This is a genomic window from Paenibacillus sp. JDR-2 (genome assembly GCF_000023585.1).
Classification (GTDB): Bacteria; Bacillota; Bacilli; order Paenibacillales; family Paenibacillaceae; genus Pristimantibacillus.
Genome location: NC_012914.1, coordinates 2,990,407 through 3,048,077, shown reverse-complemented (window position 1 = coordinate 3,048,077; position 57,671 = coordinate 2,990,407). Strand labels below are relative to the sequence as shown.

The window sequence follows — 57,671 nt, the reverse complement described above, 5'->3', positions numbered from 1 at the left end:
ACCTTCATGTCCCTGTCCAGTTGAACATCAACGCCAAACGCCATTTGATTGCCCCGCCAGAACCGAACGTCTTTCCAAGACACCTCGTAGCCGTCCTGTTTTTCCTCTACCTGCAGATGCACTTGGTCGGCAAAACCAAGGAATGCTTTTACCCCATCAGCCTCCAGTGCGGCCTTTACAGCTGGTACATGTTCGCTTGGTTCATACTTGACCACCGTGGATTCCAGACGGATCTTGCTGCCGGTTACAGTGCCTGTGCGATAGCAATCCCCGCAGTCGGCCGTAAACTGCCAGCTCATGCCCGACATGCTGGGTATAAGCGTTATAGCTGTGACCCTGCCAAGATGGAGCTTAAGTCTTCTTTTTATCCTCCAGCGCAGCCGCAGGCGTATGGCGATATAGAGAATAGTTGCGGCATATATGCAAGCAAACATTGCACCCGGCGGGAAAACGCCAAATATCCAGCAGAGCAATCCGATTGCATGGGCTCCGAATAAATAAGGATCAAACAGACAAAGGGCATCCAAATGCCACCATTTCCTGGAGAACGGCCGAAGGCATTGAACGCCATACGTATTGAACAGATCCAGAACAATATGAAAGCATACCGCGGCAAGCGTCCATAACATTACCAAAAGCACATGATCCAGCACGCCAAAGAGCCAAGCGAAAGCTCCTCCGATACCGGCTGCCCATATAAGCGGAGACGGTACGGAATGCGTAATCCCCCGGTGGTTCCGAATGTAAGCGGCTTGGCCCTTTAACCTTGCAAAGACATCAAAATCCGGCGCATGACTGCCTAGCACCGTTCCGGCCAGAACCGCATACCCGATCTCCGGATGAACCGAAATTACCGGGTCAAGCATGGCAAGACCGCCAAGTGTTGCACCAAACAGCAAATGACTTCCCGTATCCACCTGACCTCATCTCCTTAGCCGCTGATTTAAGGCCAGCATAATACGGGACCGTTAAGGGATTATTTTCGAGGCGTGTTGATTTTGTAAGGAAGTTGGACTTCTACTCTTTGAACCGCGGAATTTCCGTATGATACAGGTCATGAGCGGCATAAGATTCCGGAAAAATCGTCCTTGCTTCCTCTTCAAGGCCCGCAAGATCCTCATCTACAAACCTTGTACTGAAATGCGTCATGATCAGCCTTTTGGCATTAGCATCCCGCGCGGTAGTTGCCGCTTCAACAGTCGTAGAATGACCGTACAGATGGGCTTTCTCTTCCTGACCGGCCGCAAAAGTGGCTTCGTGCACGAGTAAATCCGCATTTTGAGCAAGTCTTAAGGCATTGTCGCAAGGCTTGGTATCTCCTGCAATGGTTATAATTCGGCCGCATTGCGGTTTTCCCGCAACGTCTGCCGCAAGGATGAGCGTTCCGTCAGGAAGCGTAACATCCTCCCCTTTTTTAATCCGCCCAAACAACGGACCTGCCGGGACACCTAACTGCTGAAGCCGCTCGACATTCAACTTACCCGGGCTCTCGCATTCGGTAATGCGGTAGCCAAAGCAAGGGACGCGGTGCTCCAGCGGCAGAGCTTCAACCGTGTAGCGTTCGGTCTTATAGACGACACCTTCGGACACTTCATGGTAAGTAATTTCATAATCGAGACGGGAACTGCTTAACGTAAGCGCTGTCTCGATCATCTCGCGGATACCCGGAGGACCAAACAGCTGGAGCGGAGTATTGCCGCCCACGTAGGACCGGGTGCTGAGAAGCCCCGGAATCCCGTATGTATGATCGCCATGCAGATGGGTTACAAAAAGCGCCTCAAGCTTATTCAGCTTCAGCGGAGTACGCATTAATTGATGCTGGGTTCCTTCACCCGCGTCAAACATCCATAGCGAACAGTCCGGATCCGGCAGCCTAAGTGCGATGGATGTTACATTCCGATGCTTCATCGGGCGGCCTGCGCCTGTTCCTAGAAACCATATTTCCATTGTGCTGCCACCTCCAGGTCACCATATGATAGGATGAAAGCCCCCGCTTGCTGCGGCTGGTTGGTCAACCAGCCATCGCTTACGGAGGCTTAGCTTGCATCTATCGTTCTACTTTTTCAACGTTGAAATATTGCGCTTCCGGATGGGCGAATACCATCGCGGATACGGATGCTTCCGGCTCCATCATGAAGCCCTCCGTCAATTCTACGCCGATATCTTCCGGCTTCATAAGCTCGAAGAGAGGCCCCTGGTCTTCCAGATTTGGACATGCCGGATATCCGAAGGATACTCGAATACCTTGATAACGCGCGCCAAATCGCTGCTTCATCGTCATCGTCGCCGGATCCGGGTAGCCCCAAATATCCCGCATCATATGGTGGACGCGTTCCGCCATTGCTTCGGCTACCTCTAAGGCCACCGACTGCAAAGCATGCGAGCGAAGATAATCGCCGTTTTCCTTCCACTCGTTTGCCAGATCGCGTATGCCTTGACCGGCTGTAACGACAAGGAAACCGACATAATCCATGATACCGCTATCCACCGGCTTCAGATAATCCGCCAGACAAAGGAATGGCTCTACCTGCTGGCGCGGGAACGTGAACCGTTTGATCTCCTTCGCATGATCCTGAGGATCATAAATGATGATATCATTGCCGGAAGATTGTGCCGGGAAGAACCGGTACATGCCATGTGCCTTAATAATACCGTTTGTTGTACCTTCCTGCAAAATCCCGTCAACGGTTTCTTTCAGTTGTACGGCCTTCTCGTTGCCCTCCTGAAGAAGGTTATCCACGTTACCTTTCAGACCCAGATGATGGCCAAGCAGCATTTGCATGTTCACGTAAGGAATGATATGCGGAATCGGAACGTCGCGCAGGATATGTCTGTCCGTATCCGGCGGGATGTAGACCGGCGCATCCACGGAGATTTTAGATCGTTCAACCCGGGTTAGCTGCGGCTGAGGTTTCTTCTCCTCTTCCGCATCACCGCCGGATTCTTTGTAGATCCGCAATTCTTCTTCCATTCTGCCGCGATGCTCTTTATCCATCAGCTTGTTCGCAAGATCCAGACCGTCCATCGCATCCTTCGCATACAACGTCAAGCCGTCATATTCGGGGCCGATTCTTGTCTTCGTGAATTTACGCGTAAGAGCCGCGCCGCCAACCATGATTGGTGCGGAAATACCCGCGTTGCGCATATCCTGTGCGGTAACGACCATCTGCTGAGCGGATTTTACGAGCAGACCGGATAATCCGATAATGTCGGCATTTTCCTTGCGCTGCGCTTCGATCAGCTGTTCAGGCGGTACTTTGATGCCCAGGTTAATAATTTTGTAACCGTTGTTTGACAAAATAATTTCGACAAGGTTTTTACCGATGTCATGAACATCGCCTTTAACCGTAGCCAGAATGATTTTGCCCTTCACGGAGGATTCATTCTTCTCCATGAACTGTTCCAGGTGGGCTACCGATGCCTTCATTACCTCGGCGCTTTGCAGCACCTCCGCTACGATCAGCTCATTATTGTTAAATAGACGTCCTACCTCTTCCATCCCGCGCATCAACGGGCCGTTGATCACTTCCAGCGCCGTATATTTCTTGAGCGCTATATCGAGGTCAGGAATAAGTCCTTCCTTCGTACCTTCCACGACGTAAGAAGCTAGACGCTCCTCCAGAGAAAGATTCGAGACCTTCTCCTTCTTCACGACTTTCTTCTCGCGGAATGCCGCAACGAATGCAGCAAGCGTATCGTCGTTGGTATTGTAGATGAGATCTTCCGCCAGCTTGCGTTCTTCCTCCGGAATCGAAGCATACCGCTCCAGTTTTTCCGTATTTACGATCGCATAGTCAAGTCCGGCTTTCGTACAGTGGTACAGGTAGACCGAGTTCAGCACCTCGCGGCCCGCATCAGGCAGACCAAACGAGATATTGCTTAGACCCAGAATCGTCTTTGCTTTCGGGAACTTCTCCTTAATCATCCGGATGCCTTCGATCGTCTCAACGGCAGATCCGATATACTGCGGGTCGCCGGAGCCAACCGGGAACATGTTCGGGTCGAATATGATATCTTCCGGATTCATGCCGTATTTATTGACCAGGAGGTTATAAGAACGCTCCGCCACTTCCATCTTCGCTTCACGGGAAACCGCCTGTCCGCGCTCATCGATCAGGATCATGACAACCGCGGCACCGTATTGGTGAATCAGCGGCAGGATCTTCTCGAACTTCGATTCGCCGTCTTCCAGGTTAATCGAGTTAATAATGGCTTTACCTTGCGAATACTTCAGACCAAGCTCGATGATATGGTCGTACGTCGAATCGAGCATTAACGGCACTTTAATTTTCTTCACAACCTGCGGCAGGAACTCATGAACCGCATAAGCTTCATCAATGTCCGTATCCTGCAAGTTGATATCGATAATATGGGCTCCGCCTTTAACCTGGGAACGCGCGATTTCCGAAGCTTCGTCGAACTTGCCTTCTTTAATCAGGCGTTTAAACTTCCGGGATCCGGATATATTGGTCCGTTCGCCGATCATAATCGGACGGTTCTCGTCTTCGATGTATACCGTATCAATACCGGACACAGCTGCCGGATGAGTACCGTACTGTGTACGCGGCGCATAATTCGCCATCGTATCGTACAAGGCTTTAATGTGCGCAGGAGTTGTGCCGCAGCAGCCGCCAGCGATGTTAAGCCAGCCCTGCTCGGCAAATGCCGACATTTTTCGCGCAAGAGATTCAGGAGATTCGTGATAGTGACCATTCTCGTCCGGCAGGCCCGCGTTTGGATAACAGCTGACAGCAGAATCGGCAATCTCGCTCAGCGAACGGATATGGTCTCGCATGAATTCAGGGCCGGTCGCGCAGTTCAGTCCGATCGAAATCGGTTTCAGGTGTTCCAAGGAAATGTAGAAGGATTCAATGGATTGACCGGCGAGCGTGGTGCCCATCGGCTCAATCGTACCCGAAATCATAATTGGAAGCTCGCGGTTCATAGCCGCAAAGGCCTTGCGGATCCCAATGCTTCCCGCTTTAACATTCAAGGTATCCTGCGATGTCTCCAAAAGAATAGCGTCTACGTCGCCTTCGATTAAGGCAACGGTTTGTTCGTAATAACTGTCTACAAGTTCGTCAAAGGTAACGCCGCCGGTTACGGAGAGCGTTTTCGTAGTTGGCCCCAAAGCTCCGGCTACATACCGAGGGCGGTCAGGTGTCGAGAATTTATCCGCCGCGTCTCTTGCCAGCTTGGCAGCAGCAAGGTTAATTTCGCGAGCTTTTTCCGGAATGTCATATTCCGCCAATACGACGCTAGTCGCGCCAAACGTATTGGTTTCCAAAATATCGGCGCCGGCTTCCAGGTACTTCTCATGGATCGTCGAAATAACATCCGGACGCGTTAATACGAGCATTTCATTACAGCCGTCAAGCTCTTCTCCGCCAAAATCATCAGCAGTCAAATCCGCCTGCTGAATCATTGTTCCCATCGCTCCGTCCAGGATGAGTATCCGCTGCTGCATCATTTCTTGTATGGTCGGTTTCAACAAATTTCGTACACCCTTCCTCCGAAAATCATTAACAAATAGTGTAACAGAATAGCCGCACTCTGAAAAGGCAGTCCATCGACATTTGACTACATTTGCTATATAATTGGACTTATCAGTTAATTTCTATAGGGAAAGAGGGATTGAGAATGGCTGAAATCCGCATTCGCAATACTAATGAACGTATTTCTGGAGAACAGAACGTTCGTGAATTTTTAGAAAATCAAGAAGTTCTTTATGAACATTGGGATGCTACTAAACTTCCTGCACATCTTCAAGAGAAATTTGTTCTCTCCGATGAAGAGAAAGCAGAGGTTCTGTCCACCTTCAATGCCGATATTACGGATCTTGCCGCTCGCCGCGGTTACAAAACTTGGGACATCATTACATTATCCGATGCAACTCCAAACCTTGATGAACTGCTGAAGAAATTCGAATCCGTTCATACACATACAGAAGATGAAGTTCGCGCGATTACAGCCGGCAAAGGCATCTTCGTTATCAAAGGTACCGAAGAAGTTGGTTACTTCGATGTTGAACTCGAAGCTGGCGACGTTATCTCCGTTCCGGAGAGAATCCCTCACTTCTTCACTTTGATGGATAACCGCCAAATCGTAGCCGTGCGTCTGTTCATCGAAACAGAAGGCTGGATTGCTCATCCGTTCGAAGACCCTGCTTTCGTTAAATAAAACTTTAAAAAAAGCCCCTCGATCCATCTTCCGATGGCGAGGGGCTTTGTCTTGTCCATTATTGCTCGAGAAGCAACAGCAGTTCTTCCAGATGAGCAATCTCATGCGATGGAATGATTTCGTCATTACGTACCGCACCATGACGGTTCACCCATACGGATGTCATGCCAACCGTATTCGCACCTAGAATATCGGTAGTCAGCTTGTCGCCAACCATAATGCCGTGGTCCGGCTCGATTCCGAGACGCTCCATGGCATGACGGAAGATGGAAGCGGCAGGCTTGCCCTCACCATACTCGCCCGAGATTATGATGTGATCAAAGTAAGGAGTCAGCTCAGGAACGCCGGCAAGCTTCTCGCGCTGCAGATCCGGGGATCCGTTAGTCAGCAGAAGCAGCTTGTACTTTCCTTTAAGCGCATCCAACACGCGGAACGTTTCATCATAGACAAGCGGACGTTTGCGACGTTCCGCAGGGAATTGCTCCGCCAACTTAGCGCCTAGCTCTTCGTTATCCACGCCAAGTGCACGCAGGCCGCGAGTCCAAGCTTCCTTGCGGTAGCCCGGAGCAAGCTGCTCCAGCTTGCGGAACTCTTCCTGCTCGCCTTCGCGGAAATTCGCCCAGAGTCCTTCAAACGGATTAATACCGATCATCTTTGTGAACGGAAACGTCTCATAGGATTCATAAAGAGCACGCGCTTCTTTACGTACGGCTTCTTCAAGCTGCTCCGGATCAACACCGGCAGCTTCCGCACCGGCTTGGCATGTTGCTTCAAATGCTTCTTTTACGCTGCGGTCATCCCACAACAGCGTATCGTCAAGATCAAATAGAACGGCTTGCTTCCCCATAATTCGCATAACTCTCCTACTCTGTTTCTATTTTTGTTCAAAAGGCAAATTGTGTGTTTTGGCGAAATCCTGCAGTCTGCTGCTGATCTCATCCGTAGGATAACGGTTGAGAAGCCGCGAGAATACCCAGTTTGCGCCTTTTTGCTGCATGATAACTACAGCACCGCTCTGAACGCTGATGCCTTTAATGTTGGATACATGCAGCTGCTTGTCCCCCGTCATTTTACGGGTTTGGATATAATCCTTGCCGATTGAAATGTAAGGACGGCGCAAGAAGAAAATAAGCGCCAGGAAAATGTAGCAGCCGATCGTTACCCAGAACATAGACGAAGGTTCAAAGGATGGATCCGTCGTAACGAAAACCGTATACATACTGATCAACAAAATGAGCACAATCGGGAATATGTAGTTGCGACCGGTAAAACGGTCTACCTTGGGTGCTGATGAAGTGCCAATCTGCGATGCTCCGTGCTTTTTACGCGCTTTGTTAATTTGGTTCGTATTTTTGCGCACTTTGCGCTCCCACGTGCGTGACAAGCTTATTCCTCCTATTGTATATTGCAGGCGCCGTTCATGGAACGACGCCAACGCTAGTTATATAGTTGTAAAACCTAATTAATGAGCAACATCGTTTGGATCGCCGTCTACAATCTCAATTGAATCCAACTGCTGGCGGAAATTCCTTTTGAAATTCTCCAAATATTTCTGACGCAATACGGCACGTTCCGCAATTTCCTCTTCAGTCAAACCTACCGTTTTATTTTTACGGGATAATTCATTAATTCGCGCGATGACTTCTTCCACTGCCTTCACCTCATTTGCTTATTACTCATCCTTCTTACCTATTTTGACTTTTAACGCGAGCAATTGTCAAGGCAATGATGGAAGAATGATAAAAGGACAGGTAATTTCGAACATCCTGTGTCCGAATTACCTGTCCTTTCGATTATTTAGACTATTGAGGAATAATTAATACCTGTCCTGGCCGAAGCTCTACCGAGCTTAATTGGTTACGTTCCTTAATCTTGTATATGTACTGTCTAATGTCCTTGGAACCCTCAGTAAAACGATCTGCAATTCCCCACAACGTATCCCCCGCCGTAACAATTACCGTCTGCTCATTAGCTGCAGCCTCTTGAATATGATTGGACGATGCATTTGTACGCATCATGAGGAAGCTGGTAAAAAGAAGAATGAACACTGCAGCACAAACAATAAGTTTAAAAGCATGACGCTGAATTTGTTGACCCCGCAGTATGAACGATTTAGCGGCTTCTTCCTTATGGATACTTTTATAAAAAGACGGATTCATGATCATTATTATCGCTCCCCGAACGTTTGTTCTGTTTTCTTATGCCCCAAGAATAACACGAACAAATGTTTGCAGTCAATAAAAAATGCGAACTTTTGTTTTTAAGAACTTATGTTTGTACGAACTCCGGTTCTATGCTATAATTTTCTTCAAATATTATATTGGAGTGATTCACGTGTCTAAGATTTCGAACCGCCAACAGTCGATTCTTGAATTTATTAAGAATGAGGTTCGGGACAAAGGATATCCGCCATCTGTTCGCGAAATCGGCGAAGCGGTTGGCCTGGCGTCAAGCTCCACCGTTCACGGCCATCTGGATCGGCTAGAGAAGAAAGGCCTGATCAGACGAGATCCAACGAAACCTCGGGCGATCGAAATTTTGGATCAAGACGGTGTTGACGGCATTATCCTCCCCGCTGTGGCTCAAGTGCCAATCGTCGGCAAAGTAACGGCAGGCGTGCCGATTACGGCGACTGAGAATATTGAAGAGTACTTCCCGTTATCCGCACATTTCGTAGGCGACGATGAAGTATTCATCCTGAATGTCATGGGCGACAGCATGATTGAAGCCGGCATACATAACGGCGACTATGTTATTGTCCGCCAGCAGCAGACCGCCAACAACGGCGATATCGTAGTAGCCATGACGGAAGATGACGAAGCGACGGTTAAGACCTTCTACAAAGAGAAGGATCATATCCGCCTCCAGCCTGAGAACTCTACAATGGAGCCGATCCGTTTGAACAATGTGACCATTCTTGGTAAAGTAGTTGGCTTGTTCCGTGACTTCCACTAATCTTTTTAGCATAAAAGAGGCTGTTCCCCCTAATCCGATTTCAAATTCGGTTAGGGAGAACAGCCTCTTTTTATTTTCCTGATTATGGTATTATCATATGACTTAATCTTTTTGTCATGAGGTGGTTAAGAGTGAAGAAGAAATTAACGAGATCCTTATTCGATAAATCCATATCCGGAGTTTGCGGTGGAATTGCCGAATACTTCAATCTTTCCTCCTTGTTTGTAAGACTGCTGTTCCTCCTCTTTATCCCCTGCAATCTTATCGTGTACATCATTCTTGCGAACGTTATTCCCGCCAGCCCGCCATCGTTGATTAGGAGATAGAAAAAAATCCCCGGACGCTTAGAGCGCCAAGGGATTTCCTTCCTAGTACAGCGTCAGATACTGATCGCGTTCCCATTGATGAACTTGTGTTTTGTACATGTCCCATTCAATTTCTTTCAGCTCATAGAAGTGAGCCAGAGCGTGTTCGCCCAGTGCATCGCAGATAACGTCGCTGCGTAGCATTTCGTCGAGCGCTTCCTTCAGATCGGAAGGAAGGCTTGGCACGCCGGATTCCAAACGCTCTTCTTCCGTCATGATGTAGATGTTGCGATCTACAGGCGCCGGAAGCGCCGTTTTGTTCTTGATGCCGTCAAGGCCGGCTTTCAGCATTACGGCAAGAGCCAAATAAGGGTTAGCTGCCGGATCCGGGTTTCGAACCTCGATACGCGTGCTAAGACCACGGGATGCCGGGATACGGATCATTGGCGAACGGTTGCTCGCCGACCAAGCTACGTAGCAAGGTGCTTCATAACCTGGAACCATTCGTTTGTACGAGTTGATTGTAGGGTTCGTAATAGCCGCCATCGCACGAGCATGCTCGAGAATACCCGCCATGTAGTAACGTGCGGTTTGGCTAAGACCCAAACGATCCTTCTCTTCATAGAATACGTTAGTGCTGCCTTGGAAGAGCGATTGGTGACAGTGCATACCCGAACCGTTTACCCCAAATAGCGGTTTCGGCATGAAGGTAGCATGGAGGCCATGCTGTCTAGCAATCGTCTTAACAACAAGCTTAAACGTTTGAATTTGGTCTGCGGCTTTGATCGCATCCGCGTATTTAAAGTCGATTTCGTGCTGACCTGGAGCAACTTCATGGTGGGAAGCTTCAATCTCGAAGCCCATCTCTTCCAGCGTCAGTACGATTTCACGGCGGCAGTTCTCGCCCATGTCCATTGGCGCAAGGTCGAAGTATCCGCCTTGGTCATTCAGCTCGGTTGTAGGCTCGCCGCGTTCATCCGTCTTGAACAGGAAGAATTCCGGTTCCGGACCAACGTTCATCGCCGTAAAGCCCATTTCTTCCGCTTCTTGCAGCGCACGCTTCAGAATACCGCGCGGGTCGCCTGCAAACGGAGTGCCGTCAGGCATATAAATATCGCAGATCAGACGGGCAACGCGGTCTTGCGCAACCCATGGGAATACTACCCAAGTATCCAAATCAGGGTATAAGTACATGTCAGATTCTTCGATACGAACGTAACCTTCAATGGAAGATCCGTCAAACATCATTTTATTATCCAATGCTTTATCAAGCTGGCTTACCGGAATCTCTACGTTTTTGATCGTACCGAGCAAATCGGTAAATTGAAGACGGATAAATCGAACGTTCTGTTCCTCCGCAATGCGTTTAATATCCTCTTTTGTGTAGCTCACAGCATTCATCTCCTTTAAAAGAATTGCGAAGCTATTCTTACTTCGAAAGCATCAACCTAAAGAATTGTGAAGCAATTCTTGCTTCGTAAGCATCAGCCAAAGAATTGCGAAGCTATTCTTACTTCGAAAGCATACGCTTTACCCTGTTCGTTTAATTAAAAGGACATGCTAACGCTTGTTCAAGAAACGGGACAACTGACCTTGAATAAGCGAAGCCTGGCCAGGACGTTTCTCCAGCAATTGCTGCTTGAGAAGGCGGTGCAGCTGCGCGTCGGAAAGCTCCTTGCGCTTCACTTCGGACTGCTCGCTTACGATTGTTGCATCGTCCGATTCTTTTGAAACCGGATTCATGACTTGCTTAATGCCGGCGATATTAACGCCTTTTTCGATCAACGCCTTAATTTCCAATAACCGTTCCACATCATTAAAAGAGAACAGTCGCTGGTTGCCCGCCGTTCTGGCGGGAACAATCAATTCATGCTGCTCATAATAACGAATTTGACGCGCCGTTAGATCCGTCAGCTTCATTACGATACCGATCGGAAATAAGGCCATGTTTCTACGAATATCGTCACCCATGTCGCATCAACCTTCCAGTCGCTCATTTATACACCTATCATAACGCCCTACCAAAAACGTGTCAAGGTGTGTTAGGTTTAATTACGTTTAATTGTGATAAGCCCGTTGTCTATGAGTCGACGTAACGCTGTAAGAACACCAAACTTCGCATGGGCAAACGTCAAACCGCCTTGCATATAAGCGATATAAGGCTCACGGATAGGTGCATCCGCAGACAATTCAAGACTTCCGCCCTGAATAAATGTCCCAGCTGCCATAATAACCGGATGCTCATAACCCGGCATGTCCCATGGCTCAGGCACAACATGCGAATCTACCGCCGCAGCCTTCTGAATGCCCTGTACAAAAGCAATCAACTGCTCCGCACCGCCAAAACGGACAGCCTGTATGAGATCTGTACGAGGCTCGGACCAATGAGGTTTCGTCTCAAAGCCAAGCTGTTCAAACATTGCTGATGCAAAGACGCTTCCCTTAACAGCTTGTCCAACCAGATGCGGTGCCAGGAACAAGCCTTGATAAATACCTCGCAGCGTGTCCAACATCGCGCCAACTTCGCCTCCGATGCCAGGTGCAGTAAGTCGGAAAGCGGCTTGCTCCACGGCAGCGGCAGTACCAACGATATATCCCCCGGTCGAAGCAAGACCGCCTCCCGGATTTTTGATAAGCGAGCCCGCCATGAGATCAACGCCAACCTGGGTTGGTTCAAGAAGCTCGGTAAATTCCCCGTAGCAGTTATCAACGAATACAAGCACATCCGGCTTGATCTGTTTCACGCGCTGAACCATATCACCGATCTCGGCAACTGTAAATGAAGCTCTCCAGCTGTAGCCTCTCGAACGCTGAATGCCGATAACCTTCGTCCGTTCGTTAATGCTTGCTTCAATAGCGGCCCAATCGAGACTTCCGTCTTCGTGCAGAGCTACTTCGTTATAACGAACGCCCCAATCCTGCAGGGAGCCTGTCCCGTCTCCGGGCTTGCCAATTACCTTGTGCAGCGTATCATACGGCTTGCCTGTAATGTACAGCAATTCATCCCACGGCCGGAGCACGCCAAATAACGCGCACCCGATGGTGTGCGTACCAGATACGAAATGCGGACGCACAAGCGCCGCTTCTGCTCCAAATACATCCGCGTAGACCAGATCAAGCACTTCGCGGCCCCGGTCATTGTAGCCATACCCCGTTGAGCCGGTAAAATGAAAATCGCTGACCTGATGCCGCTGAAACGCACGGATCACCTTCCACTGATTTTTTTCGGCAATACGGTCAATGGAACGAAGCTGGCCTGCTGCCAGCTCCTCCGCTCCGTCCGCTAATTTTTCAAGTTCGTTCCATATGGATTCATTGTCTTCTTGCATTTTGTAACTCATTCTAAGCCTGTCTCTCCCTTAAGTTAACATAACCTAATTCTATTATTCTAAATACGGCTGAAGCTTATAACCGTTTTGTTCATAAGCCTGGCGGCTTACCTGCACGGTCAGACGCAAGGATTCACCATCCTCGCTCACATCATTGCCCACTACTTCCCCGCTGCGGTACGCAAGCGCAATGAGGTCGCCGCGATCGGCCGGCAGGGTAAAGGTAACCGTGTCACCGGTCAATTTATCCTGAATTTTATTCCGCACCAGCTCAAGATCATCTTTTTGATAAGCGCTGATAACAAGCGTATCCGTGCCTGATGTCGGCAATTCCACATGATTTACTTCACATAGATCTTTTTTATTATAGATCGTTAAGCTAGCCGTACCCGCAGCTCCAAGATCGCCAAGAATCTGTTCCACAACTCTCATCTGCTCCTCGCGCATTGGCGAGCTGCCGTCAACGACATGGAGCACCAGATCAGCCTCAAGCACTTCCTCCAGCGTCGCGCGGAACGCCGCCACAAGGTCATGAGGAAGGTTCTGAATAAAACCAACCGTATCCGTCAAAACAACCTCGCGGCCGTTTGGCAGTTCAAGCGTACGGGAAGTCGGATCAAGAGTGGCGAACAGCTGATTCTCAACGTAAACATCAGCGCTTGTCAGCTCCCGGAGCAGCGTAGATTTCCCGGCATTCGTATAGCCTACGAGCGCAACCTGAATAACGCCGGATTTCTTCCTTCTCTCCCGGTGCAGCTTGCGGTGGCGGACCACTTCATCCAGCTGTGCCTTCAGATCGGTAATACGGCCTCTAATATGCCGCCGGTCTGTCTCTAGCTTGGATTCACCGGGGCCTCTTGTTCCGATCCCGCCGCCAAGCCGCGACAGATTCTTGCCGTGGCCCGACAAACGCGGAAGCAAATAGCTGAGCTGTGCCAGCTCAACCTGAATGATCCCTTCGCGCGTCTTCGCCCGTTGCGCGAAAATATCCAAAATAAGCTGCGTCCGGTCCACAATCTTCAGATCCAGCGTTTCTTCCAGATTCCGAACCTGCGCACCGGACAGCTCTTGGTCAAAAATCGCCGTGGTTGCTCCCAATTCGTCGGCGATTGCTCTTAATTCTTCGACCTTCCCCTTGCCAATAAACCACTTAGTATCGGGAGCTTCTTTATTTTGCACCATCGTAGTCAGCACTTCGGTCCCCGCCGTCTCGGCAAGCGCAACCAGCTCTTCGAGCGAATGCTCCGGGTCGCTAATGCCACGCTTAATATTAGGGGTAACCAGGCTGACCAATACGGCGCGTTCCAGCATGGTAGCCGTCGTATTAAATGTTTTCTCTCGCATGTTTTCTCCTTCTAGAGTGGAGTTATTTCGTTTCCCATTTGAAGTCCTCCGGCTTAATCGCCATCAGCTCCTGCTTGGGGGGAATACTGTTTGAATATTGATTCAGCAGCCTGACAGCCTGATAACGGATTGATTTCTCAATAATATTCCGCACGTATCTGGCGTTGCTGAAAGAGAAAATGTCGCTCATCTTCTCTTGAATCAAATACTGTCTTAACTTAAATATGGACTGCGGCATTAGATTATAGTCGCGTTCCTTCGCCATCAGCTCTGAAATTTGGATCAATTGGTCAATCGAATAGTCGGGAAAATCGATTTGGATCGGAAAGCGTGAGGGAAGACCGGGATTCGTAAGCAGAAAATGATCAATCTCCGCCGGATATCCCGCCAAGATCAGCACAAACTGATTGCGGTGATCCTCCATCGCTTTCACGAGCGTATCAATAGCTTCTTTGCCGAAATCCTTCTCTCCGCCCCGAGCAAGGCTGTACGCTTCGTCCACGAACAGAACGCCGCCAATCGCTTTCCGTACCATATCCCGTGTTTTCTGAGCCGTATGTCCGATATATTCGCCAACCAGATCAGCCCGCTCCACTTCGATAAGATGCCCCTTCGAGAGCACCCCCATCTTCTGGAACAGTTTAGCCACAATTCTGGCTATGGTTGTCTTGCCGGTCCCAGGGTTCCCTTTAAAGATCATATGGTAGACATGAGAACCGCCGGACAAGCCGGCCTCCGAACGCATACGGGTTATATATAAAAGCGCATAGACTTCATAAATAAGGGCTTTCACATTGTCCATGCCAACCATCGGCTCAAGCTCTTTCTGGATATCGGCAAAATGGTCTCCCGGCGGGAGCGGCTTGACGGCCGGCAGAGGTTCATTATCGACCACAGGCGCAGATGCCGTCATTTGGACCGGTTCCTGGCTTCTCAACACCACATTAATTTGACGGGACGGCCTCGCTCCGTTATTCGATCCCGACATGACATGTCCGCTCATCTATTGCATCACCTATCCTTCGCACCGTCACTAGCGTTTGGCATGCCGGTAAGATAAGCCCGGCATATCCCGCTTCTAACAAGTGTATTCTACCGGAATCGGTCATATTAACAGAATTTATTACGGATAGTCGGGAGAACGGTAACCAAAATGCAGGAGGACGGCATCCGCCTTCCACTTGGCGTACGCCAGCACTTCGCGTGACTGGTTCTTGAAAGGACTCAGCACTTCGGAATGAAAAGCTGCCGCCGTTACGTTCTCATAATCGAGATAACGGGCCATCTCCATCGCCCTTGGCGCATGATAGTCGTGGGTCACCACTAGTAGCTTATTCAAGCCATGCTCTGCGGCAATGACTTTACTGTTTAGCAGATTCTCGTATGTACTCCGCGCCGCATTGTCCAGGAGCATCTTATCTGCCGGAATTCCCTTAGCTAGCAGATACGCTTTCATCCCTTGCGCTTCTGTCAGCTTGGATCCATTGCGATCAAGGCCTCCACTCAAGATAAACATGTTTACCTTGCCGTCTTTATACAGCTTGTCCGCAAAATCGAGACGCTCTTTTAATGCCGGACTTGGCTTGTCCGACCACAGAGAAGCGCCAAGCACAATAGCGGCATCAGCTTGTTCGATCGGTTTGGAATCATCGTAGCTGTTAATCAGCCATAACAAATAACCGCAGCACAATACCCCTAGCAGACACAATCCAACAAAGAGACGAAACAGGAGCAGCCCGCGCCGTTTGCGTGACTTGCTCCCCGTCTGAACAATACTTTTCATGATTCTCTTAGCTCTCTCTCCGTCAAGCTTTTGCGATGCTTCAAGCTGAGCGTGAAATACCGGAACCTGCCGTTCCGGATACTGGAAAGCAATCTCCCTGCTGTCTTGCGGGCGAGCGCCGCTTCTTTCCCTGTTACCTCTCCGTCACGGAGAGCTTCCTCCAGCTCATCCTCATCGAGAAGAAAAACTTCCCCGCTTGGCAGTACAACCACATCCAGATAAAGGTCGTCAAACCAAGGCACATGCTGATCTGTCAGCCCCTGTGTTTTGCAAATATCAATGTACCATTGCACCACTCGGCCCTTATCGTCAAACATCGTTGTTACGACAAAATGCTCGCCCCGCGGAAAATGCTGCATCCATAAATACCCGCGGTCCGCCAGACATAAACGCCGCCCGTTATATTCCTTCCAAAGCGGCTCACGCAACTCATGAATCCGGTAGAACGTAACTAGACCTTTGAATTCATCATTGTCGAGTGCCAGACAATTGTAGCTTTTGCGTATAATGCGACGCCAGTTTGCCCGGTCTGAAAATTTTCGTTTCATACGGAACGTACCTTTCCGTTGAGATAAGCCTTTAATACATGGCTTTCGATGATGATGGATAGCGTTGTAAAAAGCTTACCATAACTTAACGCTCTTCTCCAGCACGCATGAAAAATAAACCAAGCTTTTCACAGGTTTTAGTTGCCGGACAGGCATAAAACAAAGAACGGGACAAAGCGGACGAACCGCTTTATCCCGTTTGTACCAGCCTATCTTTACGTCTCCACGATTGTAACTGATTTGATAATGACCTTATCTTTCGGTACATGCTTGTCGTTTACCGGTGTCTTCGCAATTTCCAGAACCGTATCCATTCCGGTGTCAACCTTGCCAAAGATGGAATACGTAGGTGTCTGGTTCAGATTCAAAGAGTCAGGTCCCGTACAGATAAAAAACTGACTGCCTCCCGAATTCGGCTTCCCGCCGTTCATCATGGCCATGATACCCGGTTCGAATTTCAGGCTGGTATCAAATTCATCCGGTATCGAGTAGCCGGGATTGCCTGTTCCATCGCCCTTAGGATCTCCGCCTTGAATCATAAACGATTCGATAATGCTGTTAAACGTAAGGCCATCGTAATATCCGTTACGCGCAAGAAATACAAAATTGTTGACCGTTACCGGCGATTCCTCCGCGTATAGCTTTACGGTGAAATCGCCTTTGCTGGTCGAAAACTTCGCGGTGTACTGCTTGTTTAGACTGATCGACATCTCCGGCATCTTATCCCATTTCAGTCCGGACGAGCCGCTAGATGATCCGCAGCTGGTTAACAATACGGCTACTGCTGCGATGATGATGATGCTCCAGCTAAACTTCCCCAGCTTGCCCATATCCTAAGTCCAGCTCCTTACGCTTTGCCGCCTGCACTTCCGGCTTCGTTTTTATCAGTGGTTCCCTTACCCGTTACCGTACCGTTCCCGGTGCCGGGATCGGTCGATTCGACCGGTCCTCCCGCACCTTGGTCAGGGCCCACAGTTCCGTTGCCATTTCCGTTGCCTGTTCCGTTCCCGTTATTTCCAGGGCCCGGCGACACCGTACCTCCATTGCCAGGCGTCTCCGACTCGACCGGCTGATTCGGATCCGTGGATGGCGGAGGCGATATTTCTCCTCCGTTATTGCCGTCGCCCGGAAGCTCGCCGTCAGACGGCTGATCCGGCTCCATAGGCTGTTCCGGAATATCCACTTCGGTCTCCGGCACGTCAATCGTAATTGTCTCCGAAGGCTTGCTTTCCTTATCTTCTTCCGAGTTATAGGCAACAACGTAGTATTGATATTTCATGCCAGGGAAGACGGTCATATCGTCTACCGTTGGATTAGCTACGTCTACGAATACGGAGAATTGCGATTGCTCCGAGTCTTTGCGGTATACGCGATAAGTTACGCCTTTGCTGTTTTCCGGCGCAGTCCAGGATAACTGAACCTTCGCCTGGTCTTCCAGGAACACCGCATTAAAGTTCGTTACCGGCGCTTGCTCCTTCACTTCCTGCTTGATGCCTTCAGGCTGCTTGAACGAGGACTTCGGTACGTTCTTCATCGCCTGCTTCATTACCTTGCCGAACATTGCGGCAGCCTGCGAGCTGCTCTTTTTGATGACATGCTGCTTGTCGGTTTTATCATAGCCCATCCAGACGGCAGCGGTCCATTCCGGCGTGTAGCCCACGAACCAGGCATCCCTGTTCGCACTGGAGTTAAAGTTAGGAATACCGTGTTGGGACGTTCCCGTTTTGCCCGCTACCGGACGGTCAATTCGGGCTCCCGTCCCCGTACCGCCGCTTTCGAGAACGGTCTGCATCATCTGAGTCATATACCAGGCTGTCTCCGGCTTCATCAGCTGCTTCGCAGCCGGCGCGTGGTACGTATATACCTTCTTATTCGCAGCGGTCTCAATCTTCGTAATCGTATGAGGATCAACCGATTTGCCGCCGTTTGCGAATACGCTGTAGGCTTCCGCCATTTGCATCGGCGTTACCCCTTGAGTCAGACCGCCGAGCGCAATCGCAAGGTTGCGGTCTTCCGGAGCCAGCTCGATGCCTAGCTTCTTGGCAAAGGCAATACCATTGCCGATTCCAACCTGGTTAAGCGTCCATACGGCCGCCAGGTTGCGGGATTCCTTAATCGCCTGCTGCATCGTTACCGGTGCCGCGCCGTGCGGATCCCTTGGGCAATAGTCTCCAAAGCATTTTTGCGAATCCTGATTAAGAACCGTCCAAGGATAATAGTCCCCGGATTCCAGCGCAGGACCGTAAGATACGATCGGTTTAAACGAAGAACCAGGCTGACGCTTGACCTCGACGCGGTTAAGTCCTTTACGGACGTAATCACGTCCTCCGGACATCGCCTGAATGGTTCCGTCGCGATGGTCCATGATAATCATGGCGCCTTGCGCCTTCTGATCATCCGGGCTTTTCTCGAAGTTGCTGTCATCCGCGAATTCTTTCTCGACCGCTTGCTGCGCTGTCGTGTTGAGAGACGTATAAATGCGGTAGCCGCCAATACGAAGCTCGTCCTCGGTCATTCCAGGCATAACTTTAACCGCTTCTTCGATTACGTAATCGACATAAGCTTTGTAAGGATCGCTTTTCTTTTGATCGATGTTAGCCGGCGGCTCATAAACAACCGCTTTCGCTTCCTCCATCTCCTGCTGCGTGATCAGTTTTTGATCATACATCAGCTTCAAAACGACGGCCCGCCGTGTCATCGAAGATTCGGGGTCATTAATCGGATTGTAGCGGTTTGGCGCTTTCGGCATTCCCGCAAGCGTTGCGATCTGCCATAGCTTCAAATCTTTAAGATCCGTATCGAAATAATAATCCGCGGCGCCTTTGATACCGTAGATCCCTTTACCGAAAGTAATCCGATTCAGGTACATCGTCAAAATTTCCTGCTTGGAATATTTATTCTCAAGCGCTACCGCGATGGAAGCCTCCGTCGCTTTGCGGAAGAAGGTTTTGTCTGCGGTCAAAAATATATTTTTCGCCAGCTGCTGGGTGATGGTACTTGCGCCTTCCACTTTGCTTCTCGCGATAACGTCCTTCACTACGGCACGTCCAATGGAGAAGAAGTCAATCCCGGAATGCTCGTAGAACCTCTGATCCTCCGTCGCAACGAAAGCATCAAGGAGCAGCTTCGGCATCTCGTCGTATTCGGCAATTTCCCTGTTCGCGCTAGCGTCGTACAACTTAGTAACCTCTTTGCCGTCCGCATCGTATATAATGGACGCTTCGCCGAGTTCAAGTTTATCTGCATTTTCCGTCAAGATCCGTTCGCCATTCAAGGTAATAAACAAATAACCGATGATTCCGCAGACGATCGCAAACACGATGGTGAAGAAAAATGCAAAAAACCATTTACGGGGCGTCATTCTTTTCTTTTTCTTGACGGTCCCTCGCTTCATCTCCTTTTGTTTGCTTCGTCTTGGTTGTTCAGCCATTAGGTTCCCTCCAGTTGTTCCAAAATCTGTTTCTCTACCCTTCAATATACCCCGGAATGAAAAGAACAACCCTGCTGGAGCGGGTTGTTCTTGCCTTCCGCTATCAAGTTAAACGTTACCTGCAAGTAGAAGGTTTCACAAATAACGTTACGTTCTATGCTTCCGAAGCACTGTTGTCTTGCATTAATGATACGTTACGCTGCGGAGTAAACGTCGAAATCGCGTGCTTGTACACCATTTGCTGACGGCCTTCGCTGTCAATGATGATCGTAAAGTTATCGAACGCTTTAATAACGCCTCTGATCTGAAAGCCGTTCATTAAGAAAACCGTAACCGGAATGTTGTCTTTACGCAGTTGGTTCAAGAAAGTATCTTGAATATTGATCGATTTGTTCATTGGACGTTACCCCCGTCTAAAAAAGATTGATTAGAAGTATATTCAAGATTGACTTGAAACTTTCCTGCTATTATACCATGAATCCGCCGTAAATTGTTGTGAAAATTTTCCCCCATGTCGATCCACTCGATATCCTTCATGTGCCGGAACCAGGAAAGCTGGCGTTTGGCGAACCTTCTCGTATCCCTTTTCAGCAGCTCTACCGCCGCCTCAAGCGTACAATCGCCGCGCAGGTACATGACAATTTCCTTGTAGCCAAGCCCTTGCATGGCAAGGCTATCCTCCGTCACGCCGCGGTCCAGCAGTCCTCTTACTTCCTCGACGAGTCCATCCTCCAGCATTTGATCGACCCTCTGTTCGATACGCGAGTATAGTACTTTCCTATCCATAGTGAGACCTATTATACACAATTCGTAGGGCGATTCTTTTTTCTGTCTTTCCAACTGGGCCGACATCATCTCGCCGGACAGATGAAAGATTTCAAGCGCGCGGATAATACGGCGCTGGTCATTCGGATGCAGACGCTCAGCGGACTTCGGATCTACCTCCGCAAGCCTGGCATGAAGAGCTTCCGCACCGTGCTCCTCCGCATAACGCTCCTGCTCGTCCCGAAATGCGGGATCTGAGCCGTTTTCGTTAAATTCAAAGCCATAGCATACTGATTCAACGTAGAGCCCGGTACCTCCTACGATAAAAGGAAGCTTTCCCCTTGCCGAGATATCGGCAATCGCCTCCTTGCAATGCACCTGAAAATCCGCGACGGAATAGGCCACGTCAGGCTCGCAAATATCGATCAGATGATGGGCAATCCCCTGCCGCTCGGCTAACGGAAGCTTGGCCGTGCCGATATCCATCTCCTTATACACCTGCATCGAATCGCCGGATATAATCTCGGCATTCCATGCTTTGGCGAGATCGAGGCTGAGCTGTGTTTTGCCTACAGCCGTCGGTCCTACCAGAACAAGCAGCGGCTGCTTGCGTTCCTTATATGCTGCTTCCTGCAACCTCTATCACTCCATAAGCTATTTTCGACGTATTCACATGCCGCCGTTCGAATCCAAGCCGTTCGAATTCCCCGCTCTCGCGGTGCTCCTTCATCACGACGGTCTTGCGCGCGACCCTGATTGCTTCCTGCACGGCTTTCTCCGTCAGCGCACTGTCGTTAGCCAGCTTGCGCAGCGGCTCCATGGCGTTGGATTCATGAATCGGCTGGCGGAACATCGGGTCGAAGAATACGATATCTACGCTATTGTCCGGAAGTCCCGCCAAATAATCGGCATGATTATCGTTGATCATGCTAATTCTGCGCATGGCTGCATCCACGTCCGGCAAGCCGGTTTGATAGCCGGCCAATCCTTCGCGCACGACCGCGCACAAGATGGGTTCGCTTTCTATCGCGGTCACCGCTCCCGATTCACCTGCTGCATACGAGAATACAAGAGAATCCGCGGCAAACCCGGCGGTACAGTCTATAACGCTGTCTCCCGGCTTGCACCGCGTCAGATCAAGCAACGGGTCGCTTTCTCCGCGACGCAGTCTCTTCACCCTTACAAAAGCCATGCTGGGATGAAAATAGAGCGGCGACTCCGTCTGTCCGTCGTAATAGCGTACTTCCTTCTCCGTTACAACGATAAGACGGATCTCCTCCATCCTCTCCGCCATCTGACGAAGCGTTTGTTTGCCTCGCGAAACGTACGGAGCGGATAGCTCTCCCGCAAGCCGTTTGGCGGTCGCTAAAGCCCGCTGAGACGGCTTATCGGAGGTTGTTACAATCATGACATCACCCGTTTAAACATTTTTTCAAGCTGATAAGTCGAAAGATGAACCACAATCGGACGGCCATGCGGACAGGTATAGGGCTGATTACAGGCCGCAAGGCGAGCCAGCAGCGCTTCTCCCTCTTCCCGGGTCTTCCGGTCGTTGGCTTTAATCGAAGCTTTGCAGGAGCACATAATCGCCGCTTTTTCCCTAAGCTTCGCAATATTAACGGATTTGCGCTCGCTTAGCAGCAATTCTGCCATTTCCTCGATTATGGCCTGCTCCTCGCCTTGAGGGAACCATTCCGGATAAGCACGCACAAGAAAAGTCTGCGCTCCAAATGGCTCCAGCTCAACGCCTGCTTCCTGGAATAAACCGATCATGCCGCGCAGCTGCTCCGCTTCGCCGGAGGTAAATTCCAAGGTGAGCGGAACCAGCAGCTGCTGGCTGGCTGCTTGCGGGTTGCCGAACTTCCGGAAGTAATATTCGTAATTAATGCGTTCGTGAGCCGCATGCTGGTCGATCAGATACAGCCCTTCCTCAGCCTGCGCAACAATATACGTGCCGTGAAGCTGCCCAATCCAGTACAAGTCCGGGAAGGCCGGCGTACCGTCCGGCCGCTCGCTAGCCTCTCCCACAGGCCGCTCTGAATCCGGGGCCGGAGGCGGTGCTGACGTTTCCTCCGCCGCCTGAAGCGCAGGAGCGGCTTGCTCCCATGGTGCCGCCGCTTCACGCACGGATGTTTCACGCTGCTCGGCAGGCTTGTACAGACGCTCCGTCGCATCCGAAGGCACATAATCACGCTTCGGAGGCTGCGGGAAGGACGAATTAAAAGATGAGCCCGTGTTAGCTGCGGACGTTGACAATCCGGCTGGCCTGCCTGGGTTAACGCTGCCTCCCGGCAAATGAGAAGAACTGTCCTGAGCTCCGGATCCGTTAGAATTGGATGGGCTCCGTTCCTGCCCCCAAGGCATGGACAGCGGATCGGGCCGGTGGAAGGAAATCGCATCCTGGACGAACAGCGGCTTCTCCCGCTCCGGCTTCTCAGCCGGCCCAGGAATATGCCGGACCTGTCCGAGCGCTCCTTTTACCGCCTGCTCTACCAATGTTCTCAGCTCATTTTCCTTACTGAACCGGACTTCCATCTTGGATGGATGTACGTTCACGTCAAGCAGGCTTGGATGCATGCCGATCTCTAATACCACAATGGGGAATCGATTGATTGGCAGCAGCGTATGATAAGCCTGCAGAATGGCCTGATTGACCGCGTGGCTGCGGATATAGCGGCCGTTCACGATCACGGTCATGCCGTTGCGGTTCGCCCGCGTCAGCTCCGGCTTCGATATATAACCGCGCAAATCGTAATCCGACGTCTCGCCTTCCACCTTCAGCATCGCCTTAGCCGTATTCGTTCCATACACGGCCGCAATAACTTGCAGTCTGTCTCCCGTGCCAAGCGTCCGAAGCAGCACCGAGCCGTTATGCTTCAGCGTGATCGCTATTCCCGGATGCGCCAAGGCAATCCGGTATACGTAATCGGTTATATGTCCAAGCTCCGTCTGGATGGCTTTCATATACTTCAGCCTTGCCGGCGTGTTGTAAAACAAATCCCGCACCGACATATCGGTGCCTTGAGGAGAATTGGCAGGCTCACTTGCCGTAACCGTTCCGCCTTCTATAAATAGGCGCTGGGCCAAGCCTGTAGAATCGATCGACGATACGCATTCGAGCCGAGATACGGCTGCAATACTCGGCAGCGCTTCTCCGCGGAAGCCAAGACTTGCGATTTTGAACAAATCGCTGCTGGACGAGATTTTACTCGTTGCATGCCGTTGAAACGCGGTTTCCATATCCCCCGGCTCAATGCCCGCGCCGTTATCGGTGACGCGAATAAACGACAATCCGCCTTCTTCTATCGTAATATCGATAACGGAGCTTCCGGCATCAATCGCGTTCTCGACCAGCTCCTTGATGACGGACGCAGGCCGTTCTACGACCTCTCCTGCTGCAATCTGGTTGGCAAGCTGCTCATCCAATACCTGGATTTTCCCCATGCAAACCCCTCCTTGCGTCTAAAACTTCTATGCTAATCGTTCAGCTTCTGCTTCATTTCATTCAGCCATTGCATCGCTTGCATTGGCGTCATATTAAACAAGTCCAGCTTACGGAGCTGGTCCGCGAGCTGCTCGGCCTTCGGCGAGGCTTTGCGGCGCCCTTGCTCCTGAACCGGCTGTACAGCCGGCGCTGCCGGATCGTCAAAGATGGAGAGCTGAACAGCGGCCGCCGTTTCTTTAAATACCAGCCCGGATTCGGGAACAACGTCGTAAGACGGAACTGCCGGAGCTTCAGCCGCCATACTTGCGGAAGCAATGGCAGTGCCTGCCGGCAGCTTCTCCGAAGCTTCTTCCTCCAAATGCTCAAGCAGTACATAAGCCCGGTCAATAATGGAATTCGGAAGCCCCGCCAGTCTTGCGCAATAAATCCCGTAGCTTGTGCTTGCCGCTCCGGGAATCAGCTTGCGCAGGAAGGTCACATGATCGCCGCTTTCCTGTACGGCCATGCAGGCATTCGCCAGCTTTGGAAGAGAAGCCTCCAAATGCGACAACTCATGGAAATGCGTAGACACAAGCGCTTTACAGCCGATATGGTGATGGACGAACTCGATGACCGCCTGAGCGATAGACATCCCTTCGCTAGTTGACGTGCCGCGGCCAAGCTCGTCAATGATAACGAGACTGCTAGCCGTCGCCTTTTCCGTCATTAGCTGAATATCCTTCATCTCGACCATAAAGGTGCTTTGACCGCCGATGAGATCATCGGCTGCGCCAATTCGTGTAAAGATGCGGTCGATCATTGGAATTTCCGCCGTCTTTGCCGGCACAAAGCAGCCGATCTGCGCCATGATGCAAATCAAGGCTACCTGGCGCATATAGGTGCTCTTACCCGCCATATTCGGGCCGGTAATGAGCAGCATCGACTGCTCCTCTTGGCGAAGCGAAGTGGCATTATTGATAAACGGTACGCCATCCATTACCGCCTCGACTACCGGATGACGTCCTTCCTCAATAACCAGATTGTATTGATCGGTTATAACCGGACGGACAAATCTTCTCTCCGCGCTGACCGTAGCGAGCGACTGATAGACGTCAAGCTCCGCCACAACCTCGGCCAAACGCTGCAGACGATGAAGCTGCAGGGCAAGATGATCCCGCAGCTCGATAAAGCGAGCGTACTCCAGATCAACCATCTTGTCCTCGGCTTCGAGAATAAGCCGTTCCTTCTCCTTCAGCTCCGGCGTTACGAAGCGTTCCGCGTTCGCCAGCGTCTGCTTCCGTTCGTAACGTCCTTCGGGCAGCAAGCCCAAGGCGCCTTTGGATACCTCGAGATAATAACCGAACACTTTGTTAAAGCCGATTTTAATCGTTTTGATGCCGGTTGCTTCGCGTTCCCGGCGCTCCAGCTCGGCAAGCCATTTCTTGCCGTTCGTGCTGGCTTCTCGAAGCTGATCTAGGTAATCGTCGTAACCGGCCCGGATTAATCCGCCTTCCCGTATAGAAACGGGAGGCTCGTCCACGATAACCGTCTCGATCAGATCGGCTAGATCGGAGCAGTCATCCAGACCGTCAACAAGCTGGCGAAGCCGCTCAGACCCGGCTTGACGCGCCAGCTCGACGAGCTGCGGCGTGCGGCGGATGGAGCTTCTCAGCGCGTTCATATCCCTGCCGTTCGCACTGCCGAAAGCGACCCGGCCAACAAGCCGTTCGAGATCGTAAACATGGTTCAGCTCCGAACGGATATCGTCGCGGGCAATCAAATTCCGGTAGAGTGCATCAACGGCTTCGTACCGTTCTTCAATCTTCGAACGGTTAAGAAGCGGCTTGTCGATCCAGCGTCTAAGCAGCCTTGCCCCCATCGACGTTTGGGTCCGGTCGAGCAGCCACAGAAGAGAACCTTTTTTGCTCCGGTCGCGGACCGTCTCGGTCAACTCGAGATTGCGGCGCGTGTAATGGTCCAGAATCATATATTGATTCGGCTCATAAGCGCGGATTGTACGGACATGGCCAAGGGAGCGTTTCTGCGTCTCATCCAGATAACCGGTCAAGAGGCTAACCGCGCGGTAACGCGTTTCGTTCAGTACTTCCAGCTGCGACGCTTCAAACTGCTCGCGAAGCTTGTCCTCAGCCATAGGCTTGCGGCTAGTCAGAAGCACGGGACGGTTCCATACCGCCTGCTCCTTGAGCTGTGCCAGCAGATTTTCGTCGCCAACGATTTCTGCAGGCTGATAGACGTTGATTTCATCAATTAACGTATCAATATTGAAAGCGAGCGAAGTCGCGTACAACTCGCCGGTCGACAAGTCGCAGGCTGCCATGCCAATTGCAGCCGTAGAGACCGAACCGACGGAAACGATAAAGTTGTTGGATTTGTCCGCAAGCGACTTCGATTCCATGACGGTACCCGGCGTAATTACGCGGACGATTTCCCTGCGTACAACGCCTTTGGCCGCACTCGGGTCTTCCACCTGCTCGCAGACCGCAACCTTGAAGCCTTTTTCTACAAGCCTTGCAATATAGTTTTCCGCAGAATGATAAGGGACGCCGCACATCGGAATTTTCTCCGACATGCCGCCCTCTCTGCCCGTTAATGTAATTTCAAGCTCGCGCGAAGCATTTATAGCATCGTCAAAAAACATCTCGTAGAAATCGCCGAGACGGAAGAAAAGGAACGCGTCTTTCGCTTGCTCCTTAATTGCGAGATATTGTTGAATCATCGGGGTATAACCAGCCACTGTTGCCCCTCCCAGGTACATAGCATTTAAGTTTCTTATATTTTTCAAGCGTAAACGGCTGCGCCTTCCTTTGGAGAGGCAGCATACGTTTCGCGAGTGAAATATATATTTTACAAAACATCATTCTGCTATTATACCAAGCCGATAGCCGCGCGCCAACCTGCATAACCCCTGCCGGGCAGGCCAACGGAAGAAACCGGAAGAAAAAGCCCGTTGCAGCTGGGGGAAAGCCTATACCCTGCACCTTGCGGTGAATACAATGCCACTAACTAGACTCGAAGTCGAAGAAGAACGGCACGGACTAACCATTGGAGGGGATGGTGAAATCCATCAACATTTTATTTTTGGAGCGCGGAGGGATTTGGAGCTACGGTCTGCCCGACGGATTGAGGGATTTGGGGCATGAGGTGCGGATGTCCGGTCCGGTTCATTCCGGTTCGTTAACCCGCCACCTGAGCGAAAACAAACCGGATCTGCTTGTCTACGTCGGCTGGGGACGCGATCACGCTCCCGCTAAGCAGACGCTTATCCGTAAATTTGCTTCGGACAACAATATTCCTCTAATTTACTGGTCTACGGAAGACCCGAACTTTACGGACGAATTTACGCTGCCTTTGCTAAAAAGAATAACTCCCGCGTTCGTATTCACGATTTCAGCCAAAGCAGCCGAAAGATTCCGCATGCTGGGCTACGCCAGCGAGCATTTGGACTTTGCTTTCCATCCCCGTATTCACCGCAGGATCAAGCCGCTAAAACCCTATAAGGCGGATATCGCCGTGGTAGCCAATGCTTATCCTGGCGTCTTGAAGCGATACCCCAAGCTCTACCGCCGCAAGGCGATGAACATCCTCATCCGGCCGCTGCTGAAAGCCGGCTACCGTATCGATTTTTACGGACGGAACTGGCATTTAATGAAACCTTACCTCGGACGATCATTGCCAACCCGCTGGATCAAGAAGCCGATTGCCTATAAAGACGCCTGCAAAGTGTACGGCTCCGCTAAAATCATGCTCGGACTGCAAAATTATACGGATATGGCCACCCAGCGAACCTACGAGATTGTCGGCTCCGAAGGATTTCTGCTTACCTGCAATACGGCGGGAGTAAGAAAGCTGCTTCAGGCTGGCCGCGACGCCGCTCTATCCTCATCCCCGCAGGAAACCCTGCGGCTTGTCCGGCATTATCTGGGGAATCCGAAGGAACGCGAGCAAATCCGGCAGAACGGAAGACTCGCCATTGCCGAGCACACGTATACCAAGAGGGCACAAAGCATGCTGGATGCTTTAAAGAGAGAAGGTATTATCCCATGAATATTTTATTTCTCGAAAGCCATCCCATGTGGATTCACGGACTGCCTAACGGCTTCCGCGATCTTGGGCATCAGGTACGGATTTCCGGCCCGTTAAGCCAAGCTGTTATCCTCGGATTGCTCGACGAATTCAAGCCGGATCTAATCATTAGCCTCGGTTGGACGCTTCAGCATAAACCGGAGAAAAGGCAGCTGGTTCATGACCTTGTGAGGCCGACGGAAATCCCGTTTGTCTTTTGGGCTACCGAGGACCCCACCCATCATGCTGCGTTTTCTCTCCCCTATGTACAGGCTGTGCAGCCGGACTTTGTCTTTACAATATGCAAGTCCAAAATAGCGGAATATGCCGGCATCGGCATTCCTTCGGCCCATATGGACTTCGGCTTTCATCCCAAGGTGCACCGCGCAGGCAAAAGCTTCCCGAAGTACCGCAGCCGAATTGCCGCCGTTGCTAACGGGTATCCCGAAATCATGAAAAAATATCCGCAGCATTACCGCATCGAATCGATGCAGCAGCTCATCAAACCGTTGGTGCAAGGCGGCATCCGAATTGATATCTGGGGCAGACAATGGGCTAACATGAAGCCCTTCCTTGGCGTTAAGGTCCCGTTAAAATGGATTCACGGCCATCTCAAATACCCTCTCGCGCACAAGGTGTACAACTCGGCCAGAATCGTTATCGGTCCGCAGAACCACTTGACCCAGGTTACGCAGCGAACTTACGAAATATTGGGATCGGGAGGTTTTCTGATCACGAACGATACGCCCGCCGTCCGGGAATTGTTCCGTCCCGGCAAGGAGCTCGTCGTGGCGGGATCTGCCGACGAGACCAAAAAACTGGTTCGCTATTATCTGAAGCATCCGCTGGAACGCAGGAAGATCCAAGAGCAAGGCCTTGAAGCCGTGCAAAAGCATCATTACAAGCATCGCGCGGCTTATATGCTTGAGCAGCTGAGAAAGCATCATATTATTCGTTGATCGTTGACGCGGCATAGCAAAGCGAAGTTAGGCTAGCGATCAAGAAAAACATTAAAAATGGCGCATCCCTTACAGGCGCGGGATGCGCCATTTGACGCGGATGTCAGCCCGCTCATCCCAGGTTGCGCCGCGCCGCGCCGCATCGAGCAAAGGCTCGATGTAAGGCGCCAGCGCGGCGTAGCTTGCCGTCGCCGTCATAGATACGGCGACGCCGTCGAGACAGCCGGCGAGCTCCGCGCGGTCGCCGGCGTAGTAGGCTGCGACATACCGCTCGTCAAGAGCCGGTATGTCCTGCAAGGCATCCGCCTCGCGCGCGCAGAGAAGCGCAAGCGCGAAGGCGGCTTTGGCCGCGGCCGGCGACACCAGCCAGCTCGGCAGCGTCCGGTATTCGAAGCCGCCATGCGGCTGCTGGCGGTAATCGCCCAGGACGCCGTAGCGGGGGCGCCGCCCGCGCCCGGCGGGATCCTCGACAAGCGCCAGCGGGAACGCGGCGTAGCTGTCGAGCAAACGCAGCAGGCGCGGCGTCAGCCGCACGCCGCTGAGATGGATATGCCCGCCGAGCGCAAGCCCCGGCACGGGCATGGCACCAGCGGCCCAGCGGAGGCTCGGGTCGCTGACAAGCCCGGCGGCGCGGAGCAGCAGCCGCCGGATGTGGGCCGTGAGCCCGGCAGGATCCTCGGCCGGCTCGGGACGAAGCTCGGCGACGGGATACATCAGCCGCCGCCCGATCAGCATGGCGTCGCTGCCCGCTGCGCCGCCGACGCCTCCCAAATACCGGGAGGCCGGAGCGATCTTGCCGTCCGGCCGGATAAGCACAAACTCCGGATCCGCACCGATAAGAAGCGGCGCTACTTGACGCTCCGCTTCAGCCTCAGACAGCAACAGCGGACCTATTTTGCGCCTCTTTGCCGTTCGCATCGAGACACGGCCGTCCGTCCCCAGCGCAACAACCGCTTCACCAATATCTATTCCTACTGCGTAAAGTCCCGCAATCGCCCTACGGATTACCCGGCGCAGCACGGGATCCGCCGGCCAATCGGAAGGATGTCCGGCAGCAGCGTCCGCAATCGGTTCTCCGCTGCCTAAAGGCCTTCCTGCCCGGTTAATCCGCTTGAGCTCAATCAACGCGAGATCGGCTGCTAGAACCCGGTATAACCGTTCATCCTCCTGCTGCTCCCGATAAAGACCTGTTCGAAGCCACCTTGCCTGCATTTCGGCTTCCGTCAAAGCTATTGCCTGCCGTTCGTTGTCAAGCCGGTTCAGCCGATTTCCAGCCATACCCGCCCACCTTCTTTTTTATTGGATTCGATTACGACTTTTAGGGCATGCGGCGAATGCCCAAATTAAATGAATTCAACAAAAAGAGGGCTTTCGCCCTCGAATTTACCGCTTTAGCGGCATATCTTACAGTACAGAAGCGGATAAGTGCTTCCGGCTTACAGGTCGTCGTCCAGTAAGTCTGGATCCAGATCCTCGTAATCCCCGTCGCCGAGACCGAACTCAAGTTCTTTACCGTCGTCGTAGCCGCCCGGGAAGCAGGCTACCCAAACTTTTGTCTCGGCGATCATTTCAACCGCATACTCGCGCTCAACGCGGACGACAACGCCGGAACCGCTTGTTGAGATGTTGGCCTCAATGCAGTTAGGCTCCTGAATGCAATCGGCGGATACTTCTTCCGTGGAAGACCGATGCTTAGGATCCAGATAAGAAAGAGGCACATGCTCTACATAATGTACGGTTTCTTTTGCTACGTCCGTTTGCGAATTCTTGCTATACGAATACCAAATGTTGAGATCGTAAGTACCAATTACCTCAATTCCGTCGCCCGATCGAACCGCTTCATATTGGTGGTTGATTACCCACGCACCCAATATGCTGGTCGGGTGATGAGGCGGTGTTACGGTATGAGAGACAGTGGAAAACTTACGACCTTTCCCGCAGACAGCTTTCGTTATAATCTCTCTACCTTGTAGCTGTTTATCTGCAAATGTCATCGATTTAACCTCCTCCATACAATCATTCATTTAAAGTGTATGCAGGTCATTCGTCTAGGGTGACTGAATCTTTCCCGCGCCGCCACGAATTTTATCCCTCTTTATTTTATGGCTCCGCTTTGTCTAACATGACATTTCTTTTCTTTAATCGTTTGGCGATTGCCAAATATCTTTCAAGCTCCATCGTCATCTTCAAAATAGCGGCGCGAAGCTCGAACTCGTCACGCGTGCGCGGAAGCTCCATCGACTTGTACAGCTGTCTCAGCTCGGACAAGCGTTTCTCCGTTATCCCGCGGTATACCTCGGATTTCACTTCTCCGGATAGGAGCTCCAGCAGCTCCGCAAGCGGTTCGTTCTGCGGCAGCTTCTCGTAGATGAGCGCCAGCTCCTCCAGCATGGCCTGCACCGACTCGAGCTGGAGACGCCGCATTTCAAAATAAGTGGACCAATAATGCTCTTGCCCGAATAGCCGGTTCTCCTTGTTCAGCACGGCCCGGCGGGCGCCTTCATCTATAATCCTGTGAACCTCAAGCAGCTCGCTGCCGTTCCAAATATGCGAAGGTTCGCGGAGCGTCCTGCCCATCTCGGTGAAAATATCGCCAAACAGCTTCTCGACGGAAGCTTTGAGCGACTCGAGCAGATGCTGATCCTTCGGCATATAGATGAAGTTGATCACGGTTGCCCAGCCGAGACCGCAAATCATGAGCAGTACTTCGTTTTCCAATACGTCAACGGTGACTTCCCCATGATTGAATAGCTGGAATACGATAACCGCGCTGGTTACGATGCCGTCCTTTAGTTGAAAACGCGCCAATACCGGGAACGTCATCAAAATAAATAACGCCACTACCCAAATATGAAAGCCAAAGATCGTAAAGACCAAAGAGGCAAAAAAAAGTCCCAGCGAAGAAGCGACGAAACGCTGAATAGCGCTCTTCAGCCCTTTCATCCGGCTGACTTCTACACCGAGAATAGCAAGAATACCCGCACCAAGCGGCGGCTCCAAGTTCAAATACACGGCCGAATAAATGGCGATAATGGCTGCTAATGCGGTTTTGATAATGCGAATGCCCACTTATTTCCCTCACGTTCGGATAGATTAATACGATTATCCTAACGCTCCCGCCAGCCTGACGTCAACTTTCGTTCCAATATCGCCACAAGTTGATACATGATCGTAGCGACTACGGCGATGACAATCAGAGTGGATAAGACAAGGGTGAAGTTAAATACCTGGAAGCCGTAGATCATCAGATAGCCGAGTCCAAGCTTCGCGACAAGGAATTCGCCGACGATAACCCCGATCCAGGCGAGACCTACATTGACTTTTAAAGCCGATATAATAACGGGAAAAGAGGCAGGCAGAATAACAAGCCGGAACAGCTGCGCCCTGCTCGCGCCAAACAACCGGACCACCTTGATATAACCCGCTTCAATCTCTCTGAACCGGTTGTATATATTAATCGTTGTGATAATAACCGTCACCGACAAGGTTACCGCCACAATCGAAGTAAAGCCCGGTCCAAGAGTAACGATGAAGAGAGGACCAAGCGCAACCTTCGGCAGACTGTTCAATACGACCAGATAAGGATCCAGTACTCTCGATAAAAAAGGAAACCACCATAAGAGCGCAGCGATACCGGTTCCGACCAGAGTACCGAGCAGAAATCCGATAATCGTCTCGGATACGGTCATTCCGATATGCGGCCAGATCGAACCGTCTGCCATCGAATTCCATAGCTGGTTGATGATTTTCGTCGGGTAACTAAACAACAGAGGGTCGATCCACTTTTGCCTGCCTGCCACTTCCCATAGGGCAATGAAAAGCAGCAGGATCGTAATCTGTGTTGCGCCTACTGCCGCAGTAACCCGTCTAGCCTTTTGCTTGAATTGACTGTGAAGCTCTTTCATTCCGCTCTCGCGGTCTTCCTCAACGCCGGATAACAATACGTTCTTGCCCGTTTTCTCCACTTTAGGCATGCCCGCCGCCCCCTTCCGCCCGGTTAAGCTCTGCCCACAGCTGATCAAATACGTCCTGGAAGCCCGGCAGCTTGCGCGCCTCCATCGGTGTGGCTTGCCGGATCTCATCCGGCACCACAAGCTCCTTCACGATTCTGCCCGGATTTGCGGCCAGCACGATAACCCGGTCGCTCATTGCTGCGGCTTCAGCCAAATCATGAGTAACGAGTACGGCCGTTTTACCAAGACGCTTTAGCGTTTCGTCTACCAGATCTTCAAGCTGAAGCTTAATATGCAGGTCCAGCGCGGAAAAAGGTTCATCCAGCAGCATCACTTCCGGATTAGTCGCAAGCATGCGGGCCAAAGCAACACGCTGCCGCATGCCGCCCGATAGCTCATGCGGGTACTTGCTGCCCGAACCCGGCAGCCCCAGTTCCGACAGCAGGCGGTCTACTTCCTTCATCGCCGCGGCCGTCTTTCCTCCGGCAATCTCGAGGCCGATTGCGGCATTATCCCGGATCGTCCGCCACGGGAACAGGAAATCCTGCTGCAGCATATAGCCAACCAGCCGGGACGGACCAAGGACAGGCGCTCCCGCGAGAAGCACCTGCCCTCCGCTTGGAGGAAATAATCCCGCAAGCATGCTGAGAATCGTTGTTTTACCGCAGCCGCTCGGACCGACGAGGCTGACGAACTCACCGCGCCGAACCGTCAAATTCAAATTCTCGACGGCCAAGGAAGCACCCTTTTCATTTACATAGACATGGGACACATCCTTCAGTTCCAGCCGATTATCTTCGCCAGCCATCGAAAGTCCCCCTTATTTTATTTCTTAACGTCCACTATCGATTTCTCCGCAAAGCTGTTGTCCACGATTTTGCCGTATTCGGTACGTTCCTTCAGTTCGCCAGCTTGGGTCATTACGTCAAGAAGGTTATTCCATTCGCCTTCGTCAATAACAGGATCGGTAGCATAAGAGCCTTGTTGTTTGTAACGGTCGATGGAACTCACCAGGATGTCTCTATCCACGTTATCAAAGTAAGGGGCTACGACGTCCGCAATCGTTGAGGCATCGTTTTCCTGTACCCAGAGCTGGGCGCGGTGTACGGCATCGGTGAACGATTGGATTGCTGCCGTATTTTTCTTGATATAGCTTTGCTTCGCCATAAACACGGTGTAAGGCAGATGTCCGCTCTCTACGCCAAAGGAGGCAACCACCTTGCCCGTACCTTGCTTCTCGAAAACGGAAGCAGTTGGTTCAAACAGCTGAACATAGTCGCCCGTGCCGGAAGCAAATGCAGGTGCGATATTGGCAAAATCAACGTTTTGAATCAGCTCCAGATCCGCATGCGGGTCAATGTTATGCTTTCTTAACGTGAATTCGCCCGCCATTTGAGGCATTCCGCCTTTTCTTTGGCCGAGGAACGTAGCGCCTTTCAAGTTGTTCCAGTCAAAGTTCGTATCATTCCGGGCAACCAGGAACGTACCGTCGGTTTGCGTCACTTGAGCAAAATTAATAACCGGGTCGTCAGAGCCTTGCTGGTACACATAGATCGACGTTTCCGAACCAACAAGCGCGACGTCAATCGTGTTGGAGAGCAGCGCGGTCATCGTTTTGTCCCCGCCTGCCGTAGTTGTCAGCGTAACGTCCAGCCCTTCGTCAGCGAAAAACCCTTTCGCCAGAGCTACATATTCCGGAGCATAAAAGACCGACCGCGTTACTTCGCCGATGGTCAGCTTAACCTTATCCGAGTTTCCCTTGCCGCAGCCGGCCAGCGCGGCTGTTGTCGTCAGCGCCACAATGAGGAGCAGCGACAGCCATAGCTTCCTTCTCATCCGTTAACCTCCCGTGATTACTCAATTAAAGTAAGTAGTAAGTACAATAGCCTATGCAGGAGCAAAAAAGTCGGTGCATTCCGAACAATGAGACTCCGAGGTTGGAATCCGGGCACAAAAGAGTAAACGACTAAAACTATCTGAAAGAAAGATGCTTCGTAATACTCCTTTAAACAGAACAAACGCAGCAGGAGCAATCTCCTGCTGCGGACAGCCTCATTATCCCGAATAACATGTTTTTTCCATGTTACAGCACACCCCCTGGTACGGGGTTCAGCTCCATTACCCCAAATAGCAGGCTTTTTCCGTGTTACAGCACACTTCGAGTGCGGCGGTCCGATCCTTAACCCCGAATAGCAGGCTTTTTCCATGTTACAGCACACCCCCGGGTACGGCGTTCAGCTCCATTACCCCGAATAGTAGGCATTTTCCGTGTTGCAGCACACTTCGAGTGCGGCGGTCAGCTCTCTTACCCCGAATAGCAGGCTTTTTCCGTGTTACAGCACGCGTCCGAAAACAAAAAAGAGCCGCCCCGACAAGGGGCGGCCACTTTCTATTTACAGCTTATAGATATCCTTATATTTACGCTCGAGATAACTTACCAGATGCTGAGGATCCAGCGGCTTGCCTGTAACGCTTTGGATGATCTCCGACGGCGACTTCAGCTTGCCGAACTTGTAGATGCGCTCGGTCAGCCATTCCTTGATAGGAAGCAGCTCGCCGCGGCCGACCAGGTTCCAGAAGCCGTCAAGCTCCCGTTCCATGGTGTCGGCGATTTGCGCAGCATACATATTGCCAAGCGAGTACGACGGGAAGTAGCCAAACGCGCCGCCGGACCAGTGTACGTCCTGCAGCACGCCTTCCGCGTTGGACGGAGGAACGATGCCCAGGTACTCTTTGTACTTGTCGTTCCAGATCGCCGGCAGATCGGCTGCTTTTGCGCCTTCATTAAAGATCATTTTCTCGATCTCGTACCGAATAATAATGTGCAAATTGTACGTCAGTTCGTCCGCTTCGATCCGGATCAGGGATGGCTGCACGACATTGATGCCGCGGTAGAACTGTTCCACCGATACATCCAGCTGGCCAGGGAATTTCTCCTGCAGCTTGCCGAAATACTGTTCCCAGAACGGCTTGCTGCGTCCGATGACATTTTCCCAGAAGCGCGATTGCGATTCGTGAATGCCCATCGATGTGCCCGTGCACAGTGTAGTGCCGATCAGCTCAGGCATAATATTTTGCTCGTACAAGGCATGTCCGCCCTCATGAATGGTACCGAACAGCGCGCTGGTCACATCATCTTCCAGGTAACGGGTCGTAATGCGGACATCGCCCGGGTTAAGCCCGGTTGCAAACGGATGAACGCTCTCGTCGAGGCGGCCGGCTTCGAAGTTGTAGCCCATCTGATTCAAGATATACAAGCTGAACGCTTTCTGCGCCTGCTTATCGTATTTTTGCCCGAGGAAAGAAGTATCCGGCTGATGCGGGGACGCCGCAATTGCCGCAGCAAGCGGAACCAGCTGTTCGCGCAAGCCGCCAAACACGCGGTCCAGCTCTGCCGTTGTCATTCCCGGCTCGTATTGGTCAAGCAAGGTATCATAGCGGGTTGCTTTTGGCCCCCACAGGTCAATAAATTGCTGCGTATAATCGATTACTTTTTCCAGAAGCGGCTGGAAGCTGGCGTAATCGTTGCTTGCTTTGGCTTCCTCCCACTTGGATTCCGCCTGCGAAGCAAGCACAACGTATTCCTGGTAGAGCTTTGGTGGAATTTTGACGCTTCGATTGTAGTCTTTGCGCGTTTCGCTAACGAGTTTCCGTTCAATATCGGATAATTGCTCCTGTGCAGCAGGCTGCTCCAGTTCGTTCAAATATTCGCCAAGCTCGGGCGAAGTGGAAAGCTTAAACATATCGCCGGACAAAGCGCCGATAACCTCCGAGCGGGTATCCATTCCTTTGCGCGGTGCCCCGGTCCGAAGATCCCAATACAAAACGCCTAACGCTTCTTCGTAGCTTTTAATTTTACGGATTGTCTCCATAAACTTTGCGGTTATTTCCTTATGTACCGTCATTATTCCATCCACCTTCCCTATTCCAAATTTGCTCATTTTGAACAGAGCCTATCTTGATCTTAACGATTACAAAACGTATAATCAACTTTAACCTTTTTTTGTCGTTAATAGAGTAAAGAGAAGGAGAGAATACTACCATGCGCATAACTTTTACTCCTGCTGCCGTTAAGTCGCTCACCCCTTACATAGAGGATGGCCGCAAGCAGCTTAAACTGCTGCATGATACCGAAGGCTGCGGCTGTGTCGTCAGCGGTGTCCCGGCTCTTCAGCTCATTGGACAAGGCGGGCCGGATGACAGGCTTGCTCAAGGCGACCCGTTCCCGTTCTGGCATGAGCCTCGCCATGAAGTGTTTTTCGAGCCGGAGCTCCGTATTGATTACGATGCTGCGCGTAATGCGTACAGCCTTAAGAGCGACAGCCAGATCTATACGCTTGACCTGCGTTTTCTGAAGAACTAATTATTCATCGTTATTATCAGGAGGTAATTCAAATGAACAATCTGGAAAAAATCTTGAACCACAACAAAGCTTTCGTCGAAAACAAGGAATACGAACAATATCTTACGGATAAGTTCCCTAACCGTAAAATCGTTGTTGTCACTTGTATGGACACCCGGCTCGTTGAGCTGCTTCCTAAGGCATTAAATCTGAAAAACGGCGATGCCAAAATTATCAAAAACGCCGGTGCGATTATTACGCAGCCATTCGGCAACATTATGCGCAGTGTCCTTGTAGCACTCTATGAGCTGAAAGCAGACGAAGTGTTTATTATTGCGCACCACGGATGCGGCATGACCGGCATTGATCCGGAGACGGTTGTTGGCCACATGCTGGAACGCGGCATTTCCGAGCAAACCATCAATACGCTGCGTCATTCCGGCGTGGACCTGAATCGTTGGCTGACCGGCTTTGACAACCTGCGTGACAGCGTTGTGAAGAGCGTTAGCATCGTACGCAATCACCCGCTTCTTCCGCCTAACACTCCGGTACACGGCCTTGCCATTCACCCGGACACAGGCGCGCTTGACCTGATCGTGGACGGCTACGAAAATAGAACTTAACCAAAAAGGAACCGGGCACGTGGTTATTCCACGGTCCGGTTCCTTTTTTTCGTTTCGATGGCCGCTGTCCTTTCCGCTAATACTTCGCTGCGGTCCCTTAATTTATGCCGGTGTATTAACGCTTCCGCATCCATGGAACTGCTGCTTCCCCATTCCGCCTGCAAGGCATTACATAATTGAATGCATTGCTGTTCAAGCTCGGGATCCGTTACGATAAGCGTTATATCTTGATAGGGCAAAGATTGACCGTCCTGCAAATATTCATATCGGTGCGAAAGATCCGCGATAGTCCGCGTTCCGTCCAGACCTAACTGCTCAAGCGAAGGCTGGTCCAGCTTACCGAGTGCCTTTTCATACATTTTTACCGCACCCTTTAAATTTCCCCGCCGCTCATGATATTGGCCAACCGCAAGCTGAATGAGTCCAACCCACAACAATGCCCGCGGATCGTCCGGATGTTCCTTCCAGTGCTCCTCCAGAAGCTCATGGCATTCGAAGAAATCCCGCGTTCCGTTAAACTCCGCTAAGTACGATAAATAAGCAGATGGATAATTCATAGGGGTTCTCTCCTTTGCATATATATGATTTGGTATATTGTGTACAAAAATATTTTGAAACCTCCGTTAATATTAGCCGTAAATGTGTATCATAGCAATTAATGAGCTACACATCGAAGCAGGAGGAGACGTACACAATGAAAAAAGGGTTATTGGTCATCATGGCTTTCGCTTTGTTCCTGACATTTGGTTTAGGGCAAGCGGATGCGGCAAAACGCGGCGGCGGATTCAAATCGCCAAAACAAAGCTACACGCAAACTCCTAAGAAACAAGCTAACGTACAGGAGTCGACTTCCGGTACAAAAACTGGTGCAACTACGAATAAAACCGGTGCTACAACAACGAACAAAGGCTTTTTCAGCGGCGGCGGCTTTATGAAGGGTATGCTTATCGGCGGTCTCGCAGGCATGCTGTTCGGCGGTCTGCTTGGCAATATGGGCGGTATGGGTCAGTTCTTCGGCCTCCTTATCAACCTGATTGCGATCTTTGTTCTGGTAAGAATCGTTATCTCGTTGTTCCGAATGTTCAAGAAAAAAAATAATCCCGATACGCGGAGACCTTACTAAATGACGAGAATTTACACGGACGAAATTATAAATGCCGTTTGTCTGCATATGGCAGATCGAAGAGGCGTGCAACCTTCGGACGTGGAGGTGCAGCTGGCCTGGGAAGAAGAGTACGGCTTCACCGCAGAAGTATGGGTTAACGGTCGGAGCCAATATATCATTGAAGCGAATTTGCTGGAAGCAATCGAGCAATACATGTACCGGCAGTACAACCGCCGCGTCTTCCGCACCAACATCAAGCTGGATGTGGACGAAGAGGAAATGTGGGCGGATATCGAAGACTAGCCGGGCACAAGCGTAAACGGCTGCGCCGTCCTTAGGAGGGGCAGCATACGTTTCGCGAATGAAATATTATATTGTGAAAAAAGCCTCCAATCCGTATGGGTTGGAGGCTTTCCCGTTCTTAAGCGGTTCTAAGAATTGCCCGATTGCTTATCTTCTTGTCTCTTCCGGTCATTCGCCCATGCCTGTTCAACGGCTTCTCGCGCAATATCCCGCTTCGGAAGATTAAGGTAAATAATGAGCAGCAATATCGAGTTCATCAAAGTTAATATGAATGTCAGCACAAGCAAAGGCGCTTCCCTCCGGTTCGTTCAAGCTTGTTATAACGTTTTCTCTAACAGGCCTCATTTTCCTATATTTTCTACCCCTTCCTTACATATTCCTCCTATACTGGCCGCCAATTTCAAATAACGTACCTGTGATTTGGCCGATCGAGGCGCTTTTTACAACCTCCATCAAGGCTTCGAACAGATTCCCGCCGGATACCGCCGCCTCCTTCAAGTGCTCCAGCGCGCCGGAGCACTCCTCCTGATGCTTCATCTGAAAGGCTTGCAATTGGCGGATTTGAGACAACTTCTCTGCCTCCGTTGACCGTGCCAGCTCGATATCCGTGTGTATTTCTTCGGGATTGGGATTCAGGAACGTGTTCACTCCGATAATCGGCAGCTCCCCGGCATGCTTTTTCTGCTCATAAAATAACGATTCCTCCTGGATCTTACCCCGTTGATACTGGGTTTCCATTGCGCCCAGCACGCCTCCGCGCTCATGAATGCGCCAAAACTCCTGCAGAACAGCCTCCTCCATCAGATCGGTAAGCTCCTCCACGATAAAAGAGCCCTGCAGCGGATTCTCGTTTTTCGCCAGTCCAAACTCCCTGTTGATAATAAGCTGGATTGCCATTGCCCGGCGGACGGAATTCTCCGTAGGGGTTGTGACCGCCTCGTCATACGCATTGGTATGCAAGGAGTTACAATTATCGTAGGTGGCCATTAACGCTTGGAGCGTGGTCCGGATATCGTTAAAATCCATTTCCTGCGCATGCAGCGAGCGGCCTGACGTCTGGATATGATATTTCAGCTTCTGGCTGCGTTCGTTAGCCCCGTATTTATATTTCATGACGGTTGCCCAGATGCGCCGCGCCACGCGCCCCATTACGCTGTATTCGGGATCAAGCCCATTGCTGAAGAAAAAAGATAGATTTGGAGCAAAGTCATCAATCGACATTCCCCGGGCCAAATAATACTCGACATAAGTAAAGCCGTTCGCCAGCGTAAATGCCAGCTGCGTGACCGGATTGGCGCCGGCCTCCGCGATGTGGTAACCGCTTATGCTGACGGAATAATAATGGCGTACGCCATGATCGATAAAATATTGCTGGATGTCTCCCATCATTTTGAGCGAAAATTCCGTACTGAAAATGCAAGTATTCTGACCTTGATCCTCTTTCAAAATATCAGCCTGCACCGTGCCGCGAACGGAATGCAGCGCTCCCGCCTTAATGCTCCGGTATTCCGTTTCATCAGGCTGACGGCCGTTTTCCGTTGCGAATTTTTCCACCTGCTGATCAATCGCCGTATTCATAAACATGGCAAGAAGGATAGGCGCCGGCCCATTAATCGTCATCGACACGCTGACGGAAGGATGACATAGATCAAAGCCTTCGTACAGCTTCTTCATATCCTCAAGCGTACAGACATTAACTCCGCTGTTCCCGATTCTTCCGTATATATCGGGGCGGTCGCTCGGATCCTGGCCGTACAAGGTCACGCTGTCAAAGGCAGTGGAAAGCCGCTTGGCTTCATCATTCCGGCATAAATAATGGAACCTTCGGTTCGTCCGCTCCGGCGTGCCTTCTCCTGCAAACTGGCGTTTAGGATCCTCGTCGGTTCGCTTGAAGGCAAATACACCGGCCGTATACGGGAAATAGCCCGGCAAATTCTCCTTCAATAACCAACGGAGCAGTTCGCCCGTCTCATGGAATTTGGGGAGGCTGACTCTGGGCACGGCGCTGCCCGAAAGCGATTCCAGCACAACCGGCCGGTAAAGATTGCGAATGGTCGGCCAATCGGCCAGCTGCTTCCGGCAATCCGAATGCAGCTGTTCTTCCCATTCCGCTGCCATCGCATCAAGCTTATCCGCGAAAAGTGCCGTTTCATCTCTCGTCAGAAGCCGCTCCTGATTGGCATAAATCAGCTGTCTCGTGCCCTTCAGCTGAGCAAGCGTGCGGACAACCGCAACTTGTTCCTCGATATCCTTCTTATATTGACGTACCGTCTGAACAATCTCGCGCAAATATCCGGTTCGATCCTGCGGAATGATCATGTTTCTCTTTGTTGCCCTTATACCGGAATCCTCCAGCCGAACCGGCCAGCTGCCGCCCATTTTGTCCTGGGCAAGACGCATCACATGCCGGAAGAGCATCGTTACACCGGGATCGTTAAACTGACTTGCCATTGTACCGAATACGGGAAGCTGCTCGTTAGGAACCCTGTCAAGCCGTCTGCTTCGCTTGTACTGCTTGCGGACATCCCTCAAGGCATCCTCGGATCCTTGGCGCTCAAATTTGTTTATGACGATAACGTCGGCGTAATCAATCATATCTATCTTTTCCAATTGGCTAGGTGCTCCGTATTCGCTGGTCATGACATACATGGCGATATCGCATAGCTCCACAATGGCGGCGTCTCCTTGGCCAATCCCGCTGGTCTCGACAATAACAAAGTCGTATCCCGCTTGCTTGACGATCGCAATCGCGTCACCTGTGGCTTCGCTGATCTCCGACTTTGATTTTCTTGTCGCCATGCTGCGCATGTAAGCCCGCGGATCATGTATGGCATTCATTCGGATTCTGTCCCCAAGAAGAGCCCCGCGGGATTTCATCTTGGTCGGATCCACGGATATGACGGCAATGGAGCGGTTCGGAAAATAGTCCAGGAGCCGGCGTACAAGCTCATCCGTCAAGGAGCTTTTACCTGCCCCGCCCGTTCCGGTTATCCCTAACACCGGCACTCCGGGGACTTGTTCCCGCAGCTGCTGCAATACGGCAACGGTACAGTCATCGGCAGAAGCGCCCGCAGCCTGATCCTCGGCCGAGGAGATCAGTCTTGCAATGGCTCCCCAATTGCCCTGCTTCACTAGCCTTAGATCCTGTTCAGCCTGTCTTGGAGTCGGATGATCGCATGCTTCAATCATGGCATTAATCATCCCTTGCAGCCCCATCCTGCGGCCGTCCTCCGGTGAGAACACTTTGGCGATGCCGTATCGCTCCAACGCTTCAATCTCGGAGGGAATAATAACCCCGCCTCCGCCTGCAAATATTTTGATATGCTCCGCTCCGGCCTGCTTCAGCACATCAAACATATAAGTTAAATATTCGATATGACCGCCCTGGTACGAGCTGATTGCAATGCCCTGAACATCCTCTTGTATCGCTGCGCTTGTCACTTCCTGAACCGACCGGTTATGGCCGAGGTGAATAACTTCAACCCCGGAGGCTTGCAGAATCCGCCTCATAATGTTGATTGATGCGTCATGCCCGTCAAATAAAGCGGCTGCCGTAATAAATCGCACATGGTTTTGCGGGCGATATACGGGTATTTCCATGCTGGTTCCCGCCCTTCCGATCAGGTTATACCGCTTCGACTCCATCCATCCTATTATTACAATATTCGTTTGCGGGCAAGTGATGCCGTGTCCATGCTTATCTAATTGTATTTACAATCGAACGCGTGTTTGGTAAGATATTTTATGGTAATATTTACTATTTTCCGTGGGAGGAATCGTTTATGCCAGTTAAGCCTCATCCCGTTCAAGCAACGGTCGGATCCATTTTCATTCATGTCCGCAACATGGAGAGAGCCGCCAATTGGTACGCAGCACTGCTTGGTATCGAACTTGCCGATCCGTCCTATGACAGCGTTTTTCCGCTCAAAGTTGACAATACTTTTTTGATTCTTGACGCTAACCGTACAGATTCCTTCCAGCCCACCGAGCTTCCGCTTTTTTCTTTCCCAACGGATGATATCGAGGAGACGATCGCCTTCCTAAATGACTTGCAGGTTGAGATGGTTGGCGAGCCGGAACGTTTTCCCGATATTTCTTTTGTTACGGTGAAGGATTCGGAAGGCAACCATTTGATGTTCGTGCAAGAGCTGTAATAGAAAAAGGCAGTTCCCGTTGCGTAACAACAGAAACTGCCTTTTAAGTTATGCTTTGCGGAATGCCAACACCGCATTAACCCCGCCGAAACCGTAGGAATTCGATACGGCGGCCTCGGCCTTCACTTCTCTTGCCTGACGTGCAACCAGATCAATCTCGGCCTCCGGATCCGGTTCGCTCAAATTCGTTGTTGGCGGCAGCCAGCCTTGATTCAAGGAAAGCAGCGTAATCGCCGCTTCTATTGCGCCGGAAGCTCCAAGCGGATGACCGTACAAGCCTTTTGTTCCGCTGACCGCAACCGGACGGCTGCCAAATACGCTTCGGATCACCTTTGATTCCGTCACATCATTAAGCAGCGTTGAAGATCCGTGCGCATTTACGTACGAGACGTCATCCGGCGACATATCCGCGCTCGAGAGCGCCAGCTTGAGCGCCCGGGCAGCTTGCGCACCTGTAGGAAGAGGCGCGCTCATATGATGGGCGTCGTTAGTTAATCCAAAGCCAGCCAGCTCACCATAGATCCTTGCGCCGCGGGCACGGGCATGATGCTCGGCTTCAATAACAAGAATGGCGGAGCCTTCTCCCATGACAAAGCCGTCCCGGTTCCGGTCAAACGGTCTGCTTGCGCTTGCCGGCTCTTCATTGCGCGTCGACATCGCGCGCAGCATATCGAAAGCGCCAAAAGACAAAGGAGCAAGCGGTGCTTCCGAGCCGCCCGCCAGCACGACATCCGCTTCGCCGCGCCGGATGGCCTGCAAGGCCCTGCCAATAGCAACCGCACCCGAGCCGCAGGACATCGCATTTGTTTCGTTAGGTCCGGTAAATCCGAACTCCATCGCGAGATTGCAGGAGGCTGCCCCGCCAAATACGGAGAAGCCAAGCGTTGGCGACACGGAACGGAAGCCGCCATGATAATATTGCCCGCATTGTTCCTCCGCAAAAGCGATTCCGCCTAGGGCCGAGCCCATAAAGACGCCGGCCCGCTCGGTTTCCAAATCCTCCGCATCCAGTCCGGAATCGCGAAGAGCCATAATTCCGCCGGCTACAGCCAGCTGGGAATAACGATCCATCCGGTGCGCCCGTTTCTTGTCCATAAAAGCCGTCGCGTCAAAATGCGGAATTTGCGCGGCAATCCGGCTGCGGAGCCCTTCCGGCACAAATCGGTCAATCGGTTTGACGGCGCTTTCTCCCCGCTGCACGCCTGCCCATAACGCTTCGACTCCTATGCCAATCGGGGTTACGCAGCCGATACCGGTTACCACCGCTCTAATCTCGTTCATATTAGCCCACCTCTTCCTGTAAGTCTTGTTGGTTCCCAAGCTCTTCGATCCGCTGTTTCAGCCCCTGCAAAGTCCGGTCCGCAATCGCATAGACGAATACCTCGCCGATCATGTCGGCTGCCAATCTTCTGCCAAGCGGCGGCTGCAGCCAACGATGGATAATCGTCACTTTTACCTGCTTCTTCTCATCCTGTTGTGCCTCTATCAGCCATTCGACTTCCATTCCGGTAGTAACGCCTCGAATATGCTTGTAATACACCGAGCATAACTGCTCGTCCACATTCATTTCGCTAACCCACCAGACCGGCCATTTAAACGGCTTAAACGGTCTTACCGCTTTCATCATGACTAGTCCGCCCCGGTCGCTGCTGCCCTGCTCGAACTGTACTCCCCGGTAATGCGGAAGCAGCACCGGCCAATTCTCCACCTGCCGGGCATACCGGAAAGCCGTTTCTTTATCGCAATTTATGGTGATTTCATTACGGGTATACATGTATTCGTCTCCTTCGGGCAATCTCCGATGATCTCGGCGAGCTTATTGGTCAGCAACGAGGAAGTTCCGATGACTCTAAGGGCTGAGCGCCATAAGAGAGGATGTCTGGTCAAACGTTCAATGATGTGCTGCAGTCTGGTGCCGGTTGCAAACTCAGCCAGATTGGCTATTCTATATTGCCTGAGCGGATCGGGATCACGCGTCTGAAGCGTCTGTACAATGGCGGGTGCGGCCAGCTCCGCGCTTCTTAATGCCCGATAGATTCCTTGTCCGGTTAACGGGTCGTAATAACCCGCCGCATCGCCGAGCAGAACCATACCCGCTATGTCATGAGGAATAACCGGTCTGTCGAAGGGGCCGCATGCCAGCACGCCGTCTTCGATTTCCGCATCCCTCAGCCGTTCCGTCAGCTCCGGCACAGCCCTCGCCTCGCGGAGGACTATGCCGAGACGGTCTTTGTCCGCTAATGAAGCCGCCTTGGCGCTGCCAAGCACAACGGTCATATTCGCCAGCCCGGCGCCAATCGGGGCGAGGCCTATGACTTTTCCTTCGCCGGCCGTAAACAGCTCGACCCTGCCATTTAATCCTCGCACCCCATTCAAACGCGCCGTAAAAGCAGCTTTGCGGAGCGATCCGTACCGGTTCACCTTGGCGTTTCTCGCCACAACCGACCGCAGGCCGTCACTTCCAATGACAAGGGAGGCGCGTATGGACATCGGCTTGCCTTCCGGGGAGCGGGCGATTACGCCAGCCACCCGCTCTCCTTCCCAGATCAGGCGCTCCACTTTCGTTCGTTGTTCGAATACCGCACCCGCGCGGCTGGCCTGCTCGGCAAGCCATAGATCGACCTGTTCTCTGCGGCATCCCACTCCATAATGGCCTTCCGGATATACGGCTTCTAGCGAAGCTCGTCCGCTGCTTACTTTCCAGCCTTGAATCGGACTGGACGTGAAATCAAAGGCCTCCTGAACATGCGAGTACCCCGTTATTCTCCCAAGGGCGGCAACCGCGCCCGGATTCAAAGACTCGCCGCAAGGCTTGCGCCGCGGGAAGGCTTCCGCATCCAGCATTAATATGCGAACCCCGCTGGCAGCCAGCATTTTGGCGGATGCGCTGCCGGAGGGCCCGGCACCTACAACTATGACGTCATAGCTATTCATGGCCAACCACGGCTAGCCGGAACGGAAAATGTTTATGTACCGCAGCGTTTACGCCAGCAAGCTCAACCAGCCGCCGCGTCTCCTGCGGAGTGAAGGAGCGCATGACCGACAGCGGTCCGTCATGTCTCGTTACCGGGCTCTTCCATACGAATTTGGCCAGCAGCTTGGCTGCCAGATAAGCGAGTCGATGCCTTTCCAGATCCGTGACTACCCAGCCTGCGCGGGTCACGCGGGCCATTTCGGCGAACAGCTTAATGGCCGATTGCTCATCCAGATGATGCAAGGCGAGATTGCAAAAGGCCAGATCAAAGCTGCGGTCTGCAAAAGGCAATGCGGTTGCGTCCGCATGCAAGACTTCAATGGATGGATGCGCATCCGTACGGCGAGTAGCCAGCTGCACGATTTGCGGATGGTTGTCCACGGCGACAAGCGAGACGCTCCTTCCTCTTTTTTTGCACCAGTCAACGAAAGCAACCGGAAGATCCGCGAGACCCGTGGCCACATCCAATACCCGTACCGGTTCGCTTGGCGCCAGCTTGCGCATCAGCCTTTCCAAATGAACAAACAAAGCCGGATTTCCGCCAAGATACCGGTTGACGCCCCACACTTCCCGGAGGCTCTTTTCCAGCTCCACCGGTTCTACACTATCCCCATCTAGCCACTCCTTCAGGTCCAGCCGTTCGAACAGCTGTGCCATGCCATCACCTCATCCAGATTTTCCCTACATGCCCTTATTGTTATTCTTTTCCACCTCTTTTATCCGTCCCTCCCGAGGTTTGCAAAACGTTTGCCATTATTTACACCTGAAAGCCAGCTGAAATTCATCGCAACCTATCCCTCCCAATTGCGTCTAAATTAGTAGACTTTGAGAGGAGAGTGATAAAAAAACATGTTCAAAAAACTATCGGCGGCAATTCTGCTCCTGTTCGTTGCCCAAACCATTGGGACATCCGCGATCAGCATGGCAGCCAGCCCGGTTTCCGGCACAATGACCAAGTATCGCGTCTATCAGAACGATCGTGCATTGCGTGAATTTGCTACCGATAAACAGGCGATTGCTTACGCGTCGAGTTTCGAGTACAGTCATGTGGAAGCGATTACGGGCCGTGAGTGGGTGTGGGACAACCTGCCCAAGTACAAAATCTATCAAGGCGGCACTTCCAGCACCAAATGGGAATACCGCACGTACAACGAGGCAATGGCCGCAGCCAAGAAGATGAAAGGCGTACATATCCGGGATCTGGAAAGCCCGGGCTGGATTTATCAATCCTATCCGAAATATCAGCTCTATCAAGGCGACAAAACAAATGCGAGTTGGGGTTATACGACCCTCGATGCAGCCAAACAGGAAGCTAAGCGCTGGACAAACGCCCATATTATGGATCTCGGCTCGAATAGCTGGATCTGGGACAACATGACGGATGCTACGGAGAAAAAAATACGGAGCGGCAGCCCGGTCTACACCATTAAAGTAGATCAGGTACCGGTGGATGGGACTAAAACGTATGCTTTTCTGTACGATGCGATAAAAGCAGCTGCAGCTATTCCAAACAGCACCGTTGTAAATGAGGTATCCGGACTAATCGTGCATTCCAATGTGCCGACTTACGATGTTCAGCAAAGCGGTAAAACGATCAAATCCTTTATCGCTCTGCAGCCTGCTTTGCAATATGCCAAATATTTCGGAAACTCCGAAGTGAAACATAACGGAACAACCTGGTGGACTAGCGTGCCTTATCTCTCGGTCTATCAGGGCAATAACAAATTGAAGTCGTTCTTTACCCGCGCATCGGCTGTCGCTTATGCGAAAAGCTATTCCAACAGCTATGTCATCAATGCAGACGGCCGCAAATTGTGGAGCAACACCAAAAGTCTTGTCTATCTGGCATGGAATGGTTCATCCAACAGCCAGACGATTCTGAATCAAACATCGAAGACGCAAGGTCTATCCATCGACTCCCCATCTTGGTTCGAGCTCAAGGATAGCAGCGGTGCATTAACGGACCTGTCGGATCCGTCGATAGTAACTACGCTGAAGGCGCAGGGCATTCAGGTGATGCCGCTTGTGTCGAACGACTTCGATAAACAGATGACAACGGCTTTCCTTGCGAACTCGAATGCTCAGCAGCAATTCATCTCGAGTCTGGTAACAAAGCTTGATACCTTGGGCGTATTCGGAGTAAACATCGACTTCGAAGAAGTTGCCGGCACGGACCGGGCTGGATACACCGCTTTTGTTACCGCTCTAACGAAAGCTGCGCATGCCAAAGGGCTGAAGGTCTCCATCGACCTGCCGCGCGGCGATGTCAGCTGGGATCATCTGACCGCCTACGATCATGCCGCGCTTGCTCAAGTGGTGGACACGATCATGATTATGGCGTATGACGAGCATTGGAGCGGAAGCTCAACGGCGGGTTCCGTAGCCAGCCTGCCATGGGTGGAAAAAGGCGTTCAACAGTTCCTCGCGTACGGCGTACCCCGCAGCAAGCTAATGTTGGGCATTCCGTTCTATGTGCGGGAATGGAAGCTTGACGGCTCCGGCAATCTCGTCAGCAACCGCGCTGTCCTGATGAGCGACATTCCGAAGCTGATCGCTGACACGAATGCCGTTGGCGTCTCCGATCCTGCTACACCTGGCCAGACCAAATACAAATACGTGAAGGACGGCTTCACCTATGTATTCTGGGCAGAGACCGTGAGCAGCGTGCAAGCACGGATTAACCTGGCGATAAAATACGACCTCGCCGGCGTTGCCGCCTGGCGACTCGGTTACGAGACGCCTGATCTCTGGACGATGATGCTTCGTTTGAAGCAAGGGTAAGCAAAACCCCCGGTTTTCGCAGCTTGCGAGAACCGGGGGTTTTTTTAACATCTATTATTTAAGTGCCTTATCTATGGGAAACGGCTGTCCGGACCATGCTTTCTTGGAAGTCCAGTCCGCTTCACCTAGCCAGAACGGGTGATCCGGCTGCAAGCCAAGGGGCAGGAATACGGCGGAGCATAAATACAAGCTGCCTGTCGAAATGTACCCTTCGCCAATCTCCTCTTGGTCGCCACAGAATCCGATCCGCAGCCAGCCTTCCTCATCAAAGGTTCCAGGCATCTCAATCATTCGGCGGATAACCGCCGTCAGCGCACACCTAACCTGGTTAGGTGCGATGTCTTCCGGAAGCCAGCCTTGAAGCACGGCCTGCGACAACAGTTGGAATGCACCAAACCGGTAAGCTAGCGAGCGCCCGATCGGCGGGAAAGTGCCTTCCGGAGAGATCAAGCGCTCCTGCTGCGCCGCATGGCGGGCCGCCCGGCGGATGACAACAGTCGTTAATTGCTCCCATTCCGGCATTTCCGGTCCTACCGTCCGAAGAATATCGACCAGCATCGGTTGAATGACGAATCCGTTGTAATAGTCCCCATGAAATTCCGGTCCATCCCCATATACTCCATCGCCCAAATACCATTCCTGATGCTTCTTGAGGGCATAATCGATACGCATCGCATCCCATTCCTCGCCGAGCAAGTACAATGCCGTTTCGGTCATGGCTGCGAATAACAGCCAATTATTATAGAACGGTTTTCTTGACCTGGTCGCCTTCAAGCAGCTGACTACATTTTGCTTTACTCGGTCATCAAGCTTACTCAGCAGTTCTTGCGGTGCCCGGACAAGGGCATGGGACAAAAAGGCGGTATCCACAACCGGCTGATAGCCGCTGGCGAAGTTCATATAGTCCGGCGAAGTTGGATCCGTTGCCGCATCGATAGCTGCTCTTGCCAATTGCGCCATCCCGCTTCGATGCTCCTCCTCTTCGCCCGATAATCCAGTCAGTTCGAACCAGGGAGCCATTCCCGTAAGCAAGCGCCCCACGGCCTCCAGGTATGTATATTCGTTGCGGTCATCTGTTATCGCTTGAACCGGCATCCTTTCCTTCAGCTTGCGTTCTGCTAAAGCCTCCAGTACCGGTCTTCCGATTCGAAGCATCCACTCTATCCACTGCTCCCGATCCTTCTTAACTTCAGCCATCGTTTTTGCCCCCTGCTGTCTTGTCTTTATTGCCATTTTAATTAAGTCTAACGTTCGTACCAGTAACCCGGGATGCCTTTATCAAGGCGCATCAGCGCTTCGAGGTAGAAATAATCGCCCCAAATCGTATAATCGTCCGGCGATGTATTTGTGCGTACGGAATATGAACCGCGGTTCAAGAAGCCTTCCGCTTCTTTCTCTCCATTCGTCGAGTAATGGCTGACGAGTCCTTCCATGGAGCGGTTTACCGCTTGCATCAGCTTTTTGTACACGGGATCATTGTCGGGCAGGAAGCCGCAAATCTCCAGCATGCCGGATGCCGCGATAGCCGAAGCTGAGCTGTCTCTTTTGGTCTCAGGCACTTGAGGCGCGTCAAAGTCCCAATACACTACGCCATCTTCCGGAATACGATCTGCAAAATAGATGGCAAGCCGCTTGGCCGTCTCCAGATACTCCGGCTTACGCAAATAACGATAAGCTAACGCAAAGCCGTAGATCCCCCACGCCTGCCCGCGCGTCCAGGTCGAACCGTCTTTAAAGCCTTGATGGGTTCCTCCCCGGTTGGAATCGCCGGTCTCGGGATTAAACCAGAAGGTATGGTAAGAGGAATCGTCTCCGCGTACAAGGAAGCGGCGGCTCATCTCCGTATGCTGCTCCGCGGCCTCTCTGAACGACTTGTCCCCGGTCTGCAGATAAGCCCAGTGCAGCAGCGGCAGGTTCATCATACAGTCAATTATAATACGGCCGCCGTTAATAGGATCATCCTTTGGTCCCCAGGCCTGCAAAATATTCATATTTTCGCGCCAGCGCTTCATCAGTACTTTGGCGGCATCTATCGTTATTTGCTTGGCAGCTTCGTCTTTCTCTAAAATCCATTGAGCCTTCGAGGACAAGGAATACAAGAAGCCGATGTCGTGATGATCCAGACTCAGGTTGTTCTCGAGCCGCTTACCAAGACTATTAACCGTCTGTACGGCTGCTTCCCGGTAAGCCCGGTCTCCGGAATACTCATAGCTCAGCCACAGAATTCCGGGCCAGAAGCCCTCCGTCCAGCCTTCATTTTCAATAAGTACGTATTGGCCGCTGCTGTTTTCGCTAACATGCGGGAACTTGCTTCCAAACCGTTCGATATTGGCTCTAGTAACTTGCAGCGTATCTTCAATGGCTTTCTTCCACATTTCGATGCCCTCCCGATAAGGTTTATAGCCTCATTATAAATCTCTTAGGCTTAAGGCAAGTTGTGCTATAATGTAGCTAAATTGCGATTTTAGCCCTGCCGGGAGGTACGTTATGCCAACAATTGTTCAGCCTATGGATCTTGGTGCTAACGCTTTTTCCTTTACTCATAGATATGAAACCCGCAACGAGAATTGGCTGATGCTGCATGCGCATCAAGGGATTGAGCTGCTGTACATCCACGAAGGATCCGGCACGGTAACGCTTGAAAGCCAGCAGTATAAGCTTGAGGATAACATGTTGTTTTGTTTTCAGCCCTACCAGCTTCATAAAGTAGACGTTCCGTTAAAGGAAGGCGCTACCTATATAAGAACCAACCTGACCTTTGATGCCCGCATATTGGATCCCTACCTGCAGCCATATCCCAAAATGCAAGCTTTTCTGCGAAGATTAATGTACGGTTTGCTCAGGCGCCAGGTATTTACGTTTTGCGAAGACAAGACTTTAGCGAATTTGCTGTCGGACTATGATAAAATGCGAACTCTTACCGGAGGCGAGCCAAGCGTAGAGGATCGGGTGCTTTTTCTTCTATCCCTGATTAAGCATCTTCAACTGCATGTATTTGAATCAGGAGATACGCATGCCTCTATGGATAAAAACTCCGGCCACGTCGAGAAAATACTAGACTGGATCGAAACGCACTACCGTCAGACGATTTCACTGGAATCCCTGTCCCGGGAGCTTCATTTATCCTCATACCATATATCGCACTTATTCAAGCAGCAGACCGGAATGACCATTTCCGATTACGTGGCCGGACGCCGGATTCGCGAAGCTTGCGCGCTGCTTGAGAATACGGATTATTCCATTAACGAAATCGGTCGAATGATTGGCGGCTTTAGCGCGCCGTATTTCTCCCAGCTGTTTAAGAGGCATAAAGGGGTAACGCCCCATTTGTACCGCAGCGCTATCAAGCATACTTACCGGTAGTCTCTTGGCTGCCGCATGCAAAAAAACTGCTGGAGGATCCCGATCGCGCTCCCCCAGCAGCTTTTCTTATTAATGGATGATAAACGTGGCATCCTTTTATAGGTATCAACCTGCCGAAAGCTCCGGCCAATTGGCTCGGCAGGAGCTTAGGATCATGCTATTTTATTCCGATAAGACCGGGAATTCCGCAATGCGAAGCCTTGCGCTGCCATATGGCACAAGCTCGATGGTCTCCACCTGCTCGGATGATTTGACCGGGCTTAACGGCAGCTCGCCCGCCGAATGCTGCTCTTCCTTCCACTCCGGAATTCGCCGCCCTTTGCCGATTAATCTTACCGGGGCATTCTGAGCAAGGAACGGCTGCCGCGTCATCGGACTTTTCTTGATTTCGAAAGCCTGATCGACATTGGCACCATCCAGAAGCAGACCGTAATTCCATGCGCTGTTATCATCCGGGAACACTTCCCAGTCGGCAAATGGCAGGCTGCCATAGCGCTTATACCAACGTTCGGCGATAGGCAATGCGTATACGAGAGGTCCTCTCGACAAACTGACGGCATCATTGCCGCGGCGGTCAACTTGCACGTTCATCGGCAGCAGCACCATCACGTTGTCGTCGGAATGCCATAACCGTTCAATGGTTGCGAATCCGGCTTGAACGTCCAGCTCCTGAACCTCTCCGTTCACAATGACCGCAGGCTCCTTGCACCATGCAGGAATGCGGAGCTTCAGCGGAAATACGGCGGGTTCGGACAGTTGAACCGATAGTTGAACGCCTTCTTCGAACGGATAGCTGGACGCGACTTTAACGGTTGCTTCCACGCCATCAGCCACGGTTGCCGTTACCTCGCATGCAGCGTAAGAGATGGCGGCAAGACCGCCATCAGGCGTAGCCATCCACAGATGCGCGGCAAGCTTCGGCCAGCCTTGATGCATGTTGGCCGTGCAGCAGCCGAAGTTTGGTTCCAGCCCGAACATATTGGCGTCATCGCGGTTTTCCGTCCAATTGCGGTGCTCCTGCGTGCACTTGATCTGATTGGCTTGCTGCACATACTGCCGGCTCGTCCAATCCGCGGAGATTGTTGCAGGGAGTGCGTTAAAGGACACCTTTTCCAATATATCGGCAAAGTAGCCGTCGCCATAAATTCGTACGAGCTGTTCCAGCGTAAACATATATTCCACGACCGCGCATAATTCAACGCCTTGCGTGGGGCTTGTTCCTGCCAGCCACTCATCCCCCGAGCAAAGACCGTGAACCTGTCCGTGATATTTCATGAGACTCTCAATACCGCGGTAAGGCGCTTCGCTATGCTTGGCATCGCCAGTCTGCAAATAGCGGAGCGCGGGTTCCTTGAGCGCCATCAGGACGTTCACGACATGGACGCGGTGATCAAACTTGGTCTGGTAGCGCCAGTACGGAAAGTTCGAGAAAATTTCGGTCCAGCCTAAGGTCTGCTTCTGCGTCTTTTCCGCAAGCTCCAGCAAGAAAGCCTCGCCCGTCCGGTTATACAGCCACTGAAGGATGAGCACGTTCTCGGCGCCGCGCGCTTCTGCCCAGTCGGTTAACGGCCGCTTGTCAATATGCGCGGCTTGATAACGGAAGTAGTTCAGCAGAAACGGGATTACCCGCTCATCGCCCGTTGCTTCCTGATGCTGGGTAAGCACCTTCGCCATGACCATGCGGCTCCACCAGTCGTCATTGGTGGATGGTCCGAATTGCCCGTCTTCGCGCTGGCTGCCAAGCGTCCATTCGATCCATGCCTGCGCTTTATCGATTAAGGCTTCATCCTGCAAGGCGTAAGCCAGCGGGAGCAGTCCGTCCACATAATAAGGTCCCCGTTCCCAGCTTTCGCCGCTGCCGCCCAGCCATCCGCTGTTCGCGTTCAGGTCCTCCCAATGTTCCGGCAGCTTGCCGGTAAAGCCGTTCAGCTGGATTTGCAGCTGATCCTTCAGCCAGCCTTTCGGGCGTATCGCGCCAAGCGGCAAGCTCATTAAGGCTGCTGGTCTTAGCGGAGCCAGATTAGGAACCGGCGTTGTTGGTTTGCGTTTGATTTTTATTGTCATGGCTTTAGACTCCTCTATTTCGTAATCGTCAGGAATTGGTCTGCATAGCTTTTGGCGTCAGCAATAATGGATTCAACCTCATCGGCTGCCGTCTCCAGCGTATCGTCCACTATGGTAACGGTCGGAATGATGGCTTTGCGAATTGGCGCGCGTCTGTAATCCGGATTATATCCATGTTCATGCACGCCGGTAGAGCCTTTGCCCGGTGCGCCAAGACATAAATGGCCAAAGCTGCGGTTGTACGTTTCGAATAATGGAGCATAAGGCTCGTCATGCCAATGCATGACTCCGTCCGTATGGCCGGACTGCATAAGCGGCGTGCCAAGTCCGGCTGCGTCGTACCAGCCTTCGCCCGCGATAAGGCAATCCGGCCGGTTCTCGCGAATCTTGCGGCAAAGCTCTATGAAGCCTTCATAATAGTGGTAATAAGGGTCATTCATCCAAGCCGCCGATATGTCGAGGAAGACGCCGTCAAAGCCGTAACGATCCATCAGCTTGCCGATTTGTCCGGCAAGGCGGTTCTGCCATCCCGGCGCTCCGGGATTAAGAAACGCATTGGAAGCATGGTCGTAATGCCTCGATCCGTCCCAGTCAACCGAACCCGTAATCGGGAATCCGCCAGCCGTATGCGCGCGGGATGGAGCTCCCCATTGCTCGAAATTCTCGAGACCCGGATTCACGACGTTCATCCCGAACATCGGCATGACGCGGATGCCAAGCTTCTTGGCTCTGCTCATCAGTTCCTCAAAACCCGCTTCGCCGCCCATACGCGGATCGGGGCGGAAATCGCCGTATTGCCAGTAATAACGGCCTTCCCACCCTGGCAAATAAGCGAGAATCCGTTTGGGATCCATACGCTCGGCAAGCCATTCCAGCGTATCCCCGGTTTTCTTGTAGTCATTGAAGATATACCCGTTCCAATGCTGCATATGAATCGCGGCTACCAGCGAAATCTCGCGCGCCCATGCGGGCACGTCTTGTCTGGTCTCCCATGGCTCCAGATCATAATGCTTCTCCGTTTCCCGGTGATGCAAAGCGCTGATCGCTTCCAAGGACGGGCACTCTCCGATTTCCCATTCCGGGACAACGACCTCGTTTTGCATCCGTACCGCGTCTTCCTCGAAGATTAACTCTGCCGTCAGTCCCTTGGCTGTTCGTAGGAAAGCAAACCGTTTGTCGCGAACGGTGGAGTCAAGCGAGCGGTAATAGAACAAGCGGTCCTCCGATGTCTTCATGACAACAAGCGGCGTATATAAGTTGCGCCAGCCTTCCGGATAATGGAGCAGCAGGCCGGAGCCTTCAATGGCTTTGGAAGGCGTTTCGCGGAGATTAATAACCTCGCCGTCCGCGATTCCTTCCAGCAGAAGCTTCACGCTGCGGAGCTTCTTGCTGCCGGCGCTGGCTTGCACACGAAAGCGGACGCTTTGGCCATCGGTAGATTTATAGACGTGAATAACCGCGCTGCCTTCCGCTTTTTCCTGACCGTTTGCCCAAGTGAGGCCATCTGCCGTAATCGTCATGGAATTCTCGTCGCGGGTCACGCGGCAGCGGTCGGCGTCCAGCCCGTACGCGTTCTCGAAGGTGTGGATATAAAGCGTAAAGGTATGTCCGTAAAACTGGAATGTTGGATGTTTAAGTTCGAAGCTGACGTCTTGCATGGCATTTCCCTCCACTAATTTTATTTATTTGCTCACGGCTTTCGGAGCCGTTGCAATCTCGATCCGATCGATCAACGGAGCTTGTCCGATTGAAGATAATGCGATGTTGTTCTTTCCTTGCTTCAGCGCAACGGGAAGCTCCATCCGGTTATCGGAGAAGATAGCCGATCCGCCCGTCTGCGGGAACCATGCGGTAGCGATGGACGCTCCGTTAACGGAAAGCTTCATGCCCGGCATCTCGCCGGAAGGATTCGCATAATGGATGATCAAGACATACTCTCCCGCGTCCTCAACCTCGAGATCCTGGAATATCGCTTCCCCGGATGCCCCGTCCGGCAGACGAACGTACCGGTCCCCGGATGCTTCTTCCTTACTTCCGCTTACGGCTTCGAATCCGGTGAGCTTGGCTGCCTCGGCTTCAACCGATACGGAAGCTTCCGCGTTTACATGCTCTACCGTCAGGTCGTCAATGGTGGCGGACAAATTCCCTTTGCTCCCCGCCGGCACATGCAATCCTACGATTGCCGCCCGGCGATCCGCCGTGAACAGCAAGGTGCGCGCGGCGTATTTGCCTACCCTATTGCTCACCGATGCAAACCGGTACGGACCGCCGTATTCATCGGCGAACAACCTTGCTTCAAGGCCGTCATCGGCTGTCAAATAGGCTTTGACCCGGTAGGTCTGGCCTTTTTTCAGTCCGCTCAGCTTGACATAGAGTTTGCCTTCCGGCACTTCCTCGTTGACATCGATCCGCCCCATCCAATCCCCCGATAAGGCTGAACCGTTGTTCTGCGCATAAATTTGAGACGGATCATCCGTTCCGTTCCAGGCCGTCCATCCTTCGAGCGTGCCTTTCTCGAAATCGGCGTTCGGGACCGGAACAACCTTCGCGGCATGAAGCTTTTCTGCGGGAAGAACATACCGGTCTCCCTCGACGCTCCCGCCTTTGAAGACAATCATCCGCTCCGTATTCTTCCGATACAGCGCCGCGATGTCGGTCAGCTTCTGCTCCTCCGGATAATTGGCGTTTAAGTGAGGCGTAAATTCGGGGTCATTGACATAGATCCCCTGGCCATCCGCATAAATCGCATCCTTCACCTCTTGAGGAACGCCGTCCATCCCTTTCGCGATCCCCATTAAGCCCATGACGAAGGAGGCCGTGCAATCGGCGTCATAACCCGCAAGCGAAGCAATCTTGGCCGACTCCGTGTAATCGTTGTTGCCGTACAGGATGGCAAGCATGGCA

The 57,671-nt window shown here is 51.9% G+C and carries 52 protein-coding genes (2 of these 52 only partly in view); 12 read left to right on the top strand and 40 right to left on the bottom strand.

Annotated features, from left to right (window positions below; genetic code table 11):
• The 3 genes from PJDR2_RS13335 to metH all read right to left on the bottom strand — a co-directional run.
• Positions 1 to 917 carry the 5' portion of a metal-dependent hydrolase gene (locus tag PJDR2_RS13335; protein ID WP_015844227.1) on the bottom strand. The gene continues 55 nt to the left of window position 1, outside the view, so only the first 917 of its 972 coding nucleotides appear in the window; its start codon is at positions 915 to 917; the stop codon falls past the left edge of the window.
• Between the two features lie 100 nt (positions 918 to 1,017).
• Complete coding sequence (rnz, locus tag PJDR2_RS13330) at positions 1,018 to 1,947, bottom strand: ribonuclease Z (RefSeq protein WP_015844226.1); 930 nt, start codon at positions 1,945 to 1,947, stop codon at positions 1,018 to 1,020.
• Positions 1,948 to 2,047: 100 nt separating this feature from the next.
• The gene (gene metH, locus PJDR2_RS13325; RefSeq protein WP_015844225.1) at positions 2,048 to 5,494 is read right to left on the bottom strand and encodes a methionine synthase; all 3,447 of its coding nucleotides are present in this window, start codon (positions 5,492 to 5,494) and stop codon (positions 2,048 to 2,050) included.
• A gap of 146 nt (positions 5,495 to 5,640) precedes the next feature.
• On the opposite strand from metH, the gene PJDR2_RS13320 reads away from it, so the two are divergent.
• Entirely contained in the window at positions 5,641 to 6,180 is a 540-nt protein-coding gene (locus PJDR2_RS13320) for a 1,2-dihydroxy-3-keto-5-methylthiopentene dioxygenase (RefSeq protein ID WP_015844224.1), read from the top strand.
• Positions 6,181 to 6,238: 58 nt separating this feature from the next.
• On the opposite strand, the gene PJDR2_RS13315 is transcribed toward PJDR2_RS13320, so the two are convergent.
• The 4 genes from PJDR2_RS13315 to PJDR2_RS13300 form a co-directional block, all read right to left on the bottom strand.
• A complete protein-coding gene (locus tag PJDR2_RS13315) occupies positions 6,239 to 7,027 on the bottom strand; it encodes an HAD family hydrolase (RefSeq protein WP_041613438.1) in 789 nt (262 codons plus the stop codon).
• A 27-nt stretch (positions 7,028 to 7,054) separates the two neighbouring features.
• Positions 7,055 to 7,564 (bottom strand): hypothetical protein, encoded by a 510-nt coding sequence (locus PJDR2_RS13310; protein WP_015844222.1) that lies wholly within the window; start codon positions 7,562 to 7,564, stop codon positions 7,055 to 7,057.
• A 78-nt stretch (positions 7,565 to 7,642) separates the two neighbouring features.
• Positions 7,643 to 7,831 carry a DUF896 domain-containing protein gene (locus tag PJDR2_RS13305; RefSeq protein ID WP_015844221.1) on the bottom strand — a complete coding sequence of 63 codons (189 nt, stop codon included), beginning with the start codon at positions 7,829 to 7,831 and terminating at the stop codon, positions 7,643 to 7,645.
• A 151-nt stretch (positions 7,832 to 7,982) separates the two neighbouring features.
• The gene (locus PJDR2_RS13300) at positions 7,983 to 8,345 is read right to left on the bottom strand and encodes a LysM peptidoglycan-binding domain-containing protein (RefSeq protein WP_015844220.1); all 363 of its coding nucleotides are present in this window, start codon (positions 8,343 to 8,345) and stop codon (positions 7,983 to 7,985) included.
• A gap of 169 nt (positions 8,346 to 8,514) precedes the next feature.
• Here PJDR2_RS13300 and lexA point away from each other — a divergent pair, with 169 nt between their 5' ends.
• Together lexA and PJDR2_RS32460 are read left to right on the top strand one after the other, a co-directional pair.
• Positions 8,515 to 9,135 (top strand): transcriptional repressor LexA, encoded by a 621-nt coding sequence (gene lexA / locus PJDR2_RS13295; protein ID WP_015844219.1) that lies wholly within the window; start codon positions 8,515 to 8,517, stop codon positions 9,133 to 9,135.
• Positions 9,136 to 9,251: 116 nt separating this feature from the next.
• A complete protein-coding gene (locus PJDR2_RS32460) occupies positions 9,252 to 9,461 on the top strand; it encodes a PspC domain-containing protein (protein WP_322597433.1) in 210 nt (69 codons plus the stop codon).
• 42 nt (positions 9,462 to 9,503) lie between these two features.
• Here PJDR2_RS32460 and glnA read toward each other — a convergent pair whose 3' ends face one another.
• The 14 genes from glnA to mutS form a co-directional block, all read right to left on the bottom strand.
• A complete protein-coding gene (gene glnA, locus PJDR2_RS13290; protein ID WP_015844217.1) occupies positions 9,504 to 10,832 on the bottom strand; it encodes a type I glutamate--ammonia ligase in 1,329 nt (442 codons plus the stop codon).
• A 168-nt stretch (positions 10,833 to 11,000) separates the two neighbouring features.
• Complete coding sequence (locus PJDR2_RS13285; RefSeq protein WP_015844216.1) at positions 11,001 to 11,411, bottom strand: MerR family transcriptional regulator; 411 nt, start codon at positions 11,409 to 11,411, stop codon at positions 11,001 to 11,003.
• 77 nt (positions 11,412 to 11,488) lie between these two features.
• Complete coding sequence (locus tag PJDR2_RS13280; RefSeq protein ID WP_015844215.1) at positions 11,489 to 12,781, bottom strand: aminotransferase class I/II-fold pyridoxal phosphate-dependent enzyme; 1,293 nt, start codon at positions 12,779 to 12,781, stop codon at positions 11,489 to 11,491.
• A 42-nt stretch (positions 12,782 to 12,823) separates the two neighbouring features.
• Positions 12,824 to 14,113 carry a GTPase HflX gene (gene hflX, locus PJDR2_RS13275; RefSeq protein WP_015844214.1) on the bottom strand — a complete coding sequence of 430 codons (1,290 nt, stop codon included), beginning with the start codon at positions 14,111 to 14,113 and terminating at the stop codon, positions 12,824 to 12,826.
• A gap of 22 nt (positions 14,114 to 14,135) precedes the next feature.
• Positions 14,136 to 15,116: an AAA family ATPase gene (locus PJDR2_RS13270; RefSeq protein WP_015844213.1), complete on the bottom strand. Its 981-nt coding sequence runs from the start codon at positions 15,114 to 15,116 to the stop codon at positions 14,136 to 14,138.
• Between the two features lie 120 nt (positions 15,117 to 15,236).
• Complete coding sequence (locus tag PJDR2_RS13265; protein ID WP_015844212.1) at positions 15,237 to 15,896, bottom strand: YdcF family protein; 660 nt, start codon at positions 15,894 to 15,896, stop codon at positions 15,237 to 15,239.
• On the bottom strand, positions 15,893 to 16,444 hold the full coding sequence (locus PJDR2_RS13260; RefSeq protein ID WP_015844211.1) for a DUF402 domain-containing protein: 552 nt from the start codon (positions 16,442 to 16,444) through the stop codon (positions 15,893 to 15,895). The genes PJDR2_RS13265 and PJDR2_RS13260 overlap by 4 nt, the downstream gene beginning before the upstream one ends.
• A 215-nt stretch (positions 16,445 to 16,659) precedes the next feature.
• The gene (locus tag PJDR2_RS13255) at positions 16,660 to 17,274 is read right to left on the bottom strand and encodes a peptidylprolyl isomerase (protein ID WP_015844210.1); all 615 of its coding nucleotides are present in this window, start codon (positions 17,272 to 17,274) and stop codon (positions 16,660 to 16,662) included.
• 17 nt (positions 17,275 to 17,291) lie between these two features.
• Positions 17,292 to 19,874, bottom strand: a complete 2,583-nt coding sequence (locus tag PJDR2_RS13250; protein WP_015844209.1) for a penicillin-binding protein 1A — start codon at positions 19,872 to 19,874, stop codon at positions 17,292 to 17,294.
• Between the two features lie 154 nt (positions 19,875 to 20,028).
• Positions 20,029 to 20,271, bottom strand: a complete 243-nt coding sequence (gene hfq, locus PJDR2_RS13245) for an RNA chaperone Hfq (protein ID WP_015844208.1) — start codon at positions 20,269 to 20,271, stop codon at positions 20,029 to 20,031.
• Positions 20,268 to 21,275 carry a tRNA (adenosine(37)-N6)-dimethylallyltransferase MiaA gene (gene miaA, locus PJDR2_RS13240; RefSeq protein WP_015844207.1) on the bottom strand — a complete coding sequence of 336 codons (1,008 nt, stop codon included), beginning with the start codon at positions 21,273 to 21,275 and terminating at the stop codon, positions 20,268 to 20,270. The genes hfq and miaA overlap by 4 nt, the downstream gene beginning before the upstream one ends.
• The gene (locus PJDR2_RS13235) at positions 21,256 to 22,047 is read right to left on the bottom strand and encodes a class I SAM-dependent methyltransferase (protein ID WP_015844206.1); all 792 of its coding nucleotides are present in this window, start codon (positions 22,045 to 22,047) and stop codon (positions 21,256 to 21,258) included. The genes miaA and PJDR2_RS13235 overlap by 20 nt, the downstream gene beginning before the upstream one ends.
• Entirely contained in the window at positions 22,044 to 24,083 is a 2,040-nt protein-coding gene (mutL, locus tag PJDR2_RS13230) for a DNA mismatch repair endonuclease MutL (protein WP_015844205.1), read from the bottom strand. Before mutL ends, PJDR2_RS13235 begins: the two co-directional genes overlap by 4 nt.
• Before the next feature lie 32 nt (positions 24,084 to 24,115).
• Positions 24,116 to 26,818 carry a DNA mismatch repair protein MutS gene (gene mutS, locus PJDR2_RS13225; protein WP_015844204.1) on the bottom strand — a complete coding sequence of 901 codons (2,703 nt, stop codon included), beginning with the start codon at positions 26,816 to 26,818 and terminating at the stop codon, positions 24,116 to 24,118.
• A gap of 317 nt (positions 26,819 to 27,135) precedes the next feature.
• Here mutS and PJDR2_RS13220 point away from each other — a divergent pair, with 317 nt between their 5' ends.
• Together PJDR2_RS13220 and PJDR2_RS13215 are read left to right on the top strand one after the other, a co-directional pair.
• Positions 27,136 to 28,128 (top strand): CgeB family protein, encoded by a 993-nt coding sequence (locus tag PJDR2_RS13220; RefSeq protein ID WP_150106478.1) that lies wholly within the window; start codon positions 27,136 to 27,138, stop codon positions 28,126 to 28,128.
• On the top strand, positions 28,125 to 29,105 hold the full coding sequence (locus PJDR2_RS13215) for a CgeB family protein (RefSeq protein ID WP_015844202.1): 981 nt from the start codon (positions 28,125 to 28,127) through the stop codon (positions 29,103 to 29,105). Before PJDR2_RS13220 ends, PJDR2_RS13215 begins: the two co-directional genes overlap by 4 nt.
• 69 nt (positions 29,106 to 29,174) lie before the next feature.
• Here PJDR2_RS13215 and PJDR2_RS13210 read toward each other — a convergent pair whose 3' ends face one another.
• The 7 genes from PJDR2_RS13210 to PJDR2_RS13180 all read right to left on the bottom strand — a co-directional run bounded on the left by PJDR2_RS13210 (position 29,175) and on the right by PJDR2_RS13180 (position 36,963).
• Positions 29,175 to 30,383 (bottom strand): putative amidoligase domain-containing protein, encoded by a 1,209-nt coding sequence (locus PJDR2_RS13210; protein WP_015844201.1) that lies wholly within the window; start codon positions 30,381 to 30,383, stop codon positions 29,175 to 29,177.
• A 158-nt stretch (positions 30,384 to 30,541) separates the two neighbouring features.
• The gene (locus PJDR2_RS13205; protein ID WP_015844200.1) at positions 30,542 to 31,099 is read right to left on the bottom strand and encodes an outer spore coat protein CotE; all 558 of its coding nucleotides are present in this window, start codon (positions 31,097 to 31,099) and stop codon (positions 30,542 to 30,544) included.
• 106 nt (positions 31,100 to 31,205) lie between these two features.
• Entirely contained in the window at positions 31,206 to 32,174 is a 969-nt protein-coding gene (locus PJDR2_RS13200) for an aromatic acid exporter family protein (protein WP_015844199.1), read from the bottom strand.
• Between the two features lie 38 nt (positions 32,175 to 32,212).
• Positions 32,213 to 33,079 carry an ABC transporter permease gene (locus PJDR2_RS13195; protein WP_015844198.1) on the bottom strand — a complete coding sequence of 289 codons (867 nt, stop codon included), beginning with the start codon at positions 33,077 to 33,079 and terminating at the stop codon, positions 32,213 to 32,215.
• Positions 33,072 to 33,866 (bottom strand): ABC transporter ATP-binding protein, encoded by a 795-nt coding sequence (locus PJDR2_RS13190; protein ID WP_015844197.1) that lies wholly within the window; start codon positions 33,864 to 33,866, stop codon positions 33,072 to 33,074. Before PJDR2_RS13190 ends, PJDR2_RS13195 begins: the two co-directional genes overlap by 8 nt.
• 17 nt (positions 33,867 to 33,883) lie before the next feature.
• The gene (locus PJDR2_RS13185) at positions 33,884 to 34,894 is read right to left on the bottom strand and encodes an ABC transporter substrate-binding protein (protein WP_015844196.1); all 1,011 of its coding nucleotides are present in this window, start codon (positions 34,892 to 34,894) and stop codon (positions 33,884 to 33,886) included.
• Positions 34,895 to 35,451: 557 nt separating this feature from the next.
• On the bottom strand, positions 35,452 to 36,963 hold the full coding sequence (locus tag PJDR2_RS13180) for a carboxypeptidase M32 (RefSeq protein ID WP_015844195.1): 1,512 nt from the start codon (positions 36,961 to 36,963) through the stop codon (positions 35,452 to 35,454).
• A 137-nt stretch (positions 36,964 to 37,100) separates the two neighbouring features.
• Between PJDR2_RS13180 and PJDR2_RS13175 the strand changes: the two genes are divergently transcribed.
• Together PJDR2_RS13175 and PJDR2_RS13170 are read left to right on the top strand one after the other, a co-directional pair.
• Positions 37,101 to 37,421 (top strand): iron-sulfur cluster biosynthesis family protein, encoded by a 321-nt coding sequence (locus PJDR2_RS13175; RefSeq protein WP_015844194.1) that lies wholly within the window; start codon positions 37,101 to 37,103, stop codon positions 37,419 to 37,421.
• 32 nt (positions 37,422 to 37,453) lie between these two features.
• Positions 37,454 to 38,023, top strand: a complete 570-nt coding sequence (locus PJDR2_RS13170; protein ID WP_015844193.1) for a beta-class carbonic anhydrase — start codon at positions 37,454 to 37,456, stop codon at positions 38,021 to 38,023.
• Between the two features lie 23 nt (positions 38,024 to 38,046).
• Here PJDR2_RS13170 and PJDR2_RS13165 read toward each other — a convergent pair whose 3' ends face one another.
• Positions 38,047 to 38,580 carry a DUF309 domain-containing protein gene (locus tag PJDR2_RS13165; RefSeq protein ID WP_015844192.1) on the bottom strand — a complete coding sequence of 178 codons (534 nt, stop codon included), beginning with the start codon at positions 38,578 to 38,580 and terminating at the stop codon, positions 38,047 to 38,049.
• A 137-nt stretch (positions 38,581 to 38,717) separates the two neighbouring features.
• On the opposite strand from PJDR2_RS13165, the gene PJDR2_RS13160 reads away from it, so the two are divergent.
• Both PJDR2_RS13160 and PJDR2_RS13155 read left to right on the top strand, forming a co-directional pair.
• On the top strand, positions 38,718 to 39,146 hold the full coding sequence (locus PJDR2_RS13160; protein WP_015844191.1) for a hypothetical protein: 429 nt from the start codon (positions 38,718 to 38,720) through the stop codon (positions 39,144 to 39,146).
• Positions 39,147 to 39,431, top strand: coding sequence for a YxcD family protein (locus tag PJDR2_RS13155; RefSeq protein WP_015844190.1), 285 nt, complete (start codon positions 39,147 to 39,149; stop codon positions 39,429 to 39,431). It begins immediately after the preceding gene.
• A gap of 128 nt (positions 39,432 to 39,559) precedes the next feature.
• Here the strand turns inward: PJDR2_RS13155 and PJDR2_RS33155 are convergent, their stop codons facing one another.
• Together PJDR2_RS33155 and icmF are read right to left on the bottom strand one after the other, a co-directional pair.
• Positions 39,560 to 39,718, bottom strand: a complete 159-nt coding sequence (locus tag PJDR2_RS33155) for a hypothetical protein (RefSeq protein WP_015844189.1) — start codon at positions 39,716 to 39,718, stop codon at positions 39,560 to 39,562.
• 82 nt (positions 39,719 to 39,800) lie between these two features.
• Positions 39,801 to 43,031, bottom strand: a complete 3,231-nt coding sequence (icmF, locus tag PJDR2_RS13150) for a fused isobutyryl-CoA mutase/GTPase IcmF (protein WP_015844188.1) — start codon at positions 43,029 to 43,031, stop codon at positions 39,801 to 39,803.
• Between the two features lie 182 nt (positions 43,032 to 43,213).
• On the opposite strand from icmF, the gene PJDR2_RS13145 reads away from it, so the two are divergent.
• Entirely contained in the window at positions 43,214 to 43,585 is a 372-nt protein-coding gene (locus PJDR2_RS13145; RefSeq protein ID WP_015844187.1) for a VOC family protein, read from the top strand.
• A gap of 48 nt (positions 43,586 to 43,633) precedes the next feature.
• Here PJDR2_RS13145 and PJDR2_RS13140 read toward each other — a convergent pair whose 3' ends face one another.
• Genes PJDR2_RS13140 through PJDR2_RS13125 form a run of 4 tightly spaced genes read right to left on the bottom strand, consistent with a single transcriptional unit; the run spans position 43,634 to position 47,216 of the window.
• A complete protein-coding gene (locus PJDR2_RS13140) occupies positions 43,634 to 44,866 on the bottom strand; it encodes a beta-ketoacyl-[acyl-carrier-protein] synthase family protein (RefSeq protein WP_015844186.1) in 1,233 nt (410 codons plus the stop codon).
• Between the two features lies 1 nt (position 44,867).
• Positions 44,868 to 45,359: an SRPBCC family protein gene (locus PJDR2_RS13135; protein WP_015844185.1), complete on the bottom strand. Its 492-nt coding sequence runs from the start codon at positions 45,357 to 45,359 to the stop codon at positions 44,868 to 44,870.
• A complete protein-coding gene (locus PJDR2_RS13130; RefSeq protein ID WP_015844184.1) occupies positions 45,332 to 46,519 on the bottom strand; it encodes an NAD(P)/FAD-dependent oxidoreductase in 1,188 nt (395 codons plus the stop codon). The genes PJDR2_RS13135 and PJDR2_RS13130 overlap by 28 nt, the downstream gene beginning before the upstream one ends.
• Positions 46,512 to 47,216, bottom strand: coding sequence for a methyltransferase domain-containing protein (locus PJDR2_RS13125; RefSeq protein WP_015844183.1), 705 nt, complete (start codon positions 47,214 to 47,216; stop codon positions 46,512 to 46,514). Before PJDR2_RS13125 ends, PJDR2_RS13130 begins: the two co-directional genes overlap by 8 nt.
• A 192-nt stretch (positions 47,217 to 47,408) precedes the next feature.
• Between PJDR2_RS13125 and PJDR2_RS13120 the strand changes: the two genes are divergently transcribed.
• Positions 47,409 to 49,340 carry a glycosyl hydrolase family 18 protein gene (locus tag PJDR2_RS13120; RefSeq protein WP_015844182.1) on the top strand — a complete coding sequence of 644 codons (1,932 nt, stop codon included), beginning with the start codon at positions 47,409 to 47,411 and terminating at the stop codon, positions 49,338 to 49,340.
• A 54-nt stretch (positions 49,341 to 49,394) separates the two neighbouring features.
• Here PJDR2_RS13120 and PJDR2_RS13115 read toward each other — a convergent pair whose 3' ends face one another.
• Together PJDR2_RS13115 and PJDR2_RS13110 are read right to left on the bottom strand one after the other, a co-directional pair.
• Positions 49,395 to 50,537: a DUF2264 domain-containing protein gene (locus tag PJDR2_RS13115; protein WP_015844181.1), complete on the bottom strand. Its 1,143-nt coding sequence runs from the start codon at positions 50,535 to 50,537 to the stop codon at positions 49,395 to 49,397.
• A gap of 47 nt (positions 50,538 to 50,584) precedes the next feature.
• Positions 50,585 to 51,715 carry a glycoside hydrolase family 88 protein gene (locus PJDR2_RS13110; protein WP_015844180.1) on the bottom strand — a complete coding sequence of 377 codons (1,131 nt, stop codon included), beginning with the start codon at positions 51,713 to 51,715 and terminating at the stop codon, positions 50,585 to 50,587.
• A 112-nt stretch (positions 51,716 to 51,827) separates the two neighbouring features.
• On the opposite strand from PJDR2_RS13110, the gene PJDR2_RS13105 reads away from it, so the two are divergent.
• Positions 51,828 to 52,703, top strand: a complete 876-nt coding sequence (locus tag PJDR2_RS13105) for an AraC family transcriptional regulator (protein WP_015844179.1) — start codon at positions 51,828 to 51,830, stop codon at positions 52,701 to 52,703.
• Between the two features lie 162 nt (positions 52,704 to 52,865).
• On the opposite strand, the gene PJDR2_RS13100 is transcribed toward PJDR2_RS13105, so the two are convergent.
• The 3 genes in view from PJDR2_RS13100 to PJDR2_RS13090 are tightly spaced (at most 24 nt apart) and all read right to left on the bottom strand, a layout consistent with a single transcriptional unit that may run on beyond the window.
• Positions 52,866 to 54,767: a beta-L-arabinofuranosidase domain-containing protein gene (locus PJDR2_RS13100; protein ID WP_015844178.1), complete on the bottom strand. Its 1,902-nt coding sequence runs from the start codon at positions 54,765 to 54,767 to the stop codon at positions 52,866 to 52,868.
• Between the two features lie 14 nt (positions 54,768 to 54,781).
• Positions 54,782 to 56,425: a DUF6259 domain-containing protein gene (locus tag PJDR2_RS13095; protein ID WP_015844177.1), complete on the bottom strand. Its 1,644-nt coding sequence runs from the start codon at positions 56,423 to 56,425 to the stop codon at positions 54,782 to 54,784.
• A gap of 24 nt (positions 56,426 to 56,449) precedes the next feature.
• Positions 56,450 to 57,671, bottom strand: partial view of an ADP-ribosylglycohydrolase family protein gene (locus PJDR2_RS13090; protein ID WP_015844176.1) — the 3' portion only. It continues 893 nt past the right edge of the window; 1,222 of the gene's 2,115 nt are visible here — the last part of the coding sequence; its start codon lies off the right edge, out of view; its stop codon occupies positions 56,450 to 56,452.

Coding starts and splice junctions, on each gene's coding strand:
- PJDR2_RS13145 (WP_015844187.1), top strand. CDS start 43,214: ATGCCAGTTAAGCCTCATCCCGTTCAAGCAACGGTCGGATCCATTTTC.
- PJDR2_RS13155 (WP_015844190.1), top strand. CDS start 39,147: ATGACGAGAATTTACACGGACGAAATTATAAATGCCGTTTGTCTGCAT.
- PJDR2_RS13170 (WP_015844193.1), top strand. CDS start 37,454: ATGAACAATCTGGAAAAAATCTTGAACCACAACAAAGCTTTCGTCGAA.
- PJDR2_RS13250 (WP_015844209.1), bottom strand. CDS start 19,874: ATGGCTGAACAACCAAGACGAAGCAAACAAAAGGAGATGAAGCGAGGG.
- PJDR2_RS13140 (WP_015844186.1), bottom strand. CDS start 44,866: ATGAACGAGATTAGAGCGGTGGTAACCGGTATCGGCTGCGTAACCCCG.
- PJDR2_RS13180 (WP_015844195.1), bottom strand. CDS start 36,963: ATGACGGTACATAAGGAAATAACCGCAAAGTTTATGGAGACAATCCGT.
- PJDR2_RS13205 (WP_015844200.1), bottom strand. CDS start 31,099: ATGACATTTGCAGATAAACAGCTACAAGGTAGAGAGATTATAACGAAA.
- PJDR2_RS13195 (WP_015844198.1), bottom strand. CDS start 33,079: ATGCCTAAAGTGGAGAAAACGGGCAAGAACGTATTGTTATCCGGCGTT.
- PJDR2_RS13095 (WP_015844177.1), bottom strand. CDS start 56,425: ATGCAAGACGTCAGCTTCGAACTTAAACATCCAACATTCCAGTTTTAC.
- PJDR2_RS13235 (WP_015844206.1), bottom strand. CDS start 22,047: ATGATTGTAACAACCTCCGATAAGCCGTCTCAGCGGGCTTTAGCGACC.
- PJDR2_RS13215 (WP_015844202.1), top strand. CDS start 28,125: ATGAATATTTTATTTCTCGAAAGCCATCCCATGTGGATTCACGGACTG.
- PJDR2_RS32460 (WP_322597433.1), top strand. CDS start 9,252: ATGAGGTGGTTAAGAGTGAAGAAGAAATTAACGAGATCCTTATTCGAT.
- PJDR2_RS13160 (WP_015844191.1), top strand. CDS start 38,718: ATGAAAAAAGGGTTATTGGTCATCATGGCTTTCGCTTTGTTCCTGACA.
- PJDR2_RS13110 (WP_015844180.1), bottom strand. CDS start 51,715: ATGTGGAAGAAAGCCATTGAAGATACGCTGCAAGTTACTAGAGCCAAT.
- PJDR2_RS13130 (WP_015844184.1), bottom strand. CDS start 46,519: ATGAATAGCTATGACGTCATAGTTGTAGGTGCCGGGCCCTCCGGCAGC.
- PJDR2_RS13210 (WP_015844201.1), bottom strand. CDS start 30,383: ATGGCTGGAAATCGGCTGAACCGGCTTGACAACGAACGGCAGGCAATA.
- icmF (WP_015844188.1), bottom strand. CDS start 43,031: ATGGAAATACCCGTATATCGCCCGCAAAACCATGTGCGATTTATTACG.
- PJDR2_RS13315 (WP_041613438.1), bottom strand. CDS start 7,027: ATGGGGAAGCAAGCCGTTCTATTTGATCTTGACGATACGCTGTTGTGG.
- hfq (WP_015844208.1), bottom strand. CDS start 20,271: ATGAACAAATCGATCAATATTCAAGATACTTTCTTGAACCAACTGCGT.
- PJDR2_RS13220 (WP_150106478.1), top strand. CDS start 27,136: ATGGTGAAATCCATCAACATTTTATTTTTGGAGCGCGGAGGGATTTGG.
- PJDR2_RS13285 (WP_015844216.1), bottom strand. CDS start 11,411: ATGGGTGACGATATTCGTAGAAACATGGCCTTATTTCCGATCGGTATC.
- PJDR2_RS13300 (WP_015844220.1), bottom strand. CDS start 8,345: ATGATCATGAATCCGTCTTTTTATAAAAGTATCCATAAGGAAGAAGCC.
- PJDR2_RS13190 (WP_015844197.1), bottom strand. CDS start 33,866: ATGGCTGGCGAAGATAATCGGCTGGAACTGAAGGATGTGTCCCATGTC.
- rnz (WP_015844226.1), bottom strand. CDS start 1,947: ATGGAAATATGGTTTCTAGGAACAGGCGCAGGCCGCCCGATGAAGCAT.
- PJDR2_RS13175 (WP_015844194.1), top strand. CDS start 37,101: ATGCGCATAACTTTTACTCCTGCTGCCGTTAAGTCGCTCACCCCTTAC.
- PJDR2_RS13255 (WP_015844210.1), bottom strand. CDS start 17,274: ATGGGCAAGCTGGGGAAGTTTAGCTGGAGCATCATCATCATCGCAGCA.
- PJDR2_RS13105 (WP_015844179.1), top strand. CDS start 51,828: ATGCCAACAATTGTTCAGCCTATGGATCTTGGTGCTAACGCTTTTTCC.
- PJDR2_RS13260 (WP_015844211.1), bottom strand. CDS start 16,444: ATGAAACGAAAATTTTCAGACCGGGCAAACTGGCGTCGCATTATACGC.
- PJDR2_RS13320 (WP_015844224.1), top strand. CDS start 5,641: ATGGCTGAAATCCGCATTCGCAATACTAATGAACGTATTTCTGGAGAA.
- PJDR2_RS13135 (WP_015844185.1), bottom strand. CDS start 45,359: ATGTATACCCGTAATGAAATCACCATAAATTGCGATAAAGAAACGGCT.
- mutL (WP_015844205.1), bottom strand. CDS start 24,083: ATGGGGAAAATCCAGGTATTGGATGAGCAGCTTGCCAACCAGATTGCA.
- PJDR2_RS13115 (WP_015844181.1), bottom strand. CDS start 50,537: ATGGCTGAAGTTAAGAAGGATCGGGAGCAGTGGATAGAGTGGATGCTT.
- PJDR2_RS13185 (WP_015844196.1), bottom strand. CDS start 34,894: ATGAGAAGGAAGCTATGGCTGTCGCTGCTCCTCATTGTGGCGCTGACG.
- PJDR2_RS13265 (WP_015844212.1), bottom strand. CDS start 15,896: ATGAAAAGTATTGTTCAGACGGGGAGCAAGTCACGCAAACGGCGCGGG.
- PJDR2_RS13165 (WP_015844192.1), bottom strand. CDS start 38,580: ATGAATTATCCATCTGCTTATTTATCGTACTTAGCGGAGTTTAACGGA.
- hflX (WP_015844214.1), bottom strand. CDS start 14,113: ATGCGAGAGAAAACATTTAATACGACGGCTACCATGCTGGAACGCGCC.
- PJDR2_RS13100 (WP_015844178.1), bottom strand. CDS start 54,767: ATGACAATAAAAATCAAACGCAAACCAACAACGCCGGTTCCTAATCTG.
- PJDR2_RS13270 (WP_015844213.1), bottom strand. CDS start 15,116: ATGAGCGGACATGTCATGTCGGGATCGAATAACGGAGCGAGGCCGTCC.
- PJDR2_RS13125 (WP_015844183.1), bottom strand. CDS start 47,216: ATGGCACAGCTGTTCGAACGGCTGGACCTGAAGGAGTGGCTAGATGGG.
- PJDR2_RS13120 (WP_015844182.1), top strand. CDS start 47,409: ATGTTCAAAAAACTATCGGCGGCAATTCTGCTCCTGTTCGTTGCCCAA.
- PJDR2_RS13280 (WP_015844215.1), bottom strand. CDS start 12,781: ATGAGTTACAAAATGCAAGAAGACAATGAATCCATATGGAACGAACTT.